A 56,769-nucleotide genomic window follows, 5' to 3' on the forward strand; every position below is an offset into this window, starting at 1 on the left:
GCCGGTCGGTGGGCGTGTCGCCCGCCTCGGCGCTCGCGGCGGCCAACGCCCGCTGCGCGAGGGCCAGTTGCCGCTCCGCCCCGGCCCGCTCCTCATCGGCCCGCTGGAACGCGGCGAGTGCCTCCTCCTCCGCCTCCCGGTCCACATGGCCCGCGACCTTCCGGGCGGGTGCGGGGTGTTCCGTGCCTCCGCAGACGGCGCAGGGCCGCCCGTCGACGAGTCCGGCGGCGAGCTCCGCCGCGATCCCCGACAGCCGCTGTTCCTTGAGGTCCAGCCAGTGGGTGCGCGCCTGTGCCGCCCGCTCCGCCAGCCGCAGGACCCTCGCCTGGGCGGCGTCGGTGTCGCGGCCGAGCTGGTCGCGCTGGCGGGCGGCGGCGAGCCGCTGCTCGGCGGGTTCCCGCCGGACGGCGAGCTGCTCGGCGCGGGCGGCGGCCTCCTGCGCGGACTCGATACGGCTCTGCAGCCCGGCCCGGGTGGTCTCCCACTCGGCGAGCCAGCCCTCGGCGTCCTGGAGAACGCCCTCGTCCGCCCGTTCCTCGTCGTCCAACTCGGCCTGCTCGGTGAGGAGTACGGCGAGCCGCCGCTCGGCTCGCCGGGCCGACTCCAGCGCGCCCAGCTCCTGCGAGGCCCTGCGGGCGGCGGCGGCGAGTCCGGCGGCACCCGCGTCGGCGTACTCCTCCGACAGGCGCGCTCGGGCTTCCTCGTCCTCCGCCCTGGCCCGCCGGTGCTCGGCCTCGGCGGCGTCCCGCAGCTCCAGTGCCGGGGCCACGGCCTCCGCCTTGCGGGCGCGTTCCATCCGCGCCCGGTCCTCCCGGTGGGTGTCCGCCCGCTCCTCCAGCCGGGCGGCACGTTCCCGGGCCTCCGCGAACCGCCGTTGCAGCCGCGCCACTTCGCGTACGTCGTCCAGCACGCGGTCGGCGGCGGCCCGGGCCGACTGGGCCGCCGCCCGCGCGCAGTGGGCGATGGTGAGCCGTTCCCGGGCGGTGCTGCGGGCGACGGCGGCCCAGGCGAGGACCGCGTCGGCAAGACCGGGGTCCCCGGGGGCCAGGTCGGGCAGGTCCGGGGCGTCGCCCGCCGCCTGCTGCATCCGGTGGGCGTCGGCGAGCAGTGCCGCGTCGCCCTCACGCACCCTGGCCTCGGTCTCCCGGCGGCGGTCGGCGAGTCGCTTCTCGACGGCGGCGAAGTGGTGGGTGTCGAAGAGGCGGCCGAGGAGCCGCCCGCGCGCCTCGGCGTCGGCCCGCAGGAACCGGGCGAAGTCGCCCTGCGGCAACAGCACGACCTGGCAGAACTGTTCCCGGCTCATGCCCAGGAGCTGGGTGATCTCCTCGCCTATCTCCTGGTGGGAGCGGCTGAGGTCCTTCCAGGAGCCGGCGGCCGCGTCGTACTCGCGCAGCCAGCTCTGCGCCTTCTCGACAGTGGTGCCCGCGCCGCGTTTCTTGGGCCGCTCCCAGGGCGGCTGCCGGGTGACCTCCAACCGGCGACCGGCCACGGTGAGTTCGAGACGGACCTCGGTGCGGGTCGTGGGTGCGGCGTGGTCGCTGCGCAGGTTCATGCCCTGGCCGCTCTGGCGGGCCCCCGGCACCGAGCCGTACAGCGCGTAGCAGACGGCGTCCAGGACCGAGGTCTTGCCGGCGCCGGTCGGGCCGTGCAGCAGGAAGAGCCCGGCGGCCGAGAGGTCGTCGAAGTCGACGGACTCGGTGCCGCCGAAGGGGCCGAAGGCGGCGAGGTCGAGCCGGTGGAGCCTCATCGGGCGACCTCCCGGACCGTCTCGTCGGCCCGTACGGCGTCGAACGCGTCCCTGAGCACGGTCCGTTCGTGTTCGTCGGGGCCGATGCCGCGGACATGGGCCACGAAGTCCTCGGCGATCTGCTGGTCGTCCCGGCCGGCGAGGCGCCGGGCGTAGGAGACGTCCGGGTCGCCGGGGGCCCGTTCGGGGTCGAAGACGAGGCTGAGGGTGTGCGGGAAGCGTGCGCACAGCCGGGCCATGGGCTCGGCGGGCCGGACGGGGTCGGTGAGGGTGGCCTCGACCCATGCCTCCTCGTGGCGGGCCAGGTCCGGGTCGGCGAGCAGGTCGTCCAGCCGCCCCCTGATCCGGGCGAGGGGGCGTGGCACGGGGCAGTCGATCCGCTCGGCCTCGACCGACCCGTCGGCCCCGAGGTCCACCAGCCACATGCTCTTGCGGTGGTCGGCCTCGGAGAAGGAGTACGGCAGCGGGGAACCGGAGTAGCGCACCCGGTCGGTGAGGGTCTGGCTGCCGTGCAGATGGCCCAGCGCCACGTAGTCGACGCCGTCGAAGACACCGGCGGGCACGGCGGAGACCCCGCCGACGGAGATGTCCCGCTCGCTGTCGCTGGGTTCGCCGCCGGTGACGAAGGCGTGGGCCAGGACCACGGAACGGGTGCCCGCCGGCCGCCCGGCCAGGTCGGCCCGGACCCGGTCCATGGCGGCGGCGAGCACCGCTTCGTGGCCCGCCTTCTCGACCCCGAACTCGTCCTTCACGAGGGCGGGTTCGAGATAGGGCAGGCCGTAGAAGGCGACGCCGCCGTGGGCGTCCGGGAGGGTCACGGGGGTGCCGGCGGCCGAGGCCGACGTCCGCAGATGGATGCCGGCCCGGCCGATGAGGCCCGCCGCGACGCCGAGCCGTCGCGCCGAGTCGTGGTTCCCGGAGATCATCACCGTGGGCACGTCCAGCTCGGCCAGGCGGTGCAGGGCGTCGTCGAAGAGCTCGACCGCGGCCAGCGGCGGCACCGCCCGGTCGTACACGTCGCCCGCCACGACCACCGCGTCCACGTCGCGTTCCCGCACCGTCGCGACCAGCCGACCGATGAACTCGGCCTGCGCGCCGAGCATGTTCACCCGGTGGAACGACCGGCCGAGATGCCAGTCGGATGTGTGCAGAATTCTCAAGAAACTGCTCCGACCTGCATGCGTCCCCCTCTGTCACCCGTGGCCCCGGCACCGGACCACTACGGCCCGCTCTCAGCACCGACCACGCTAACGCCTGTCGGCACGTGGTCCGTCACACACCTCGCTCCGCCGCCTCATGACCGGCGGGCGCGGCCGGTGCGGGCAGGCCGTCGAGACCGGCTCCGCCGACCGGTCCCGCGAGGTCCGACTCGGCGCTCTCGCCCAGGAAGCCGCCCGACTGGTGCTGCCACAGTTTGGCGTAGGCGCCGTTCGCCGTGAGCAGTTCCTCGTGGGTGCCCTGCTCGACGACGTTCCCACGGTCGAGGACGACGAGACGGTCCATGCCGGCGACGGTGCTGAGACGGTGGGCGACCACGAGGGCGGTCCGCCCGTCCATCAACCGCCACAGGGCGTCCTGGACGAGGACCTCGCTCTCCGAGTCCAGCGCGCTGGTCGCCTCGTCGAGGAGCAGGACCGGGGCGTCGCGCAGGATGGCCCTGGCGAGGGCGACGCGCTGGCGCTGCCCGCCCGAGAGTTTCACTCCGCGCTCCCCCACCAGCGTGGCGAAGCCGTCGGGAAGCTGGCCGACGAACTCGGTGACGTGCGCGGCGGCGGCCGCGGCGTGGATCTCCTCGTCGGTGGCGCCGGGCCGGGCGAAGGCGATGTTGTCCCGCAGGCTGCGGTGGAACATGGCGGGTTCCTGCGGGACGTAGGCGATCAGTGAGCGCAGGTCGGTCTGGCGCATGCGGCTGATGTCCTGTCCACCGATGAGGATGCGGCCGTCGTCGATGTCCGACATCCGCAGCAGCAGCCGGGTGAGCGTGGTCTTGCCGCCGCCGGACCTGCCGACCAGCCCGATCCGCGCACCCGCCGGTACGTCCAGATCGAGTCCCTGGAAGATCGGTTTCGCGCCCGCGTGGGCGAAGGTCACCGTCTCGAAGCGGACGCCGGTGTCGCGCGGTGCGAGCGGTTCGGGCTCCGGGGGGTCGAGCACCGTGGGCGGATCCAGCAGCAGTTCGGTGAACTGCGCGGCCTCGGTCATCGAGGTTTCCAGGCGCCGGTAGATCTGGTTGAACTCGAACATGATCTGGGTCGCGTTGGAGTAGTAGGTGAAGGCGACGACGACCTCCTCCACTCCCCGGCCGGAGCCCCCGAAGGTGATGGCGACCAACAGCCCGAGCACATTGGTCAGTACGGACATGGGGGCGATCAGGGTGTCGACGCGCAGATTGCCGTAGTCCCACGACCGCAGCGTCAGGCGCCGGGAGTCCGCGACCCGGTCGCGGTGCTCCTCGGCTTCCCGCCGCTCGGCCGCGAACGCCCGGATGGTCTCCATGTTCACGAGGCTGTCGGCGACGTGGCCGGAGACCCGGGCGACGGCAGCCTCACGGTCGTTGACGAGCCGCTGCCGACGGCGGATCAGCGGTGTCGCGGCCACCACGGTCACGGCGATCATCACCAGGAGGCCGACGACGAGCATCGGTTCGTAGGTCCACAGCACCACGGCCCCGAACAGCAGGGGGACGACACTCCCCACGATCCGGAAGGTCAGCGTGTCGACGAAGTCCTCGAAGCGCTTGCCGAAGCTCAGCACCCGTTTGGTCAGGGAGCCGGCGAAGTTGTCGTGGAAGAACGCGGCGTCCTTGGCGAGGAGTTCGTCCATGCCGCTCACGTACAGGTGTTCCATGCCGAGGGCGTCCACCCGGTTCAGGCAGTGCTGCCCGACCCGCCACACGGCCTCGGCGAGCAGCAGTGTCGCACCGAAGGCCAGCACGTACGGCAGTGCCGAGCCGAGGGTGAGACCGCCTTCGTCGGCGGCCTGTCCTGCCAGTTTGGCGATCAGCAGGGGGGCGACATAGCGGATGCCGATGTTGCCCACGGCCGGCAGCAGCAGCGCCGGCAGGGCCAGTCGTCGAAGGCGCAGCAGTTCCCGACCGTAGCGGTGCAGCGCCAGAACGACCGCGCTCCTGCCCGGCGTCGACCCGTGCGTTTCTGTAGTCCCCATCACACTCCCGGAGTTAGGAAGTCGGAAGTGTCCCGTCGACGGAGGCCCTCAGTCCACATATTTAACGCGGACCGGCGAGAATCGGACACCGCCGCCCTCAGGGGACGTGGGGGGCGTTTTCGCTCAGGTGTCCCCGTACGCCTCTCCGCCGAGTTCGAATCCGGCCGTGCCCGCGGTGGTGTCGGCGAGCCAGTCGCGGAAGGCGTCCACGTCGGCGTCGGGGAGTCCGATCTCGATCGTGACGGCCTCGCCGTAGTGGACGTCACGGACCTCGCGCCCGGTGGACCGCAGGTCGTTCTGCACCTTGCCGGCGCGTTGGTGGTCGACGGTCACCGTGGCCAGCCGGAAGCGCCGGCGCGTGAGGGTGCCGAGCGCGTCCAGCGCCTCGCCCACGGCGCCGCCGTACGCCCTGATGAGGCCGCCCGCGCCCAGCTTGACCCCGCCGTAGTACCGGGTGACGACGGCGACGACGTACCGCATGTCCCGGCGCAGCAGCATCTGGAGCATCGGGACGCCGGCGGTGCCGCCGGGCTCCCCGTCGTCGCTCGCCCGCTGGACGGCCGCGTCGGCGCCGATGACGTAGGCGAAGCAGTTGTGCGTGGCGTCGGCGTGCTCCTTGCGGACGGCCGCGACGAAGTCCTGCGCCTCCTGCTCGGTGGCCGCAGGGGCGAGCGCGCACAGGAAACGGGAGCGGTTGACCTCGGTCTCGTGCACTCCGGCGCGGGCGACGGTGCGGTACTCGTCCTGCATCCGGCCAGCCTATGCGCACGCCGGCGCACGCCGGCACGGGGCGTTCGGCCGGGGCGCCGGCGGGGACGCGGGACGCCCTACGGGAGCCGATCAGGCGCCCTTCTCACCCTTCGCGCCCTTCACTCCCCTCACTCCCCTCGTGTCCTTCCGGCCCCTGGCCACGATCAGGTCCGTCAGCAGGGCCGTGCCCGGCGCGAGCGCGGCCCAGGTCTCTCCGTGCCAGGAGAGGAAGGCGATCGCCGAGGTGGGGAACTTGGTGCGCACGTCGTCCAGCGCGTCGTCCAGGGCGTCTCCGGCCAGGTCGAGGACGAGTTCCTCCAACCCCGGGTTGTGGCCGACGAGGAGCAGCGTCCGCACATGGTCGGGGGTCTCGCGCACCACCTCCAGCAACTCGGGCACCTCGGCCGCGTACACCCGCTCGTCGTGCCGTACGGGGGGCGGCGTGCCCCACTCCGCGGCGGTCAGTTCCCACGTCTGACGGGCCCGTACGGCCGTGGAGCAGACGGCCAGGTCGGGCAGACAGTCCGCCTCGGCGAGGGCGCGCCCGACGGCGGGGGCGTCACGGCGTCCCCGGGGCGCCAGCGGCCGCTCGTGGTCGGGGACGCCCACCGGCCAGGCGGACTTGGCGTGCCGCAGGACGATCAGTCTGCGCAGCGGGCCCGCTCCGGCGCGCGCCATCATGCCGATGCTCCGATCTGCCGGGTGAGCTCCAGCCCGAGGAGCCGGTCGGCGTAGGCGTACGTCTCGAACCGCGCCCCGTCCGGCACGTCCCGCGCACCCTCCACGTCCCGCAGTACGTCGAGCACCGCGGGTACGTCGAGGTCGTCCTCCCAGGCCGCGCGCAGGGCCTGCCGTACGGGCTCGGGAACCGGCCGTGACGGTCGCGTCGCCCACGCGGCGACCGCCGTGCGCCAGTGGTCGAGCGTGTCGGCGGCCTCCGTGAGCGCGGTGGCGTCGAGGGTCACGGGGACGCGCCGAGGGTGGGTGAGCAGGGCGAACCGGAGGGTGGTGCCCGACGCGACTGACGCCTCGGCCCCCCTCACCGGGGCGACCTCGACCGTGATGTCCGTGCCGGCACGGACATCACCGTCGTCGGCGCCCGGCCCGTGATCGCCGTCCCCCGGCTCCCCCTCCCCCGAGCCGGTCACGCGCAGCTCCCGCCCGCCGCCCCTCGTCGCGGTGGTCTCGCTCGGCCGGACGCCGAGGTCGTCGGCGCGCCGCCGCAGCGCGGCGGGCGGGTCGGCGACGAGGAGGACGGGGCTCCCGCCCAGTTCCAGGGCACGGGCGAGGACGTCGGCGACCAGCAGGACCCGCAGGGCCGTGGTGTCCTCCCCCGGCACGTGGGCATGGACCCGGGTGAGCGCCCTGTGGATCTCGGCGGGCTGGCCGGTCCGGGCGTCGGTGATACGCAGCACGGGGTGAGCGTAGGCGCGGAAGCGGTCGAACGCAGTGCGGAGGACACGCTTCCGGTCGGCGCGCCGCGGTGCGCGTGCCCTGAGGGGGCGGCGCCGGGAATCGCCGGACACCGCACGCTGTTGGCGCAGGCAGGCCCGCCACCGGGCGCTCGCGCACCGAACAGGCGGGCACGGACGGGCACACGGGACAGACGGACAGACGGACAGACGGACCGACTGACTGGCTGACTGGCTGGCTGACTGGCTGACTGGCTGACTGGCTGACTGGCTGACTGGCTGACAGACAACTGACGGACAGAGGAGACGGAACATGTACGGCGACCCGGCCACGATCCGCAAGATCCTGACGGAACTCGGCGACACCTGGGCGGTCGTCGGCCTGTCGACCAACCGCGACCGGGCGGCGTACGGCGTCGCGGAGGTCCTCCAGCGCTACGGCAAGCGTGTCGTCCCGGTGCACCCCAAGGCCGAGCCGGTCCACGGCGAGCAGGGATACGCCTCCCTCGCCGACATCCCCTTCCCGGTGGACGTCGTCGACGTCTTCGTCAACAGCGACCTGGCCGGGCCCGTCGCCGACGAGGCGGCCCGCGTCGGCGCCAAGGCGGTCTGGTTCCAGCTGGGTGTCATCGACGAGGAGGCCTACCACCGCACCCGCGAGGCCGGCCTGGACATGGTCATGGACCGCTGCCCGGCGATCGAGATCCCACACCTGGGACGGTGATCGGGCCTGGCCGGGCGTTCCGTCGGGTGAGACACTCGTACGCTGCGGAATCGGGGAGCACACGGGGGGCGTGATGGGCCAGGCGGTGACCGCTGCCATGCTGCGGGTGGCGGATGTGCACAAGTCGTACGGTCGGGGCGCCGGCGCCGTCCACGCCCTGCGCGGTGTCTCCTTCGAGGTCCCTCAGGGGGAACTCGTCGCCCTCAAGGGGCGCTCGGGCTCGGGCAAGACCACCCTGCTCAACATCGTCGGCGGTCTGGACGAACCGGACGGCGGACACGTCACCATCGACGGGCTGGACCTTCGCGACCAGGGCGAGGACGCCCTTCTCGCCCTGCGCCGGGAGCGGATCGGCTTCGTCTTCCAGTCGTTCGGGCTCATCCCCATCCTCACGGCCGCCGAGAACGTGGGCGTACCCCTGCGGTTGCGCAAGGCGGACCCGCGCGAGCGGCGGGAGCGCGTCGAACTGCTGCTGTCCCTCGTGGGGCTCGCGGACCATGCCGCGCAGCGCCCGGGCGAGTTGTCGGGCGGGCAGCGCCAGCGGGTCGCGATCGCCCGTGCCCTGGCCAACAGTCCCTCGATCCTCATCGCCGACGAGCCGACCGGCCAACTGGACGCGGAGACCGGGCACTCCGTGATGGAACTGCTGCGCGCGGTCGTCCGCAGCGAGCGGATCACGGCTCTCGTGGCCACCCATGACACGACCCTGCTCGACCTCGCCAATCGTGTGCTGGAGCTGAAGGACGGCCGGATCACCGAGTCCGAGTCCTAGGGTCGGCGCCGGGTTCGTCCCGGAGCCCCGACTGTCACTCGGCCGGGCCCCGGCCGTGGCGGTCGTTCCGGGCGTCGTCCGGACGGACGGCGATGTGGTCGGGCTCCAGTTCCAGGGCGACGCGGTCGCGCATCCCCAGGGCCCGGGTGTACTCGGCGGGGAGTTGGAGACGGCCGGCCCGGTCGAGCATGGCGTATTCGCGGGCGACCAGGCTCTCCTGGCCGGTGGCGGAGTCGACCTCGCTGTGGCGCAGGACCTCCGTCGCCGTGCGGCCGTCCCGGATGGCGACCGTACGGCGGACCTCACCGGCGACGGACTGGTCGTGGGTGACGATCACGATGGTGGTCCCCAACTCCTCGTTGGCGGTGCGGAACGCGGCGAAGACCTGTTCGGCGGTGTGGGAGTCGAGTTCGCCGGTGGGCTCGTCGGCGAGCAGTACCGCGGGATCGTTGGCGAGGGCGACGGCGAGGGCGACGCGCTGCTGCTGGCCCCCGGACATCTCGTGCGGTCGGCGGTCGCGACACTCGGCGACGCCCAGCAGGCCGAGGAGTTCCATGACGCGCTCGGCCCGGGTTCGGCGCCCGCCCCGGGCGCGAGCCAACTGCAGGGGCAGTGCGACGTTCTGTGCGGCGGTGAGATAGGGCAGGAGGTTCTGGGAGGTCTGCTGCCGGACGAAGCCGACGGTCCCGCGACGGTAGGCGAGTCGTTCCTTGGAGGACATCGTGACCAGGTCGTGGTCGGCGACACGGGTGGCGCCGGCGGTGGGTCTGTCCAGTCCGGCCAGGATGTTCATGAGGGTGGACTTGCCGCTGCCGGAGGCGCCGACCAGGGCCAGCAGCTCTCCCTCGCGGACAAGGAGGTCCAGGCCCTGCAGGGCCTGGACCTCCACACCGTCGGCGGTGAAGATCCGCACCAGCCGGTCGCAGCTGATCAGGGCGTCCTGGCCGTAGGCGGCGGCGTCGCGCGCGGCGAGGGCGCGGTCGGCGAGTTCGTGGAAGGTCGGGCTGCTGGTCATCGGCTGCTCCTGGGCGGTCGGAGGGGCACGGGCCGGTGCCGGAGGGCGCTTGTTCTCGACGTTCTGGTCACTGTCTACGTGTCACCCAGCCTCAGTTCGCGCACCGAGCCACGTCGGCCGGTCCACCAGGCCTGGCCGGCGGGCACACCGACGGCCAGGAGCAGCACGGCGAGAGCCGGCACCGCCAGGGAGAGCGGATCGGTGCGCAGCACGGCCCCCTCGACGCCGGACGGGGAGGCCAGGGCGATGGTCGTGATGTCGACGCCGGGCGACAGCAGGTGGATGGCGACCCAGCCGGTCAGCACGCCGCCGGCGGCGGCCAGGAACGCCTGCGGCAGGGCGGTGAGGATCAGTAGTCGGCGGCCCTGGGACCGGGTCATGCCCATCGTGCGCAGCCGGGCGAGCAGGGCGCCGCGTGCGGGCGCGGTGCGCAGCACGGTCAGGACGAGCGCGAGGACCGCGTACCCGGCGCCGGCGGCGACCGCGACTCCGTACAGGCGTTCCGCGCCGGACTGCAGTGGTGAGTCGACGTGGCGCGTGCGTTCCTCGGAGCGCAGCCGGACCGTTGCCGCTGTGCCCCGCGCCGTCGAGCGCAGCTCCCGGCCGTTCAGGGCGTCGCCGGTCAGCAGCAGGGTCGTCGCCCGCACCGCCCCGCGGGGAAGGCCGGCACGGTCCACGACCAGGAAGTCGTCGCCGGACACGGCCGGGGTGCGGTCCCGGACCAGGACGACGCGGACGGTGACGGAGGTGCCGTCCGGGAGCAGGACGGAGTAGGGGCCGGGGCCGTACTCGTCGGCCACACGGGGCGAGGCCAGCGCGGGCAGGGGCCGGTCGGCGCCGCCCGTCGTACCGGCGTCGGTCGTACCGCCGCCCGTCGTACCGGCGTCCGCCTGCCGGAGGCTCGCCGCGTCGAACGGACCGAGCCCCGTGCGGCGGGAAAGGTCCGCGTAGGCGTCGGGGTCCACACCGGCCAGCGGCAGCAGCTGACTGCCTTGTTGCGGCTTCGCGTCGTAGGTGACGTTCGCTTCCGCCACGTCCCGTACGCCGGGCAGCCGGCGCACGCGGTCGGGCAGGGTGCGGGGGAGTTCACCGGCGGTGGTCTCGATGCGGCCGTCCGCGCCCACGTGGGCGAGGGCGGCCTGGTCGCGGGCCGCTGTGACGCCCGCCAGGACCGAGCCGCCGAACGCGGCCGTGGTCAGGGCGCTGAGCAGGGCGAGCAGGGGCAGTACGGCGAAGCCGGGGGCGCGGGCCACCTGGGCCAGTGACAGCGGGACCACCAGGCCCCGCATGCGTGTGGTCGCCCTACTCAGCGCACGCAGCGGCCAGGGGTGGAGGCGGGCCAGCAGCAGAGCCGCGACCACGCCCGTCAGCAGCGGGGCGGCGGCCACCAGAGCGGTGCTGCCGGATCCCTGTCGGCGCAGCGCGGCGACCGCCCCCACCGCGATCACCAGGACGGTCAGTTCGGCCACCGTGCGGCGCCGCGAGGGCGGGGTGTCGGCGAGGTCCTCCCGCCCGTCGTGCATCCGTACCGTGCGGTGTGCCACCAGGGCGCGCAGGGGGAGCGCGACGCAGGCGAGCAGGGTGACGGTGAGGGCGGCGGCCAGGGCGGGCGCGGTACGGGCACCGGGCAGGACGAGCAGTGCGGCGGTCAGTCCGAGGGCGCCGGCGGGTACGGCCACCGCCGCCGTCTCCGCCAGCAGCCGGGCGGCCAGGCCGGGCAGGGAGGCGCCGCGGGCCCGCAGCAGGGCCAGCTCCGCGCGGCGCCGGTCGGCTGCCACACCGCCGGCCATGGCCAGGACGATCACGGCGAGGCTGCCGGTCCCGACGGCCGCCAGGAGCAGCAACGGGGCGATTCCCGACCGCAGTCGGGCGTGGTCCGCGAAGACTTCGTCGAGATTGGTCTCGGCCTCCAGGCCGGCGTCGACGACGGTCCGCAGTCGCTGCACTCCCGGCCCCGACTCCAGGGCGGCCACGGCGGACACCAGCCGGTCGAGGTCGTGGCCGCGCAGGGTGTCGATGTCCGGGGCCACGTTCCAGTACCGCTGCGGGCGGCCCGGGGTGCCCAGGAGGACCGGGCCGGCGTCGGGGGCGAGCAGCAGGCCGCCGAGCCAGTGGACGTCGGTCGGCGGGAGGTCGGGGCGGCGGCTCAGCGCGGGGGTGCGCAGCACCGGCAGTGCCGACCAGTAGGCGCCCTCGGGCACGCGGGGGACGACGATCCCGGTGATCCGGACGGCGAGCGGGGCGCGTGCCGAGCCCGGTAGGTGGATCACCGAGCCCACCCGGATGTCGAGCGTGCGGGCGGTCTCCACGGTGACGGCGGCCTCGACCCGCGCGGTCGCCGCGGTCACCGGCGCGCCCGTGGTGCGCGGCAGCCGGCCCGCGCTGAGCCGGGCGTGGGAGGCCAGCTCCTGCTGGGCGGCGAGCACCAGTTGGGCGGGGCGGCCGCCGGGCTGCGGGAGCCAGGGGTCGGACGCCTCCATGGGGACGGTCGTGCGTACGCCGTACGACGACTGCGCGGGGTCGGGAACCAGCGGCGCCTCGGCGGTGGCGAGGATCTCGGCCCGCGCCTTGGCGAGCGGACCGACACGCAGGGCGGCCTCCGTCTCCTCGACGGAGTCCATCCAGGGCAGCGGGACCCGCGTCTGCACGGTCGTCTGGTCGGGCAGCGCCTGCTCGACGGCCCGGCGCAGGCCCGCGTCCGCGTACCGGTCGACGGCGCGGGGATACGCGGCGGCCAGCGCCGCGGTCACGGCGACCAGCAGTGCAAGGGCCACGGACGTACCGGCGAAGGCCCTCAGCCGGGTCCGCAACCCGGCCCGTACGCGCGGGTGTGACGCGTTCGTGCCCGTGTTCCCAGGGGGCAACGTTTTCGTCCCGCCGTCCCGACGGGGCGTCGCCTTCGTCCTTCCGTCGCGAGGGGGCGTCGACTCGGGTGTCTTCGTCCTTCGGTCGCGACGGGGCGTCGGCTCGGGGGTCACTGCGTCACCTCGTCCCGGAGAGCCGTCACGGGTCTCGCCCGTCGCAGGGCGAGGGCCAGGGTCACGAGGGCGGGGCCCGCCGCGAGGGCGGCCAGCAGGGCGGTCAGCCGCCCGAGCGGCAGCTCGACCAGCACCGGCGGGATCGGCCGGGTGGCCTCCTGGGTCAGGACGACGAGGGGAACCAGCGCGTGCGTCAGCACCGTGCCCAGTGCCGTGCCGACCAGCAGCGCCAGGGTCACCAGTACGCCGTGCTCAACGGCGACCAGCCGGGCCAGCCGGCGGCGTGGTGTCCCCAGGGCGCGCAGCACGGCGAACTCGCCGTCCCGGGCGCGCGTCGCCCCTGCCGCGCTCACCGCGAAGCCGAGCGAGGCGAAGAGCACCGTCACCGCCGCCGCCGCGACCAGCGCGGCTTCCGGGCCCGCCCCGAACGGGTCGCCCCGCAGCTTCGCCGCCAGTTCGTCGCGCACCGTCACCTGCTCCGGGTCGACGTCGGGCAGCGCGCGCACGGCCGCCGCGGTGGCACCGGGCGCGGCCGTGCTCAGCCACCACTCGGTGGGCTTCAGGCTGGTTCCGTTGCGGGCCTGGAGGACCTCGTTGACGGCCCTGAGGTCGACCAGCAGGGCACCGCCGTCCTGTGCGGTGGCTTCCGTGGTGGGCAGGGCGCTCGCGGTGCGGACGATGCGTACGGGGACGGAGCGGCCGTCGAACGTCACCTCCACGCGCTGCCCCTCGCGCGCTCCGGACGCGTCGAGGTACCGGTCGGTGGCGACCGCGACGATCTCGGGCGCGGCGGGCTGGACGACGTTGAGCCGGACCTCCAGCGGCAGGGCGGGCGACAGGAGGTCGGACAGCTGGTACCCGGTGCTGTACGTGAGGGTGACGGGTGCCGTCGAGGTGAGTTCGGGGAGGGCCGGCCGGGCGTCGTCCTCGGGCGGGGCGGCGCCCGGGTCGGCCTCGATCGCGCTCGTCCACTTCGTCGGCAGGGTCAGCCCCCGGACGTCGCCGTCGCCCGTGGTCGCCGTGAGCGCGCCGAGGACCAGGCGGTGCCGGTGCGGGCGTTCGGTCGGCTGCGTCGTGCTCAGTCGGAGCCCGGTCAGCGCCAGTGGGCCCCGGGCGCCGGCCAGGTCCGGGGTCAGCCGGTGCGGGCGGCCGTCGGCGGGGAGGTGGCCGGACGGCAACTCGTAGGAGGTTCCGTGCCGGTCCCGCACCGTGAGCGCGACGTCCGCCTCCGTCCCCGGCGTGCTGCTGTGCAGGGCGGCGGTCAGGGTGAGCCGGGTGGTGCGCTCGGGTATGTCGACGCCCGCGGGCGCTCCGCGTGGCGCGAGCCCGGCGAGCAGCGGACCGTCCGTCAGATCGGGCCGCGCCAGCACCGACCCGGCGGCCTCCCTCGTGTTCAGGGCCACGACGGTCGCCTTGCGGCTGCCGGAGAGCGACATCGTGCCGCGGACCGCCGGGGCGACCGCGTCCACGTGCGGGAGGTCCGCGTAGACGTCCGTACGGCCCACCACGCCGCCCCCGGAGCCCAGGACACGCACCTCGGCGCCCGCGCGGAAGTCGGCCTGGTCGGCCTGGGAACGACGCCAGGACGCGTCTTGCCCGATCGCCACCACGCCCAGCGCCACGGAGATGACCAGGAGCAGCACCGGCCCGGCCCCTCGCATGGGGCGGCGGCTGAACTGCCAGCCGACCATGGCGGCGGTCAGCCCGTGCCCACGGGTCAGCAGTCGCTCGCCGACACGCGCCAGCAGGGGCAGCAGCCGCAGCACCAGGACCGTTCCGGCGAGCAGGACGAGGGCGGGCGCCACGACCAGCAGCGGGTCGACGCCGAGGACCCCCTCGCGGTCGGCGGTGACGGCGCCGGAGTCCTGGCTGCCGAGCAGCCAGAAGGCGACACCGGCGACGGCGAGCAACCCGACGTCGGCCCCGGCGCGCAGCGAGGCGGGCAGCGCCCTCGCCCGCGTCGGGACGGCGTCCGCGAGGGACGCCCGCCATGCCGGGACGGCCACCGCCAGCGCACACAGGGCGGCCACGCCCGCGGCGACCGCCCACACCTCGGGTCGGCCCCCGGCCGGCAGGTCGACACGCGCCCCGGTCCGGCCGAGCGCGCCCCGCGCGACCAGCAGCCGTGTCAACGGCCCCGCCAGCAGCGGCGCCAGCACCACGGCCGGGACGGAGATCAGCAGGGCCTCCAGCGCGGCCAGGCCCGCGAGCCGGGCGCGGGTGGCACCGCGCGCACGCAGCAACCGGGTCTCGGCCATACGGTCGGAGTCGAGCAGGCGTGCGACGAGCAACAGGGCGCAGGCCGCGAGCAGTCCGAGCTGACCGGCGACGATCAGCAGGCCGGCACGCGTGACGAGCAGGGAGCGTTCGACGCGGTCCAGGACCTCGGGCAGGGCGGTGTCCGCCACGGTCGCGCTGCTGAGCGCGGGGCGCTCGCGCAGCTCGGCGCTCCCCGAGCGGGCCGCCTCGCGCAGTGGGCCGATCCGGTCCGTCGTCAGCGAGGAGTAGTCGGCGGAGACCAGCCAGCCCGAGGCGCCGACACTCACCCGGCCCGACGCGGGCACGCCCGCGGCGGTCAGCAGGGGGCCGTACGTCGTGAAGCTCGACGCCTTCACGCCGCGGCCGCCCAGGTCGTCCAGCCGCCAGTAGGGCGCCCGGACGTCCACCGGCCGGTACAGGCCGGTGATCAGCACGGGTACCGCCGGGCCGTCCAGCTGGTCGGTGACGGTCAGCCGGGTGCCGGGCGCCACCCCCAGTCGCTTGGCGGCGCTCTGCGGCAGGGCGACCTCGAGGGGCCCGGCGGTCACCGCCTCACGGGGGAGCCGCCCGGCGACGGTCCGCACCTGAGTGCGGTCCAGGGCCGCGAAGTAGGTGAGGTTCGGGTTTTCGCCCCGCTCGGAGGGTGGCCGCAGCGCCCCCGGCAGGGCGTAGGGACCGGACCGCAGCAGGGTCCGTACCCGCACGGGCAGCCCGTCGAAGACGGTACGGGCCCCCGCCCGCACGGCCTCGTCGGCCGCCTGCCGCTCCTCGGCGGGCACGTCGGCCTTGAGCACCAGAGCGGCCTCGGCGGCGGTGCGCTGCTCGGCGAGCGACCGCCGCAGCGCCGCGTCGCCCATCGCGCCCGAGTAGGCGGTGAGCGCTGCCAGTACGGCTGTGGTCAGCAGCACGGTCAGCAGCACGGCACCGAGGAGCACGCGGTACGCCCACGCCCGCAGCACGAGGAACCGTAATAAGCCCGCAGGCACCGCTCTTTCCCCCACCGAACCCCCCGTTTCCAACCGCACGGACCGGACCGCGACAGGACGTCGGTGGCGTGCGACCGCAAGAGGGCATTCTAGGACTGCCTTTGGTCACCTTGTGATCGATATCGACGGGTCTTAACGGCTCCGGAGCCTCACCCGGAGCCTCAATCGTGTGGAACGACCGCTACCGGTACCCCGGCGTGATGCAGCACCGCGTGGGCGACCGGACCGATGTGCGCCCCCAGCGGCGAGCGGCGGACGTGCCGCCCGACGACGACCAGGGAGGCCTCCAGGGATGCCTCCAGCAGATGGTCGGCGGCCTTTCCGCGCCGTGACTCCTCCACCACCTCGACGGACGGATACTCCAGCCGCCAGGGCCGCAGTGCGTCGCTCAGCCCGGCGGCGTCCGCACGGCCCAGGTCGGCGTCGAGATCGGCGGCCAGGCCGGGCCTCTCCCGCAGGCCCGAGCGGGGCGGCGGACTCCAGTCGTGGAGGATGCGCAGCGCTGTCCCGCGCACGGCGGCCGCCTCGAAGGCGAACCGGATCAGGGTGTGGTCCGGGTGCGCGAGGTCCACGCCGAGCACGACGGGCCGGAACGGCGTCGCCGTGACCGGGGCCCCGGCCGGACCCGGGGCGTGCTCGTCCTCCGCCCGCTCCCCCGCCCGTACGAGGACGACCGGCCGCTCGGCGTGCGCGACCACGTGCAGTCCCACGGAACCGAGCAGGAAGCCGGCGAGCCCGCTCAGCCCCCGGGAGCCGAGGACCATCAGCTCGGCCTCCGGAGCCGCCTTCACCAGCTCCTCCGACGCCCGCCCCGTCAACTGCTCGACCCCGACGTCGACGCCGGGATGGCGCAGCCGGATCCCGTCGGCCGCCTCCCGCAGCACCTGCCCGACGCCCGGCTCCGCCACTGTCTCCGCTCCCGCCTCCGCCTCCTCCCCCAGCGCCGGGGCCCGCCCCATCGGCTCGGGGACCATCTCCCAGACGTTGAGCAGGCGCAGCGGCAGTGCGCGCAGCCGTGCCTCCCGGGCCGCCCACTCGGCGGCGGCGAGGCTCTCGCGCGAACCGTCGATGCCCACGGTGACGGTGCGGAACATGGGCGCACCTCCTGAGGTCGAGGCCTCTTTCCAGCATCGCCGCAGGGCGAGGGATCCGCAGGGGCGAGAATCGGACCATGCTGAGAATCGGATCCGTGGTGCTGGGCGCGTCCGACGTGCGGCGGGCGGCCGCGTTCTGGGGGGAGGCTCTCGGGTACGTCCCCCGCGAGGAGCCGGAGGACGACTGGGTCGTCCTGGTGCATCCACGGGGTGTGGGCGCGCAGCTCTCCCTGGGCCTCAGCGAGACTCCGGTGCAGGACCGGCCGCGGGTGCACCTGGACCTCTACGCGGGGAACGCGGAGGACCAGGCGGCCGAGGTCGAGCGGCTGGTGGGCCTCGGTGCGCGGCGCGTCGACTGGGACGACTACCCGGAGGACGCCGACTTCGTCGTCCTCGCCGACCCGGAGGGCAACCGCTTCTGCGTGATCGACACCGGCCGGGGGTGACCCCTCACACCGGCAGCAACCGCGTCACCAGTTCCCCGAGCCGTCGCGCGTTCCGGCAGGTGTGCATGTCGACGATCTCGGCGTAGACCGGGGCGGCGGAGTCACCGATCCCCCAGGTGCTCGGCGTCTCGGGGTTCAGCCAGTGGACGCGGCGGGCCCGGGCCACGATGCGCCGCAGGGCCTCCGCGTTGGGGTCGAACCCGTTGGTGCGGGCGTCCCCGAGCACGATCACCGACGTACGGGGCCCCACGGCGTCGAGATGGCGCTCGGCGAACTCACCGAGCGCGGCCCCGTAGTCGCTGCTGCCGTGCCACCCGGTGATCGCGGCCTCGGTGGCGATCCGGCGGCCGAGTTCGGCCGGATCGGCCTGCCCGGTGGTGACGAGGCGGGTGACCTCGTCGACGCGGTTGACGAACGCGTAGACCCGCACCTTGCTGAACTGGTCCCGCATCGCCTGCACCAGGAGCATCGTGAAGTTCGCGAACCCGGCGACCGACCCGGACACGTCGCAGAGCAGCACGATCTCCGGGCGGGCCGGCCGGTGCCGTCGATAGGCGGGGCGCAACGGCACGCCCCCGGTGGACAGCGAGCGCCGTAGCGTGCGCCGGATGTCGATCTGACCGCGCGCGGCCCGGCGTCGCCTGGCGGCCAGCCGGGTCGCGAGCTTACGGGCCAACGGCTGGACGGTACGGCGCAGTTCGACGAGTTGCTCACGGTTGGCGACGAGGAAGTCGACCTGGTCGGCGCTCGGCGCGATGCCCCGCTCGGCGATCATCTCCGCGCCCCGGCGCTCGGCGACCCGCCGCCGCGCCTCCGTACGCACCCGGTCGCGGAAGTCCTCGATCCGGCGCCGGATCTCATCGGCGTCCAACCGCTCGGTGAACCCGCCCGCCCCGAGCCCGGCCCCGGAGCCCCCTCCCGCTCCGGCCGCCCCCGAGCCGAGGGCGAGACCCCCACCGAACCCCATACGGAGGCCACCGCCGACTCCGCCACCGGCCCCACCGACCCCTCCCGCCCGCGCATCCGCCAGGATCCGTGCCAGCAGCGTCTGCGGTCGGAGGCGGTCCAGCGTCTGGTGGGCGGACCAGCCGTCCGAGCCGGGGGAGCCGTAGCGGCCGAACAGTTCCACGGCCTCGGCGGCGAGCCGGGTGAGCGCGGCCGTGTCGTTCGCGGCCAGCGCCGCGGCTAGCCGCTCGCGCAACTCGTCCCGGTCCCCGGCCGACGCGCCCCGCGCCCCCGCCAACTCCCCCACGCCGAGCGGGAAGTACAGCTCGAAGGCCGCGTCGAAGACGGCCCGCTGCCGGTCGGCACGCAGCAGCGCCGCCGCCAGCCCCTCCCGGATCCGCTCCCGGTCGACGAGGCCCAGCACCGCCAGCACGGCCGCCGCGTCCACCGTCTCGCCGGGCCCGATCCGTATCCCGTGGCCGCGCAACGCCCGTACGAACGCGGTCAGCCGGTCGGGCAGGGTGGATGCCGGGGTCGTACCGCTCGCGCCGCGGGCCCCGGCGCTCATACCAGCGTCAGCTTCCGCGCGGCCTTCTCGATGTCGTCCTGGTGCTTGAGGATCACGCCGAGACTGTCCCGGACGACGCCCTCGTCGAGGCTGTCGGCGCCGAGGGCCAGCAGGGTGCGCGCCCAGTCGATGGTCTCGGCGACGGAGGGAGCCTTGCGCAACTCCATCTCCCGCAGCGCGCCGACCACCCGGACCAGGGAGTCGGCGAGGGTGTCGTCCAGGCCGGGGACCCTGAGTGTGACGATCCGCCGCTCCAACTCGGCGTCGGGGAAGTCGAGATGGAGGAAGAGGCAGCGGCGGCGGAGCGCCTCGGAGAGTTCACGCGTGGCGTTCGAGGTCAGCACGGTGAAGGGGCGTCGGGTCGCGGTGATCGTGCCCAGCTCGGGAACGGTGACCTGGAAGTCGCTCAGCACTTCCAGCAGCAGCCCCTCGACCTCGACGTCGGCCTTGTCGGTCTCGTCGATGAGGAGCACGGTCGGCTCGTCGCCCCGGATCGCGGTCAGCAGGGGGCGGGTGAGCAGGAACTCGTCGCTGAAGATGTCGGAGCGGGTCTCGTCCCAGGCCTCGTCGCGCCCGGCGGTGATGCGCAGCAGTTGCTTGGCGTGGTTCCACTCGTAGAGGGCGCGGGACTCGTCGATGCCCTCGTAGCACTGGAGCCGGACCAGGCGGGCGGCGCCGACCTGGGCGACGGCCTTGGCCAGTTCGGTCTTGCCGACGCCCGCCGGGCCCTCCACCAGCAGTGGCTTGCCGAGCCGGTCGGCCAGGAAGACCGTGGTGGCGACGGCGGTGGAGGCCAGGTAGCCCGCTTCGGCAAGCTGTGCCGAGACGTCGTCCACGGAGGAGAAGAAGCCGGTCCCGGCGAAGTCCGCCCGTCCGCGCCCACCGTGCGGCTCCCGCGCACCGCGTTCCCCCGCACCGCGTTCCCCCGCGCCGCGTTCACCACCCGCGCCGCCTACGCCGCCCGCATCGCTCGCGCCGCTCTCGCCGTTCACCGCGTTCGTGTCGGTCATGTGGCCCCTCCCGCTCCGCCCGGCGTACGAGGCCCCTCCCCGACACCCGCCCCCAAGTTACCAAGCGGTCGCTTTGACTGTCCTACGCCGCCACGACCAGCCGCGCGACGAGGTCCCCCCACCCGCGCTCCAGCCGGTCGAGGGACATCCCGCGGCGCTCCACCAGGTGGTCGACGAGGTTGATGTCGAGATAGCCCAGCAGGGTCTGCGCCAGCAGCTCGATGTCGCCCTGCGTCCCGGCGCGGCGCAACAGCATGCACAGATGGCCGAGGCGGAGCTGCGTGGCCGGGTTGGCGTGTCTGCGGGAGGCGTCCACGCGAGCGGCGAGGTAGAGGTCGCGATGGGCGTACTCGTGGCGGATGACGGCGGCGCCGAAGGCCCGGAGCCGGTCGGCGGGGGGCGCGTCGGGGCCGAGCGGCGGCGGGCCGGACAGGAACGCCGCCTGCAGCTCCCGCTCGTGGTGGTCGAGGAGCGCGACCAGGAGTCCGAACCGGTCGCCGAACCGCCGGAAGACGGTGCCCTTGCCCACCTCGGCGGCGGTCGCCACGGCCTCCATGGTCAGATTGGCGGCCCCGCACTCGTCCGCGAGCCGGGCTGCCACCTCCAGCAGCCGCGTGCGGTTACGAGCCGCGTCCGCGCGCAGTCGGGGCCGGTCGGAGGCGGTGAGGTCGAGGTTCAGCAGTCCGTCGAGGGGGTCGGGGTCCTGAGGCGCCGGAAAGGGCGGCAGCGACTCTTTCATGAAAAGAGCGTAACGCTCACCACACACAAGTGGACCCCGGTCCGGATAGCTGCTACAAATTTCAACGGACCCCGGTCCGTTTAGCTTTTCCGCAGGCCCCGGTCCGCCGACTTTGCCTCACGTGTTCCCTACGTGCACATCCTTGCTAGGAGTCAGCTCATGTCCGTACGCATCCTCGCGCTCGTCGGCAGCCTTCGCGCCGGTTCGCACAACCGCCAGCTCGCCGAGGCCGCCGTGAAGCACGCCCCCGAGGGCGTCGAGATCGAGCTGTACGAGGGTCTGGCCGAGGTCCCGTTCTACAACGAGGACATCGACAACGAGGCCGCCCTCCCGGCCACCGCGGCGCGGCTGCGCGAAGCCGCCGGCCAGGCCGACGGCTTCCTGCTCTTCTCCCCCGAGTACAACGGCACCATCCCCGCCGTCCTGAAGAACGCCATCGACTGGCTGTCCCGCCCGTACGGCGCCGGCTCCTTCACCGGCAAGCCCGTCGCCGTGGTCGGCACCGCCTTCGGCCAGTTCGGCGGCGTGTGGGCGCAGGACGAGACCCGCAAGGCCGTCGGCATCGCCGGTGCCACGGTCCTGGAGGAGGCCAAGCTCTCCATCCCCGGCTCGGTCGTCCGCTTCGCCGAGACCCACCCGGCCGACGACGCCGAGGTCGTCACCGGCCTCACCGAGGTCCTGAACCAGCTCACCACCAAGGCGGGCACCGCCGCCTGAGGCCCGCCCTCAGCCAACACCGCGTCGGGTTCCGGGCCACCGCCCGGGCCCGACGTCGGCGTACCGGCAGCGACAGCGAGGCAGCGGCCGCAAGGCGTCGGCATCGGCATCGGCATCGGCATCGGCATCGGCATCGGCATCGGCATCGGCATCGGCATCGGGCCAGTGTTCAGACCGTGACGCCCAGCCCCTCCAACACCACCGCGTTCGGCAGCTCCGCGAACGCCTTCCCCGGCACCAGCAGCTTGCCGCGCCGCCGTCCGCTGCCGACCAGGACGTACGGCAGGTCGACCACGGCCGAGTCGACCAGGACCGGCCACGCGGCGGGCAGCCCGACGGGGGTGATGCCGCCGTACTCCATCCCGGTCTCCCCGGTGGCGGTGTCCATCGACGCGAACGAGGCCTTGCGGGCGCCCAGTTGGCGGCGGACCACACCGTTGACGTCGACGCGGGTGGTGGAGAGCACGACACAGGCGGCCAGGCTCGACTCGCCGCCCCGCTTGCCCGCGACGACCACGCAGTTCGCGGACTGTTCGAGCAGGTCCTGCCCGTAGTGCTGGACGAACACCGCCGTGTCGGCCCACGCGGGGTCCGTCTCGACGTACAGGAGCTGGTCGGCGGGCACACTGCCGGACCAGTCGCGTACGGCGTCGGCGACCGGGCGGACGAGGTCGTCCAGGCAGTCGGGGGCGGGGGTGGCGTGGTCGAAGTCTCCGATGGGTGCGCGCATGGGCCGCACGGTAACAAAGCCCCGTGGACGCCCTGATCCGGTGCCTCAGTGCACCGCCGGCACCGAGACCGTGAGCACCATCTCGGTCGGCACGTCGCCGCGGTTGGCGTACTCGTGGGCCGCGCCCGCCTCGAAGGTGACGCTCGCGCCGGCCGGGACCCGGTACTCGGCGCCGTCCACGGTGAGGGTCAGCTCGCCCGCCGTGACATGGGCGATCTCGACGGTGCCCACGGGGTGCGGGTCCGACCGGCTGCCCTCGCCCGGCATCAGCCGCCAGTCCCACATCTCCAGCGGGCCGGGCGCCTCCGTGCCGGCCAGCAGTTTGCTGTAGCTGCCCGTCTCGGTGTGCCACAGCCGGACCACCTGCTCGGCGGGCACGACCCGGACCTTGGGCCCCTGTTCGTAGTCGAGCAGGGTGGTGATGCTGACACCGAGGGCGTCGCCGATCTTGACGACGGTTCCGAGACTGGGATTGGTGCGGGCCTGTTCGATCTGGATGAGCATCCCGCGGCTGACTCCGGCGCGAGCCGCCAGCGTGTCCAGGGTGAACCCCCGCTCGGTGCGCCAGCGCTTGACGTTCCGCGCCAGGGACTGGGTCAGCAGGTCGAGATCCGACACGTTCCGTCCAATATCTCAGTGACAGAGTCCAACACGACGAACGAGGTGGGGCGCACCCGACGTTCACCGAACTGTACTGCGAGGACCGCGCCCCCTCAGGGCCGCTGGGCGGACTCCCCCGCCCCCTCCGCGTCCCACTCGGCGAGCGCCAGCAGCTGCTCCGGGGTGACCCCGTCGGGGATCGGTACCGGCGCGGGTGTCCGGATCGGCGGCTGCCACCCCTCCACCGGGTCCCACCGGCGCACGACCCGCGCGGGCGCCCCGGCCACCACCGAGTGGTCCGGCACCACCCCGCGCACCACCGCCCCCGCCGCGACCACCACGTTGCGCCCGACCCGCGCCCCCGGCAGGATCACCGCGCCGGTGCCGATCCAGCAGCCGGGTCCGATCGACACCGGATCCATACGGGGCCACTGCTTGCCGATCGGCTGGTGCGGGTCGTCGTACGAGTGGTTGGTGGAGGTCACGTACACGTACGGCCCGAAGTAGCAGTCGCTGCCGATCGTGACGGTGGTGTCGGCGATGACATGGCTGCCCCGCCCGAGCACGACCCCGTCCCCGATGCGCAGGATCGGTTCCGCGCCGAGGTCCAGATCGGGCATCAGTCCGGCGGTCAGGGTGACCTGCTCGCCGATGATGCAGTGGGAGCCCAGGTGGATCCACGGCTCGCCGAAGACGGTGCCGAGGGGAAAGGCCAGCCTGGTACCCGTTCCCATCGCGCCGAAGCGGAAGCGGCCGGGCCGCTCCGCCGTCACCGACCCCGTGCGCTGCAGCCACGCCCAGCCCGCGTGGACGGCGCGCTGCACGAGGCGGCCCGACCAGGACGAGAACGTGTTCTTCTTCGGCACCCGCTCACGGTACTCACCGGGCGGCACCCGCATGACGTCGTACGGCTGTGATCTTCACCCCACGCGACGCGCACCCCATGGCTTACGGTGCGGGTGAGGACTGATCTTCACCCAGCATCTGGAGGCGGCGATGAACCGGCAGCGGGCCCTGATCACGACGTTCGGCGGCAAGAAGCCGGAGGTGGAGGAGGCCGCGTTCGTGTCCCCCACGTCGACGGTGATCGGCGACGTGACCCTGCGGCCGGGGGCGAGCGTCTGGTACGGGGCGGTGCTGCGGGCCGAGTTCGAGCCGATCGTCATCGGCGCGGACGCCAACGTGCAGGACAACTGCACGCTGCACGTCGATCCCGGTTTTCCCGTCTCGATCGGCGCGCGGGTGTCGATCGGGCACAACGCTGTGGTGCACGGGGCGACCGTCGAGGACGACTGTCTGATCGGGATGGGCGCGACCGTGCTGAACGGCGCGGTGATCGGCGCGGGGTCCCTGGTCGCCGCGCAGGCCCTGGTGCCGCAGGGGATGCGGGTGCCGCCCGGGTCGCTGGTGGCGGGGGTGCCGGCGAAGGTGAAGCGGCCACTCACCGACGAGGAGCGGGAGTTGGTGACCTTGAACGGCACGCACTACACGGAGTTGGCCAAGGCGCACCGGGAGGCGCAGGAGGAGTACGGGGCGTAGACGGTCCGCCGGCCGGAGGAGGGGGACGGGGCCTGGGCCGTCAGTCAGCCGGATCGCGACCGGGGGCGCCCGCGCGGCGGATCCGCCCACCGCATCGACAGGCATCGGCCGGCATCGGCGACGTCGACCGGCGTCGACCGGCGTCGACCGGCGTCGACACGGTCCGTCCCCCCTTCCGGGCGTGACTAGTCCCCGGCGGTCACCAGCTCCCCCTCGGCTTCGCCTTCCGCCTTCTCGGCCGCCTTCTTCGCCTTGCGCTTGATCACCAGCATCGAGGTGACGCCGATCAGCACCGCCAGGACCAGTCCCAGCCAGGAGAAGCGCTTGAGCCAGGCCTCGGCGACGACACCGACGTAGTAGATGACGGCGGTGGTGCCACCGGCCCAGAGGATGCCGCCGAGGACGTTGGCGACGGCGAAGCGCCAGTAGGGCATCTGCAGGACACCGGCGAGGGGCCCGGCGAAGATGCGGAGCAGGGCGATGAAGCGGCCGAAGAAGACGGCCCACATGCCCCACCGGTCGAAGGAGCGCTCGGCGACGGCGATGTTGCTCTCGCTGAAGTGTTTGGGGAACCGCCGGTTGAGCTTGGCCAACAGTGGGCGCCCGCCCTTGCGGCCGATGGCGTAGCCGATCGAGTCGCCGATGATCGCGCCGGCGGTGGCGCAGGCGCCGAGGACGAACGGGTCGATCTCTCCGTGCTGGGACGCGAGCAGCGCGGAGGAGACCAGGATGATCTCGCCCGGCAGCGGGATGCCCAGGCTCTCCAGGCCGATGACCAGCCCCACCAACAGGTAGATGGCGAGCGGAGGCACTGTTTCGAGCCACTCCTGGACGTGCAAAGCCGGTTCCTCCCGTGCAGGCGGATCATGTGGGTCTGGCGGATCTCGGGGCCCCCGGCGCGCGCTCTCGACGGAGCGCGCGCCGGGGCAGCCTACCCGCTTACTCGGACGGCGACGGAGTCCTACGGGTTGTCCCACAGGTCGCACCGGTGCTCACCGTGCACGGCCGTGCTCAGTGCGTTGCCGCCCTGTGCGGCGGTCCGGAGGGTGAGGATCTTCCCGCCTCCCGCCGGGATCACGGGCTGTCCCGCGACCCGCGGCACCCCGTCGCGGATGAAGGAGCCCCAGTAGTCGGTCATCTGCCGGGAGAGCCGGCGCTGCTCGGCGTTCAGGGGCGACTCCAGGCCGAAGTGGCGGAAGAGGTACTGCACCTCGTTGACGTGGGTCGCGCCGAAGTCGAAGTCCGTGTCCAGGTCGCGCAGCGAGGCGAAGGGCGGGGAGGTGCGGTCGGCGAACTCGTACGCGTAGACCGGGCCGCGTCCGGCGAGGGTCCGGTTCAGTCGTAGCGCGGGGCAGGCGAAGCCCTGGTCGCCCTGGGCGGTGGCGTACGCGACGGTCGGCGAGGGGTGGGCGGACAGCGGGTAGCGCTCCAGGGCGCGGTCGCCGAAGTCGGTGCGCATGACGGTCGGGTACCGCTCGGCGGTGAGCGGGGCACCGGCCCCGTCGAAGCGGGCGAACGCGAAGAGCCGGCCCTCGTCCTGGTTGGCGCCGTTGAGGACCGGCACGCCGGCCGCCGCCCCCTCGGCGAAGGCCCGGGCCGGTTGCACGGGCAGGAAGGCACCGCCGACGACGGGGCCCCAGTTCAGGCCCGCCTGGGCGGCGAGGATCTCCTCGGCCGGTCTGCCGCGCAGGCAGGCCACGTCCGCGCAGTCCAGCCGGGCGAGGAAGGTCCGGCCCTGGTCGACCGCCGCCTCGTGGGTACGGGCGGCGCAGTCGCCGTACGCGCCGCTCTGCACGATCCCGGCGCGGAACAGGCCGCGCGCGGTCGGCGAGGCCAGCTGGGTGCAGACCGAGCGGCCACCGGCGGACTCGCCCGCGACGGTGACCCTCCGTGGATCGCCGCCGAAGCGGCCGATGTTGGTCCGGACCCAGCGGAGCGCGGCCTGCTGGTCGAGCATCCCGAAGTTGCCGGAGACCCCGTCGCGGGCTTCGTCGTCGAGGTCGGGCGTGGCGAGGAAACCCATCGCGCCGAGGCGGTAGTTGACGGTCACGACGACCGTGCCGGTGCGGCGGGCGAAGGCGTCCGGGACGACGTCCTCACCCGCGCCCGCGGTGAGCCCGCCGCCGTGCAGCCACACCATGACCGGCCGGTGGGCGCTGCCCCGCGGGGCGTACACGTTGAGGTCCAGACAGTCCTCGGTGTGGCTCGGCTGCTCGTAGCCGGGGTCCCAACTGGCCGTCTGCACACACCGGTCGCCGAACTCGCCCGCCTCGCGCACCCCTTGCCAGGGCCGCACGGGGCGTGGCTCGGTCCAACGGAGGTCCCCGACGGGCGGCTGGGCGTAGGGGATGCCGAGGAACTGCCGGCCCTCGGCGGTGGTCTCGCCCCGGACCCAGCCCGCGTCGGTCCGGACGAGGGCCGGCTGCGGGGTCGCCGCCCGCGCCGGTGCGGGGGTCAGCAGGGCGGCGGCGAGGGCGGCGACGAGGGCGGTCGCCGCCGCGCTCCACCGTCTCGGGCGAAGGGCGCCGCAACGCCGGGACACGGTTTCTGACATGAGCCGTCACTCCTTCGTGCAGGCCGTCGTGGGGAACGTCGTGCGCGCGTGTCGGCGGGGAAACTAGAGCTCTCGGTGACTCGTGTCAACGGCCCGAACAAGCCGCCGCGGCCAGCGGGTCTCCTTGACCGTGACGGGCTTCAACAACCGCGTCACCACCGGGAGGCCCGCTGCTCCATGCAACAACGCACTCAGCCCTCCCGGCGCCGACGTCAGGCGTTGGGGCGCAGGGTCCAGACCACCGTCATCTCGCCCGTCACGGCGCCGTCGGCGCGGTGGATGGTGATGGTGACGGGGAACTCCGGGCGCTGCCCGGCGTCGAGTTCGGCGACGACCTCGGCCGCGGGGCGGCCCAGCGTCGCGGTCGCCGTGACGGCCCCCATCGCGAGCTTCCGGTACGCGATCTCCGCGCGGACCGCGAGCGGCACGGCACGCGAGAGCTGGTCCCCGAACGCGGCGAGCACGATCGCCCCGCTCGCCGTCTCCCCCACCGTGAACATCGCACCGGCGTGCGGCCCGCCGACGTGGTTGTGGAACTCGCCGTCGTCCGGCAGCACCACGACGGCTTTCTCCGGAGTGGTCTCCAGGAACTCCAGCTTCAGGGTCCTGGCCATCGGCACCGTGGCGGCGAGCATCTCGCCGATCGACATCTGGTCTGCGCTCATGGCGCGATGTTACCCACGAGTAGACAGCCATGACCAGGGGCGCCCGCAGCCCGACGACGTTCGCGCCCGAGAACCCGACGCCTCCGCGAGGAGCCGACCACCTCCCGGCGCCCCGTAGGACATCGGGTCAAAAGTCGTCGGGCCGGGGCGTTTTGAAGCCGTTCGTCCCGACTGCAAAGCGGCTTCGTGGACTCCCGTGGCACCCCGCCCCCCGCCGCATCTATGGTTACGAGCCATGTGGCCAGGACAGCAGCAGCCGCCCGGGGGCGAGCACCAACCGCAGCAGCCGAACCCGTACCAGCAGCCGGGGTACGACCAGTCCGGACAGCCGGTACAGCCGGGATACCAACAGCAGGGGTACCAGCAGCCGAACCCCTACCAGCAGCCCGGATACCAGTCGACGGGTCAGCAGGCCCAGTACGGGCAGCAACCGCAGTGGGGCGCGCAGGCCCCCGCGGGCCCGCCGGTGCCGCCGGGCGGAGGCGGCGGCAACCGGACGAAGCTGATCGCGATCATCGCGGCCACGGCCGTCGTCGTGGCGGCCGGTGTGACGGGCTTCCTGGTGCTCGGCGGTGACGGCGACAAGGACAAGTCGAAGACCCAGTCGGCGCCCTCGGCCTCGCCGTCGCCGACCGCGTCCGAGAGCACCGAGGACAACCCGCGCGGCGAGGACGCCGGCGCGAAGCCGACCGTCGAGGGGTGGAAGGTCGTCGTCAACCCCAAGTGGGGTACGGCCTTCGACGTGCCCGCCGAGTGGGAGGTGCAGTCGCCCGACACCTTCATCGGCTTCGAGGACTCCGAGAAGGGCGACGGCTCGGTCCTCATCGGGATGTCGGCGCCCGCCATCCTCAAGGAGAAGTACTGCACCTCGGACGACGACAAGGACGGCAACGAGGAGTCGAGTTCGCTCGCCGCCGTGGGCACCAAGGGCCAGCAGGGCGCCAAGGGCACCGAGGACATCGCCCGCAACGACTCGGCGTGGTGGGTCTTCGGCGGGTACACCGACCAGAAGGCCGCCTCCAAGAAGAAGATGACCATCGGCAAGCCCGAGGCGTACACCACGGCGTCGGGCGTCGAGGGCAGTGTCGCGACCACGTACTCGACGGGCGTCGCCAAGAAGGACAAGTGCGACACCGACGGCAAGGCGACCACGTTCGCCTTCAAGAACTCGGCCGGTGACTACGTCTCCTGGACCTTCCACGGCGCCAAGGACGTGAAGGAGGAGGTCCCGGACGCCACGGTGCAGAAGATCCTCAGCACGGTACGCCTGTACGGCGAACCCACGGGCGGCTGACCGGACGCGCGCCCGCCCACCGGCGCCGGACGAACCTCCCGGAGCCGGCTCCACGGACCGACTGCGCGGGCCGGCTCCACGGACCGGCCCGGCCCGGCTCCGCGGACCGGCTGCGCGGAGCGACACCACGGGCCGGTGCCGGAGTCGGCGCCCAGAGCTCGACTCACGGCGCCGACTCCCGGGCTCGGCCCCACGACGCCACCCCCCAAGGGGTCGGCCCCCCAAGACGGCGGCCCCACCTGGCCCGATCCCGCCCCACCCCGTGCGGAAACGGTTTGGCAGAAGGTGCCGGGGCGGCGATAGTCGGCGGGTGACCACTCCCGCCGCCCCCCGTCGCCGCCCCGCATGGGCCGGCCGCAACTACACCCTGCTGACGACGGCCGCGGTCGTCACCAACCTGGGCAGCAACGGCGCCCTGATCGCGGCCGCGTTCGCGGTCCTGGAGGCAGGAGGCGACGGCGGCGACGTCGGCCTGGTCGCGGCGGCGCGCACCCTGCCGCTCGTGCTGTTCCTGCTGGTCGGCGGCGCGATCGCCGACCGGCTCCCCCGGCACCGGGTGATGGTCGCGGCGAACGCCCTCAACTGTCTCTCCCAGGCCGCCTTCGCCGTCCTCGTCCTCACCGGCGAGGCACTCCTGTGGCAGATGATGCTGCTCTCCGCGCTCGGCGGCGTCGGCCAGGCCTTCTTCGGTCCGGCCGCCGAGGGCATGCTCCTGTCGTCCGTCACCGCCGAACAGGCGGGCCGGGCCTTCGCGCTGTTCCGCTTCGCGTCGCAGGGCGCGACCATGAGCGGCGCCGCACTCGGCGGCGCCCTGATCGCGGTGATCGGCCCCGGTTGGGTGCTCGCCGTGGACGCGGCGGCGTTCGCCCTGGCAGGCGCCCTGCGTGCCTTCCTCGACGTGAGCCACATACCCGAGCGCGGGGCGGGCGGCGGGCTGCTCGCGGATCTCCGGGACGGCTGGCGGGAGTTCACCGGCCGGACCTGGCTGTGGGCGATCGTGGTCCAGTTCTCCCTGGTGAACGCGGTCATCGTCGCCGCCGACGCGGTCTACGGCCCGCAGGTAGCCCGGGACAGCCTGGGCGGGCCGGGCTCCTGGGGCCTGGCCCTCGCCTTCTTCGGGGCCGGCAACGCCGCCGGAGCGCTGCTCATGGCGCGCTGGAAACCACGCCGTCTCCTCCTCGTCGGCGTCCTCTGCGTCTTCCCCTTCGCCCTGCCGTCCGCCGCGCTGGCCGTGCCGGTGCCGATCGCCGCGCTGTGCCTGGCCATGTTCGTCAGCGGTCTGTCGATCGAGGTCTTCGGGGTCTCCTGGATGACCGCGCTGCACCAGGAGATCCCCGAGGACAAGCTGTCCCGGGTCTCCGCGTACGACTGGTTCGGTTCGGTGGCCATGGTGCCGCTCGCCGCCGCGCTGGCGGGCCCGGCGGAGAGCGCCTTCGGACGTACGGCGGCCCTGTGGGGCTGCGCCGGGCTGTGCGTGGCCGCGACGGCGGCGGTGCTGTGCGTGCGGGACGTACGCAACCTGACCCGGCGCGGCACGCCGGTGCCCAAGGTCGAGCCCGACCCCGAGCCCGGCCCCGAGACCGGCGGCGAGCCCGGTTCAGCCGATGCCGAAGGCCCCGTCGGGCGGCTCGGGTGACGGTACGGCGTCCTCCTCGCGCACAGGCGCGGCACCGCCGATGAACGCGCGCAGCGCCGGACCGTGCTCGACCCGCGCGGGGAAGGCGTCGGCGGCGGTCCGCCGGGCCAGGCCGGCGTTGTCGAGCGGCTGGTGGGCGGCGACCAGCACGGCGTTCCCGAACCGCCTGCCGCGCAGCACCCCCGGCTCGGCAATCAGCGTCAGCTCCTCGAACACCGTTGCCAGCGTGGCCAGTTGGGACCGCAGATAGGCGAAGGGCGCGGCGTCGGGGAGGTTCGCGAGATAGACACCGTCCGCGCGCAGCACGCGTGCGACGGCCCGCGCGTACCCCACGGTCGACAGATGCGCCGGGACCCGTGAACCGCCGAAGACATCGCCCACGAGGACGTCGGCGGAGTCGGCGGGGGCCGCTTCGAGCCATTCCCGCGCGTCCGCCCCGTGCAGCGCGATCCCCGCGTCGCCGGGCGGCGGCAACTGCTCGACGACCAGGTCGAGCAGCCCCTGGTCGTACTCGACGACCCGCTGCCGGGACCCGGGCCGGGTGGCGGCCACGTAGCGGGGCAGGGTGAGCGCGCCACCGCCGAGATGCACCACGTCGAGCGGCAGCCCCGGCTCCGCCACGGTGTCCAGCACGTGCCCGAGCCGCCGCGCGTACTCGAACTCCAGGTGGGTGGGCTCGTCGAGATCGACGTACGACTGCGGCGCCCCGTCGACGGTCAACAGCCAGGCCCGCTCCCGGTCGACGTCGGGCATGAGCTTGGCGGTGCCCCGGTCGATGGCCCGGGACACGGGTATGGCTTCGTTCACGGTCCCCATTCTGGTGCAGGGAACGCCCGGCGGGAGCGCGGGGAACCGCGCGACCGGCTGAGTACCGGCCGGCGGTCCCCCGCCCACGACGACCGTCTACTGAACGGCCGTCACGGTCCCCGCCCCGACGGTCCGACCGCCCTCACGGATCGCGAACCCGAGCCCCGGCTCCAACGGAACCTCCCGGCCCAGCTCCACGCTCATCGTGACGCGGTCCCCGGGCCGGGCGACGGCGACCTCACCGAGGTCGATGTCCCCCACCACGTCGGCCGTGCGGATGTAGAACTGGGGCCGGTACCCGCTGGACACCGGGGTCGTGCGGCCCCCCTCGCGCGCCGACAGCACGTACACCTGCGCGGTGAAGTGCCGCCGGGGCTCGACACTGCCGGGCGCGGCGACGACGTGCCCGCGTCGGACGGCGTCCCGTCCCACCCCGCGCAGCAGCAGCGCCACGTTGTCCCCGGCCTGCGCCTCCTCCATGGGCTTGCCGAAGGTCTCGACGCCGGTGACGACGGTCTCGATCCCGGCACCGAGCACCTCGACGCGGTCGCCCACGCGGATGGTGCCGCGCTCGACGGCCCCGGTGACGACGGTCCCCCGCCCCGTGATGGTCAGCACGTTCTCCACGGACAACAGGAACGGCGCGTCCAGGTACCGCTCCGGCATCGGGACGTAGGTGTCCACGGCGTCCAGCAGCGCGTCGATCGACGCCGTCCACCGCGGGTCCCCTTCGAGCGCCTTGAGCCCGGAGACCCGGACCACGGGTACGGAGTCACCGCCGTAGCCGTGCGCGGTGAGCAGTTCGCGGACCTCCAGCTCGACGAGGTCGGTGAGCTCCTCGTCGCCCGCGTCGGCCTTGTTGAGGGCGACGACGATGTGGTCGACGCCCACCTGCCGGGCGAGCAGCACGTGCTCGGCGGTCTGCGGCATGATCCCGTCGAGCGCGGAGACGACGAGGATCGCCCCGTCGAGCTGCGCGGCGCCGGTGACCATGTTCTTGACGTAGTCGGCGTGGCCGGGCATGTCGACGTGCGCGTAGTGCCGGGTGTCGGTCTCGTACTCGACGTGCGCGATGTTGATGGTGATGCCGCGCGCCGCCTCCTCCGGGGCGCGGTCGATGCGGTCGAAGGGGACGAACGTGCCGGCCCCGCGCTCGGCGAGGACCTTGGTGATGGCGGCGGTCAGGGTGGTCTTGCCGTGGTCGACGTGACCCATCGTGCCGATGTTGAGATGCGGTTTCGTACGGACGTAAGCAGTCTTGGACATGGCGGTACCTCGAAGCCTCTTCAGCGGTACTGAGTGATGGCCCCGGCGGCACGGAACGGCAGCCGGGACGGGGACCCCGAGGTCTTGCCGACCCTCCCCCTGCGGGGTCCGCCGGAATGTCCGGGAAGGGTCAGCTTCGGGCGCCGTCCGCGGCGGCCACGACGATCAGAAGGGCAGCCTTCGGGGCATCCGCGCCTGTGGCGGATGCGGCGAGAGCGAAGGCGTGCCGGAACATGACGCCGATCATCGTCGACAAGTCGGCCCGCGTCGAATGGTTTTCGGTGCGCGGGAGTTCCGGGAGAAAGCGGAAGAGAGATGCTTCACAGGACGGCGTACGGGGTGAACGGTGCGCGGGTCGGGCCCGTGGTCCGGAAGGCGCAGGCAGCGGGGTGCGCGCTGCCCGGCGGAGGTCCGGACGCGCGGTGCCCGGCGAGTCTGTTGTTCCGCTTCCTGTGACGCCCGTGAGACGTTCCGTACGGCATACACGTACACGGGTCGGTTACCGTCGTCGAATGCTCGATGCCACCACCCGCTCTGGGGGCACCGCCACGGTCCTTCCCCGGACCGCCGCCACGGAGCTCGCCGTCGTCACACCTGTCACGGTCCCGGCCGTATCGCCGGGGCGCGCCGCCCGCTGGGGCAGAGTGCTGCTCTCGCCGTGGGCCCGGTTCTCGCTCCTCGTCGCGCTGCTCCTGGCCGCCGTCTCCACGGTGCTGCTGTTCGAGCCGCAGCGGCTGCTGGCCGACGGCTGGCCGCCCCAGCTGGGCGGAGCCGCGGCGGTGGTGATGTTCGCGGTGGCGTACGGGCTGTGCACGGTCGCCTTCGTCCCCCGTCCGATCCTCAACATCGCGGCGGGCGCCCTCTTCGGCTCACAGCTCGGTCTGGCGTCGGCGCTCGCGGGCACGGTCCTCGGCGCGGGCCTCGCCTTCGGCCTGGGGCGGATCCTCGGTCAGGACGCCCTGCGGCCGCTGCTGCGCCACCGGTGGCTGAAGTCGGCGGACGGCCAGCTCAGCCGCCACGGCTTCCGCTCGATGCTGGCGGCCCGCCTCTTCCCCGGGGTGCCCTTCTGGGCGGCCAACTACTGCGCCTCGGTCTCCCGGATGGGCTACCTGCCCTTCCTCCTGGCCACCGCCCTCGGCTCCATCCCGAACACCGCCGCGTACGCCGTGGCCGGCGCCCGTGCCTCGTCCCCGACGTCCCCGGCCTTCCTGATCGCCATGGCCTGCATCGCGGTCCCGGCCCTGATCGGCGCGACCCTGGCCTGGCGCAAACGCCACCACCTGCGGGCCCGCTGAGGTATGGAGGGGGCCCGCAGGGCCGTCCTCCAGGGGCGCGGGGAACTGCGCGACCAGCCCCCACCCACCCGCGCCCGCCCCCGGCGCGAACGGCTCCCACCTCAAACCGCCGCCACCTCAAACCGCCTCCAGCACCATCGCGTTGGCCAGCCCACCCGCCTCGCACATGGTCTGCAACGCGTAGCGCGCGCCGCGTTCGCGCATCGCGTGCACCAGCGTCGTCGTCAGCCGGGTCCCGCTGGCCCCGAGCGGATGCCCCAGGGCGATGGCGCCCCCGTGGACGTTGACCTTGTCCAGGTCGGCGCCCGTCTCCTGCTGCCAGGCGAGCACGACGGCGGCGAACGCCTCGTTGACCTCGAAGAGATCGATGTCGTCGATGCCCAGCCCGGCCCGGCGCAGCACCTTCTCGGTGGCGGGGACGACGCCCGTGAGCATCAGCAGCGGATCCGAGCCGGTGACGGCGAAGGAGTGCAGCCGGGCGAGGGGCCGCAGCCCCAGCCGTGCGGCCGTCTCGGCGGACGCGACGAGGACGGCCGACGCTCCGTCGTTGACGGGGCTGGCGTTCCCGGCGGTGACGTTCCACTCGATCTGCGGGAACCGCTCGGCGAAGCCGGGGTCGTGGTAGGCGGGCCGGAGCCCGGCCAGGATCTCGGGCGTGCTGCCGGGCCGTACGCACTCGTCGCGGGTCACCCCCTCCAGCGGCGCGACCTCGGCGTCGAAGAGGCCGCTCTCCCAGGCGGCCGCGGCCCGGTGGTGGGACGACACCGCGAACTCGTCCATCCGTTCCCGCCCGAGGGACCACTTCGCGGCGATCAGCTCGGCGCTGATGCCCTGCGGCACGAGCCCCTCGGGGTAGCGCGCGGCGACGCCGGGCCCGAACGGGTCCTTGCCGGGCGGCACGTTGGACCACATCGGCACCCGGCTCATCGACTCCACCCCGCAGGCGACGACCAGGTCGTACGCACCCGACATGACGCCCTGGGCCGCGAAGTGCACGGCCTGCTGGGAGGAGCCGCACTGCCGGTCGACCGTGGTCGCGGGGACCGTCTCCGGAAAGCCGGCCGCGAGGACGGCGTAGCGGGTGGTGTTCATGGCCTGCTCGCCCACCTGGTCGACGGTGCCTCCGATGACGTCGTCGACGAGCGCCGGATCGACGCCGGAGCGGTCGACGAGGGCGCGCAGGGTGTGGGCGAGGAGGTCGACGGGGTGGACATGGGCGAGGGCACCGTTCGGCTTCCCCTTGCCCAGGGGCGTGCGTACGGCTTCGACGATCACGGCGTCACGCATGGGTCGGACCTCCACGAGTACCAGTGAGTAGGATTTCCGAACTCACCATAGGCCTGCGAGTTGGAAAAACAAACCCTCCTCTAGACTGGGTGCATGCCCGCCTCCGGAGATCCACGCCCCTGTTCCATCGCCGACACCCTGGCGATCGTCGGTGAGAAGTACTCCCTGCTGGTCCTGCGCGAGGTCTGTCTCGGCAACGGCCGCTTCGACCAGCTGGTCCGCAACATCGGGGCGCCGCGCGACGTGCTGGCGACCCGCCTCAGGCGGCTGGTGGACGCGGGCGTCCTGCACAAGCACGCCTACAACGAGCGCCCGCAGCGCTTCGAGTACCGGCCCACCCAGGCGGGGCTCGAGCTGGAGCCGGTCCTGATGACCCTCATGGCGTGGGGCGACCGCCATCTCCACACGGACGACGACCGCCCCATGGTGATCGAGCACGCCTGCGGCAGGACACTGGTCCCGAAGGTCACCTGCACGGCCTGCGCCACCGAGCTCCACCACGAGGACCTCAAGGCCCACCCGCAGACCCCGGGCTGGTCGGTGAAAGGCCCGACCACGAGCGCCCCGTAGGGGCGCGGGGAACTGCGCGAGCAACCACACACCACCCGCAGCCGCTCGGCCACCGCACTCCCCGGACTCAGAGGCGCCCGGAACCCCCGCTCAGTCCCCCTTGTAGACGTCCAACCGCCCGCACATGCCGAACCTCCCGTACGCGGAGGGCTCCTCGGCGCGTACGACGGCATCGGCCAGATGGGACACGTCCCCCCGCTCCAGCCGGTCGAGCTGCTCCCCGGTCGCGGCGGCAGCCGCCCGCGCGCCCCGCTCCCAGCGCGCCCGCCACTCCGCGAGCCGTGGCCGTACGAGCGCGGCGGCGGCCCGGTGGAACGCGGCGAGCGGCTCGGGCCCGGACGCGTCCCGCAGCGCCCGGTAGCCCTCCAGGGCGAGGTCACGCCGGGCCCGCGCGACCCGCTCCCGCTCCTCCTCCGGAGCGTCGAGCGGGATGCGGGTGGCCTCGGCGTACGTCTCCGGATCGGTCAGGTACTCCGGGGGGAGCGTGAGGACCGCGTCGCCCGCCTCGGGAAGCCCGTTGTTCTGCATGAGGACGGTGATGCGCAGCTCGTCCTCGTTGACCAGCCGGTGGATGGTGCCCGGCGTGAACCAGGCGACCGTCCCGGGCGCCAGCGGCGTGACCTCGAACCCGGAGGCCGTGAGCGTCTGCACGGCCCCGCGCCCGCCGGTGACGACGTACGCCTCCGAGCAGGTCAGGTGCATATGGGGGGTGCCGCCACAGACCCCGTCCGCCGCGGGCCAGTCGTACACGGACAGGTGCGACAGGGCGACCCCGCCCGGCAGTCCCTCGTAGCCGCTCACCACGGGTGCGCCTCCAGGTACTTGGCGATCTCCTCCCGCTCCCAGGAACCGTCGGCCACGACGACCCGGTAGCGGCGGCTGAGCGTCTCGCCCGGAGCCAGCTCCAGCTCCTCGAAGAACGCCCAGGAGGGGGCGACGGCGGCGAACGGCTCGTTGCGGACGAACCAGTGCGCGGGATGGGCGCCGCCAGCTCCCGCGTGGTCGTTCTCGGGGGCGTGCGCGAAGACGAGCGTGGCGTGGCCGTCGGTGCCGTCGTGCTCGCCCGAGTACGCCAGCCAGGGCGCCTGCCCGCCCATCAGCTCGGGTCCCTCGGAGTCGGGCCCGATGATCCGCCCGTCCCGGAAGGCGCGCGGCCCGCGCCAGAACAGACCGGTGTAGCCGGCCATCTCCCGCCCGGCGGTCGTAGGACTGCCGAACAGCAGCGGCTCGTCCCGGCGGTTGGTGATCGCGCTCGTCCAGGTCAGCGCCCACGATCCGGACTCGGTGTCCACGTCGTGGATCTCGATCCGGCGCTCCTCGTCCGCCCACAACTCGCCGGTGTAGGGGTGCCAGGTCAGCCGCTCGGCGATCACGACCCGCTCGCCGTCCGACTCGACGACGTCGAAGCCGACGTGCGCCATCGAGCCGACCCGCTCGGGGATCGGCAGATAACCCTCGCCGTGGACGTAGGAGTTGCCGCCCCACAGGTTCTGGCCCGACAGATGCGAGGCCGTCAGCTGGAGGCCCTTGTGCCAGCGGTGGTCGTTGGGCCGGAAGTCGGTGACGACGTCCCCGGCCAGCGTCCGGATCGGGTGCAGATACGGCTTCGGCGCCTCCCAGGCCGCCTCGGGCCGGTAGACGTAGCTCAACAGCTCGACGCCCGTGGTGGGTTCGGTGACCGTGATCCGGTCGCCGTGGGCGTGGACCACGCGCAGCCCGTCGTGGAACGTCATGCGGTGATCTCCTCACTCGTGCCGGCGGAGCCCGCGGCGGCGGGGCTCCCGTCGGCGGACACCGGGGCGGTTCCGGGCGCCCAGCCGGGGGCGCCTCCGTGCATGGCCGTGTAGTACGGGTCCCCTGGGCCGATCTCCCCACGCCGTACGGTCGCGTCCGTGAACGCCGACTTGTACAGGGCGGCGATCAGCTCCAGGCTCGTCCGCCCGTCGGCGCCGCTGCTGCGCGGGCGTTCACCGGCGCGCATGCTCGCCACGAGCTCGCGCAGCTGGGCCAGGTGCGAACTGGGCACGTCCTCGCCGAAGTCCCGCCAGGCCGCCGCGTCCGCCTCCGGGGTGCCCGGGGCGGGGATGACGGACCAGTCGGCGTTGGAGTGGCCGTACAGATGGGTCAGTTCGACGGTGGCGCGTTCACAGTCGACGCGGATGCGGCTGACCTCGTCGGGGCTGAGGACGCTGTTGACGACGGTGGCCAGGGCGCCGCTCTCGAAGCGTACGAGGGCCGTGGAGACGTCCTCGGTCTCCACGTCGTGGACCAGCCGTCCGGCCATGGCTCGGACCTCGCTCCACGGGCCCAGCAGATCGAGCAACAGGTCCATCTGATGGATGCCGTGTCCCATGGCGGGCCCACCGCCCTCGGTGGCCCAGCGGCCGCGCCAGGGGACGGCGTAGTAAGCGGTGTCCCGGTACCAGGTGGTCTGGCAGTGCGCGACCAGCGGACGCCCGAGGCTCTGCTCGGCGATCAGCTGCCGCACGTGCCGCGCGCCGGAACCGAAGCGGTGCTGGAAGACGATCGAGGCGTACGGTCCCCCGGTCGCCGCGCCCTCCTCGGCCTCGACGGCGTCGAAGTCGGCGAGCGTCGGCACCGGCGGCTTCTCGCACCACACCCAGGCACCGGCCCGCAGCGCGGTGATCGTCTGGTCGCGGTGCAGGGTCGGCGGGGTGCAGATGCTGACCAGGTCGGGCCGCTGCTCCGCCAGCATGCGGTCCAGGTCGGTGTAGCCGTGCGGGATGCCGTGCTCGGCGCAGAACTTGGCCACCGCGTCGGCGTCGATGTCGACGGCGGCGACGACCTCGGTCTCGCCCTCCTCGGCGAGGCGCGCGAGCGCGGGCAGATGGGAGCCGCCGCCGATGGCGCCGATGCCGACGATCGCGGCCCGGACGCGGCGGCCGGCCAGGGGGGCCGGGCGACGGTCGGGGAGGTGGTCCGAAGTCGGGCTCGGGTCGTTGCTGGGTGTGGGCATGGACGTGATCAGCACTCCATCGAACGGGACATCGGGCGGTGGCGGGCGCCCGGTGGCGGGGGTTCCGACGGACCGGCGACCCTCATCACGGCAAGCGCTTTCCCTCGCCAGCAACGTATGTGCGGACATAGTGACTGGTCAACACCGCGGATCCGGCCGTTCCACGCCTCGGGACACCCGCGCTCCACCCGTCCCCCGCACACCCGCCGCACGGGCCCCGCCCGGTCCTGCGAAACCCCTGTGACAGCCCTGTCCCCAGGGGGCGCTAGGCTGCCCCCAGCACCTGTGATCACCCGCCCCGCGGCGCGGCACGTCTTCCGTCGGCCCTCCACGATCAGCGCTTGGACCACGTAACTTCATGTCTTGGTTTGAATCCCTCATCCTCGGACTCGTCCAGGGGCTGACCGAATTCCTCCCCGTCTCCTCCAGCGCGCACCTGCGCCTGACCGCGGCCTTCTCCGGCTGGGAGGACCCGGGCGCGGCCTTCACCGCGATCACGCAGATCGGCACCGAGGCCGCCGTGCTGATCTACTTCCGCAAGGACATCGCCAACATCATCTCGGCGTGGTCGCGTTCCCTGTTCAACAAGGAGATGCGCGCCGACCACGACGCCCAGATGGGCTGGCTGGTGATCGTCGGCTCCATCCCGATCGGCGTCCTCGGCGTGACCCTCAAGGACCAGATCGAGGGGCCGTTCCGTGATCTGCGCCTCACGGCCACGATGCTGATCGTCATGGGCATCGTCCTGGGCGTGGCGGACCGTCTCGCCGCGCGCGACGAGACCGGCGGCAAGCACCGTGCCGCGAAGGAGCGCAAGAGCCTCGAACAGCTCAGCGTCAAGGACGGCCTGATCTTCGGCCTCTGCCAGGCCATGGCCCTCATCCCCGGTGTCTCCCGCTCGGGCGCCACCATCAGCGGTGGCCTGCTCATGGGTTACAAGCGCGAGGCCGCCGCCCGTTACTCCTTCCTCCTCGCCATCCCGGCCGTGATCGCCTCGGGCGGCTACGAGCTCAAGGACGCGATGGAGGGCGGCCACGTCTCCTGGGGCCCGACGATCTTCGCCACGGTCATCGCCTTCTTCGTCGGCTACGCGGTCATCGCCTGGTTCATGAAGTTCATCTCCACCAAGAGCTTCATGCCGTTCGTCTGGTACCGCATCGCCCTCGGCATCGTCATCGTCGTCCTGGTCAGCATGGGTGTGCTGAGCCCGCACGCGGGTGAGTCGGGGGGCTGAACCAGGGCCGCACAGGTAGCGCTATCTAGCATTTTCTAGCGCCTGATTGCAGCACTACGCCATGATCATCTCCCACTTGTCTCCCACTCATCTCCCACCGGGGAGGCGGGATACGCCCCACGAGGACGTATGCGTCCGCAAAGCAAGGGATGACACGGAAGGGCCCGCACAGCAAGCCGTGCGGGCCCTTCCGTACCGAGGGTGCGGCTCAGCTGAGGATCATGCCCCGCCTAGGCCACGACCCTCTCCACGAGGAAACGCAGCCGCTCGTCCACCGTGTCCCAGGCATCGCCGGTGAGGTCATCCAGCGCGGCGGCGGCCGTGAGGATGAGCCGGTCGAGGCGCGCTTCCACGTCCTTGCGCTTGCCGAATACCTTCTCCAGCCTGGTCAGGCGGCATGTTGATACTCGTGGAGGGAGCCGCCGAGTCGCGCTCGCCGTCGTATGTCCAGATGGGCGATCCGGTCCGGGTCCTCGATCGGAGCGGGCAGCGAGTGGAGAGGGCCGGCATTCGCAAGACCCTGGTGCGGGCGGTGCTCGTTATAAAACGTCTCGAACTCGCGCAGGGCGCGCAGGAGATGGCGCTGGTTCCAGAGCGAGCCCGGTAGCCGGCGTCCTCGAGGTCCATGACGAGATTCTTCGCAGCCTGGACCACCCAGGACGCGGTCGGGTGCGCGGTCGCGCCCAGGATCCGGATCCGGCGGCTCGCGTGCTCGATCACGGCGAACACGTACAAGCGGGCCCCGGACAGAGTGACGGTCTCGAAGAAATCGCACGCCAGGAGCGCGTCGGCCTGGGAGGGCAGGAAGTCCACCCAAGTGCTGGAGGCCCGCTCGGGCGCCGGGTCGACGTCGGCCTGCTTCAAGATTTCCCAGACCGTGAATGCTGCCACCTTCACCCCGAGTACGAGCAGCTCACCGTGCAGGCGCCGATAGCCCCAACTTGGATTTCCCTGGCCAGGCGCAGCACTTCCCGTGGCAGGCCATGAAGGAGCGACGCCAAAAACGCCCGGTCGCTCGCGTGGAACCGGACCTGCTGCCCGTTCAGCTGCCTTTCCAGAACGCCGATCTGGTGGCGCAGAGCGAGGATCTCGACATCTTTCTCCCGGTCGCTCATCGGCAGCAGTCGCAGCATCGCGAACGCGTTCGTCACACCCAGGTACGCCAGTCTCAGCAGCACGACCGATCATCATGCCGCGCCAACCGGCGCCGCGCGATACCGGCGACTCGTTCGGCCTCGACCAACGCCCAAACTCGATCCCACCTGCGTGGATGAGGTATTCGGCAAGGGCACCGTCACAGAACCTGGCAGCGGCCACAGCCCGCGCCTGGGACGCCTTCGTCATCGTTATCGGCATGCTCAAGGGGGCACCGGCAAGACCACCTCCGCCTGGTTCATCGCCCTCTACTACGCGGTCGTCCTGGGACTGCCGACGCTGCTGCTGGACACCGACGCCACCAGCAAGTCCGCCTGGGACTGGTTCAAGGTCGCCCAGGCCGAGGACTTCGAAATCCCCGAGAACCTGGTGGTCGAGTGGTACCCGTTCGACGACATCGCCGAGTGCGTCCGCGCCAAGCGCGCCGAGTTCGGCGCGATCGTGGTCGACGCCGGCGGGGCGGCAGCGCCCGGATCTTCCACGAGGCTGTTACCGAGGCGAACCTGCTACTCGTACCGGTCGCCCCCACCAAGATCGAGCGCCGCAAGCTCGTGGCCACCTTCGACGAGGCCGAGCGCGCCGCCGCCCGCAACGAGCAGGGCGTCACCGCCCATGTGGTCACGGTGAAGGCCGATGACCGAACCAGCCTGCCCAGCCAGGCGAAGGAGCAGCTGGTGGAGCCCGCCGAGGGCGAGGGCATCGGCCCGGACCGCGACGAACCGTTCCCGCTCGCCGAGACCACCATCCACTCCTGGGTGCACTACCTGGAGGCCTTCGGAGAGATCCCGACCGAACTGAGCGAGTACGCCAATCTGATGAAGGAGCTGACCGAGGCATGAGCGAGAAGAACGAAAGGTCGAAGCCTCCTGCCCGCCGCGCGGGCGGTCGCACCCTGGGCGGGGCCAAGAAGACGACCCCACCGCCCCCTTCCCCCGGCCGCCGAGCTCACGCCCGAGCAGTTCGCCGCCGAACAGGCCGCCGCACAGGGCGAAGTGGTCGAGGGCCGTGCCACAGAGATCTACACCTTCCAGGATCAACAAGATCCATTGTCAGGTGTGTCCACATCACGGGGATCACCTCACCATCAGTCAACGACACTCCGGACGACGCCTCTGACCAGTCCAGATAGCGAACCGCTGCTGGAGTACCAAGACCTCAACGGAGAACTCTGGGCGGGCTGTCGGCGACGAAGCGGGAAGTCTCACGGCGCGAGCCGGAAGAACCTCCTTCCTTCAGGAAGGAGAGCGTAAAGTTCAGTAGGACAACGGCTTCTGCTTCTGAACAGTTGACTTTGCTTTCACGCGTAACAACCTCCGGCCCGGTGTGAGTGACAGGGCAAGGCTGGTATCTGCGGTCATCGTCGGCTGGTCGCGGGCCGGAACCGTGAGATCGCGCCGTGCCAGTACGAAAAGCGCTCCAAGGGGTCTCCCTCCGCGTTCCATGGCCAAGGCGTCGCCATGCCTGCCGTGGCGCGCAACACGACAACGGCCTCGTCCATCAGGGCGGCCTTGACCAACGCGTAGGCCAGCACGTTGAGATCCGCCAATGCCGACCGAGGCCGCCCCCAGGCCCGACGGATGCTTACCGACCTCACCACCACCCAAGCCCGCCTCGCCGACATCCTCGACCTAGACCTCTCCGTCCCACGGATCGCCCACAAGGGTGAGAAGGCGCCGATCCAGGCGAGCCGACGCTGGCACGTCGAACGAACCGACGCCCGACAGAACGCCTTCCAGCGCCTCGCCCGCTGCTACGAACGCCGCGCTCCCGTCATCGCGCGTGACAGCTCCCGAGTCACAAAGCTTGAACCGTGGAGAGGATGCCACTGCGGCAACTCCGCGGCCGGCGGACATACGTAGCCGATTGCGTAGTTCTACTGATTTCTTCAGCGTCCGCTTAGGGAAGGGTCTTGATCGAGGATGAACCGTGCGCGACCGGTAGAGCCACTGAACACAGGTCGGGATAATGACGTTGCTGGAGTCTGCAGGAGACCGGGTACGGTGGCTGGTCCGCGCCGTCACCCCGACGGGACGTAACCGGCCGGCTCGGTATGCCGCCGCTCCGGTCACCGCCTTGCTGGCGGCCGTCGCGCTGCTGACGGCCGGCTGCTCGGGCGACGGAGACGGCACCGGCACATCGGCCGCCACGCCCTCCATGACCGGCACTGCCACCGCTGCCCCGACCACCCCGTCGGCAACGCCCTCCCCGCCCTACCCGACCAACGCCAAGGGCTGCCACCCCAACGGGGAGTGGACGACGGAACAGGTTGTGCGCTGGGTGCGAATAGGAGCCGATGTCCCCGCCGCAGGCGTCGACACCTCCAAGGACCCGGTCACGATCGACGAGAGCGTGGAGGGCTACTCCGGCCCGCGGTGCGAAACGGTCACCGTTCGGGTGGAGTTCTGGAAGCTCACCTACGGCTCGGCGGGCGCCGGAGAGTACACGACCAGCGCCACGGGGGCCCCGCCGGACTACTACTTCGACATGGACTCCGTGAAGCGGACCGAGCTGCGCGTCGACGGACGCAAGGAGCACCTCGTGAAACCGCCGGAGAGGCTCTACGCCGGCGACCGCAGCGTCTGCGTGGGGGCCCTGGCCGCGGTGTACGTCGGCAGGCCCCTCAAGAGCAAGGAACTGCCCGAGCAGATCAGCACCGGGTCCGGGGGCCTCAACATCGCCGGCGGGGACGTGGAATTCAGGACCGAGCGGGTGGCCGAGTACGAGCTGTCGCCTCCAGCAGCGCCGCACGTCTGCAGCCCCGAGGGCAAGCCCACCGCCGACCCGTACGACGTGCCCGACACCACGGGTGTGCCCGACCCGCTGTACCCGACGCCGACGTTCAGCTTCGACGTGGACGACGTCCTGCGCTCCCCGAGTCACGGAGATTGAGCATGTGGGGACCTGGCGACCGACGGGGCCGTGCGTTCACGGAATAGCCGGTGGTGGAAAGATGATCGATTTTCTTGACGATCCGACAGGTATCTGACATTAGGAGGCTGCTATGAGTAAGCGGGAATTGGGGCCGTATCCAGGTCTGAGATATGCGCACATGGTGTCCAAGGACATCCACAGCAGCCATATCGCCCGCCGATTTGCTCTCTATCCGATCGACATCGAACGGCCGGAGAAGGGCCGGCGGGTGGAGGCACTGGAATGCGGGAGCTGCCAGAAGCCGCTGAAGTTCAAGGTGCTCAGCGTCGCGGCGACCAGGAGCCGCCGGTGGGCGTGGCTGGTGCTCGGCCTGGCCGGGGTAGCGGCGGCGCTCGGGTTCGGGGTGGCGATCTTCGCGGTCGGCGGGCAAGTGGTCGAGGAGGGGGCCCCCAACCCGGTGGGCCCGCTGGCGCTGGGCTTCCTCGCCGGGTTCCTTGCCGGGACCTTCGGCCTGAGCTACTGGCGGTACGAGGACGGGGTGCGCGGGCCCGGCTCGCCGCTGATGTCGTTCGGTGGGCACGCTCTCCGGTGGCCGCCCAGCTAGGGCGACCCCCTGGCGAGATGCCTGATCTGCGAACCAGACACCATCCGCAGGACCAAACGCTCGTTAAGCTCAGGCCATATCCAGCACACCGGTCCGCTCCAGCACCGTGATCGGCGTGATGCCACGCCGCGCGAGGCTCGACTGGGTCTGCTCCAGGTGCTCGGCTGCGTGGAGGTGGATCCGCAGGCCCAGGTCCCGGGCCAGCTCCGCGACCCGCACGAGGTCCGCGTCCTCGACGGTGTACGGCGCGTACGGGCCCAGCGACGCGGTGACCCGCCCGTCGCCCGTGCCGTGCAGGGCGGCGGCGGTCCCGGCGCTCTCCTCGAGGGCCGCGCGGCCCTGACTACTGAAGTAGGTCGGCGCGACGTCGGCCCGGATTCCCGTCCGTACGACGGCTTCGGCGATCCGCTCGGCGTGGAAGTAGCGGTCGGCGAACGCGGTGACCCCGCTGAGCAGCATCTCCGCACAGGCCTGCTCCGCGCCGAGGCCGATGTCGGCGGGGGTGAGGTTGACCTCCATGGGCCACACCCGCTCGTTGAACCACGCCTCGACACTCACGTCCTCGGCGGCGCCGCGCATCACCATCATCGGTCCGTGCGTATGGGCGTTCACCAGCCCGGGTACGGCGAGCAGCCCCCTGCCGTCCACGGGCTCCGCCCCGGCTGCCTCCGGCCCGGAGCCCGCCGGGCCCAGCCAGGCGATCACACCGTCCTCGACCAGGATGTCCTGGTCGGTCTCCACTCGACAGGCGCCCCGCTCGGGCACCAGAAGCACCGAGCAGGACGTCACGACCAGTCGGCGCATCATGCGGATCGTCCGAACCGGACGCCAAGGATCCAAAACGTTTTGCACAACCCCTGGTCATGCCGAGTCCCTCAGCCTGCGGGCGGCTCTCGGGAACGGTGCGGCGTGCTGCGGTGCGGTGCCATGGGGGCCGAAACCGCGGCTTCAGTCCGCGTCGGCGACGACCGAGCCGACGCGTTCGGCCAGGGTCGGGTCGCGGCGGACCAGGAGGGCCGCGTAGCCGACGGCTGCGAGCAGGGTGGCCAGGGCCGCGTACGGGAACCAGCTGTACGGGGCGGGCTGGCCGGGCTTGGCGAGGTAGTAGAGCGGAACCAGGATGGCGAGGGCGCCGATCGCGGGCAGCACGAGGTGCCGGACGGTCCGGAACTCCTGCGGGCGGTATCTGCGGTAGTACAGCGGCAAGGCGATGTTGGACGCGAGGTAGACCAGCAGGATCAGGATGGCGCCGAGGCTCGAGGACTCGGTGAAGAAGACCACGGGGTTCATCGAGCCGCCTTCGGACCCGAGCAGGTGCCCCAGGCCCCAGCCTCCGATGATCAGCAGCGCGGTGGCGGTGAAGGTGACGATCGCGTTGGTCGGCGTACGACGGGTGGGGTGGACGTAGCCGAAGAAGGACGGCAGCAGTCCCTCGCGTCCGGCGTTGAACACCAGGCGGGCCTGGGAGTTGATCCCCGCGATCAGTACGCCGAGGGTGGAGGTCAGGCCGCCCACGTAGGCGAGGAGCGCCAGCGCGCCGAGCGTGTGGTGGGCGACGTCGATGAAGGGGATCCGGGAGGCGCCGAGCCGGTCCACGTCGTAGCCGAAGCCGGTGACCGTGGCGTAGGAGAAGAGGATGTAGCTGACTGTCATGATCGCGACCGACGAGAACACAGCACGGCCGACGTTGCGCCGGGGGTTCTCCGTCTCCTCGGCGAGTGCGGCCGAGTTCTCCCAGCCGATGAACAGGTACACCGCCAGCGGGAAGCCGGCCGCCAGCCCCTTGAGTCCGTGGGTGAGGTGGCCGGGCAGGAACGGGGCGGCGGAGAGGTCGCCGCGGTGCTCGACGATCGTCGCGACCGACACCACGACGAGCACCAGCATCTCCACGCCGAAGAAGTAGCCGGCCCACTTGGTGGAGACCACGATCCCGCGCAGCATCAGCAGCACCGACAGTCCGGTCAGCAGCAGCGTCCAGATGATCCACGGCAGGTCCACGCCCGTGTAGTGGTGCAGGGTGATCTGCACGAAGCCGCCCGAGATCGCGATCACCGAGGCCATCGCGATGATGTAGCCGAGTCCGGCCAGCAGGGCCGTGGTCACCGCGCTGACCGGCCCGAAGGTCTTGCCGACGAAGGTGATGAAGCTGCCCGCCGAGGGGTGCGCCCGGGAGAACTCGGCCAGCGTGTTGCCGAGCAGCGCGACCGCCACCCCCGCCGTCACGATGGTCAGCGGGGAGGCGACCCCCGCGGTGGTGGCCAAGAAGGCGAAGCCGAAGAAGAAGCTCATCGCCGGGCCGACGTTGGCCATCGTGGCGGCGGCGATGTCCGCCATGCCGAGGACACCGCCGCGCAGCCGCTGGGGCGTGCCGCCGGCGGGGCCCGACGTCGACGACGGGTCGACAGCTGCTCCGGGGTCCGGCATGGCGACAGCTCCTTCTGTGGGGTGGCAACACAGGGAAGGGAGAGGAAGGGGGAGAGGGGATCAGTTCAGGCCGGCGCGCCGGTGCGCCTTCACCGCGTGTACCGCCGGGTCCATCGCGCCGCGGGTGAGTTCGTCGAGCAGGTCGGCGTGGCAGCGGTTGCGGGCTCGTACGACCGCGGGGTCCGGAGCGGGCCCCAGCAGGCACTGTCGGCCGAGCAGGTCGGCGGCGAACTCGCGGATCCCGGCGCCGCCGAGGGCCTCCGCGAGGTCGAGGTGGAAGCGGGTCTCCAGTTCCAGGAGCCGGGCCGGATCCTCGACCAGGTCCATCTCCTCGACCAGTGCCCGCAGTCCGTCGAGCCGCCCGTCCGGGACCTCGCCCGTGCTCTGTGCCACGAGACCGCATTCGAGCAGCAGATGGAAGGAGTCCAGCCCGGCCGCCGCGTCGGCGTCGTGCAGCACGGCGACGACCGCGTCCCAGTCGGCGGCGACGAAGGTCCCGCCCGCCCGGCCACGGCGGCGGTCGAGCAGGCCGTCCTGGCACATGGCCTCCAGCGCGCGGCGCACGGTGATCTCACTGATCCCCAGTTCCTCGGCGAGGACGCCCGCGTCCGGCAGCCGGTCTCCCGGCGCCACGGACCTCAGACGCACCCGCAGGGCGATCCTGGACCGGACGAGCTCCGCTCCCGTGGGGCCCCGGCCGGCCAGGACGCGGGTGTCCCATGCCCCGCCGACCGGCGCGGACCGCGCGGGCACCGGCTGGTTGTAGGGACCGAACTTGCCCGCTGCATTCACCACGACGCCACCCTAACGGCCTGTCGAGCGCGGGCAGGGCCCACGGCGACGGCATCCGCACGGAGGGTTCTCGCGACCATGCCGCGGTGTGGTGCATGGGGGCTCCCCAGGGGACCGGAACACGGGGACGACACGGGACGACACGGTGGCAGCCACGGGGGACGGAAGACGCCGTGCGCGCTGCACGAAAAATAGAGCAAGGTGAACAGTTAAACAAGCCTTGTTCTTTTAGATCGTACTGAACTAATTTCCAGGGGCCCTGGTCCGCACTCCCTCCATGGATGTCGAGATGACCACAACTGTCCCCAAAAGCCCTCCCACAGAGCCCGATTCCGGCCTCCAGGCCGGACTCAAGAACCGTCACCTGTCGATGATCGCGATCGGCGGTGTCATCGGCGCCGGCCTGTTCGTCGGCTCCGGCTCCGGCATCGCCGCCGCAGGCCCCGGCATCCTGATCTCGTACGCCCTCGTCGGTGTCCTGGTCGTCCTCGTGATGCGCATGCTCGGCGAGATGGCCGCGGCCAACCCCACCTCCGGCTCGTTCTCCGCCTACGCCGACCGCGCGATGGGCCGGTGGGCCGGATTCTCCATCGGCTGGCTGTACTGGTTCTTCTGGGTCGTGGTGCTCGCCGTCGAGGCGACCGCCGGGGCGAAGATCCTGGCCGGCTGGATACCGGCGGTCCCGCAGTGGGGCTGGGCCCTGATCGTCATGGTCGTCCTCACCGCCACCAACCTGGTCTCGGTCAGCTCCTACGGCGAGTTCGAGTTCTGGTTCGCCGGGATCAAGGTCGTCGCGATCGTCGCGTTCATCGGGGTCGGCCTCCTGGCGGTCTTCGGGATCCTGCCTGGCACGCACAGCGACACCGCGGGGCTGTCCAACCTCACCGCGCATGGCGGCTTCCTGCCCAACGGACCCGGCGAAATCCTCACCGGCGTGCTGATGGTGGTCTTCTCCTTCATGGGCAGCGAGATCGTCACCCTGGCGGCCGGGGAGTCCGAGGACCCTCAGCGAGCGGTCACCAAGGCCACCAACAGCGTCATCTGGCGGATCGGCGTGTTCTACCTCGGCTCGATCTTCATCGTGCTGACCCTGCTGCCCTGGAACTCCCCGGCCATCACCAAGGACGGCTCGTATGTCGCCGCTCTGGACTCCCTGGGTATCGCGCACGCCGGGCAGGTCATGAACTTCATCGTGCTCACCTCCGTGCTGTCCTGCCTCAACTCCGGCCTCTACACCGCCTCCCGCATGGCCTTCTCCCTCGGCCGCCGCGGCGACGCCCCCGCCGCCTTCGGCCGTACGGCCCGCCAGGGTGTACCGCAGACGGCGATCCTGGCGTCGGTGGTCTTCGGCTTCGTGGCGGTCTACTTCAACTACGCCTACCCGGACACGGTCTTCCTGTTTTTGCTCAACTCCTCCGGTGCGATCGCGCTGTTCGTGTGGCTGGTGATCTGCTTCTCGCAGTTGCGGATGCGCCGGATCATCCAGGCCGAGTCACCGGAGAAACTGGTCGTGCGGATGTGGCTCTTCCCGTACCTCACCTGGGCGACCATCGCGCTGATCGTGTTCGTCCTCGGCTACATGCTCACCGATACCGCGTCCGGTGGCGGCCGGGACCAGGTGGTGCTGTCCACGGTGGTCGCCCTCGGGGTGGTGGGCATCGCGGTGCTGCGGCAGCGGCTGACCACCAAGCGCGTGATCTCCTCGGCGTAGGCGAGGGGCAGGGCCCCAAGCGCTGGACCTGAAGCGGCTGGTGTCGCAGCTCTCCTGCCGCGGCACCAGCCGTTCGCAACACCGGGCCGAGTCGGGACGGGAGTTGTGCAAAATGTTTGCAGGGGGACCGGCAGCCCGCCTCGCCCAGACCGAGAACCCGCTCGACGCTCCGTACGACGAAGCCCGCTCACGCGCCAGCCGTCAACTCCCGTGCGAAGTGGGCAGTTCCGATGTACATCGTCTACGTAAGATCACTGTGTGCAGAGTCCCCGACGGCCGCGGGGCCGGGGAGAACAGGTGTGGATGTGACTCCGCTGGTGAGCCGGACGGCCGAACTGGAGCGCCTGGACGAGGTGCTCGACCGGACACTCGGTGGGGACGGCGGTCCGGCCGTGGTTGACCTCGCCGGGGCTGCGGGCATCGGGAAGAGCCGGCTCATGGCCGAGTTCTGCCGGCGGGCGCAGGTCCGGGGGATGACGGTGCTGCGCGGGCGGGCCACCGAGTACGAACAGCACATCCCGTACCAGCCGTTCAGCGAGGCCCTCGCAGACCACTACGGGGACCTGACGGATCCGGGCGCCGCCGGGGGCGGGCGCGGTGACCGGTTCGGGCTGTACCGGTCCGTGGCAAAGTCGCTGGAACTGATCGCCGGCCCCGGGTTCGGCCACGGCCTCGTCGTGGCGCTGGACGACCTGCACTGGGGGGACCCGGCGTCCCTGGAACTCCTCGGTCATCTCGTCCGCCATCCCCCGCATGCCCCCGTCGTGATCGTCGTGGCGCGTCGCGACCGCCAGACTGCGGCCTCGTTCGCCGCCGTACTCACGCAGGGCATCGACCTGGGTACGGTGCTCCGGCTGGACCTCGGACCGCTCGCCGAGCGTGCGTGTGTCGAGGTCCTGGCCCCGGGGCTGGCCCCCGATCTGCCGCCCGGTCGGGCGGCTGAGCTGTACGCCGCCAGCGACGGCAATCCGCTGTACTTCCTTGCCCTCCTTCAGGCCGGACAGGCCGGAGAGTTCTGGGGGCACGGCTCACCACCGCGGTCCGCCGGGCTCGGCTCCCTCCTGTTGGACGAACTGACGCCCCTGACCGCCACGCAGCGCCGCACCGCCGAGGCGGTGGCTGTCCTCGGCGACCAGGGAACCGCCGCGCTGCTGGCCGTGGTCACCGGCCGGGACGAGGCCGCGCTCCATGCGGACCTGGGCGCGCTGGCCGGCCGTGATCTGCTGCATCCGGGGCCCGGCGGTCGGTGGACGCTGCGCCATCCGGTACTACGGACCCTCGTCCACGAGAACACCGCCCCCCGGTCGCGGGTCCGTATGCACCGCCTCGCCGCGGCCGGACTGGCCGACGCGGGCGCTCCCGCCGCCGCGCGCGCCCACCACGTCGAGCGGTCGCTGACCGGCTGGGACCCGGAGGCGGTAGCCGTACTGGCCGAAGCGGCCGAGCGGTCCGCCGCCACCGCGCCCGCGAGCAGCGCCCACTGGCTGGAAGTGGCGCTGAGGCATCTTCCGGACACACCGCCGTACGCTGCGTTGCGCCGAGATCTGATGTTGCGGCGGGCGCGTGCGCTGGGCGTGTGCGGGGGGCTGCGGGAGAGCCGGGACCTGCTGCACGAGGTGATCGCGATGTCGCCGCCGGGCGAGGCAGGGGCGCCGGGGGTGCGGGCTTCCGCCGTGGCGCTGTGCGCGGTGATGGAGCGCCACCTCGGCCGCTACGCCGAGGCGGTCACCCTGCTCCGCCGCGAACTCTCCCGTACGCCGGGCCCGCCCCCCGCCGATGCCCTGGAACTCGGCCTGGAACTGGGCTCGTCCGCGCCGCATGCCACCCCGTACCCCCAGGTACGTGCGGATGTGGCCCGCACCCTCGACCTGGCCCGGTCGCTGGGCGACGAGGTCGCCGAGGCCAGCGCGTTGGCGATCGCGGCCCTCGGGGAGACGTACGAGGGTGAGATGCTCCCGGCCCGAACGGCCACCGACCGAGCGACGGCGCTCGTCGACGCACTCACCGATCACGACCTCGCGGGCCTGTGCGAGCCGCTGGCCCGCCTTGGCTGGGCGGAGGCGTTCCTGGAACACTACGCCGATGCCGAACGGCACGCCGACCGCGGCCTGGCCGTCGCCCGCCGCGGCGGCAGGCTCTACGTCCTGCCGCACCTGCTGCTGTGCAAGGCACACGTCCACATCCAGACCCTCCGGCTCGACTCGGCCGTGGAACTCGCCGACGAGGCCGAGACCATCGCCCGCGGCATCGGCAGCGACGAACTGCTGGCCTTCGTCCTGGCCAACAAGGCCTACGCCCTGGCCTACGCCCTCCCGCCGGATGACCGGACCGCACTGGAGGTGGCGGAGGAAGCGGTCGCGGCGGCGGGTACGGGCACCGACTGGTGGGCGTCCATCGCATGGTGCCTGCTCGGCCAAGCCGCGCTCCATGCCGGTGACCCCCAGCGCGCCCGGACCGCCCTCCTCCGCGGAGGAGGAGACGACCAGAACGCGCTCCAGCCGTCCATGCGCCCGCTCATGCTGGAGGGCCTCGTCATCTCCGCCGTCGCCACCGGTGACGCGGACTCCGCCGGAACCTGGGCGGAGCGGGCCCGTAAGGAGGCGGAGCAGCTGGGCCTGTCGTCGCAGCGTGCCTCGGCGCTACGCAGCACCGCCCACTGTCTGCTCGGCGACGGCGACACGGCAGCGGCAGCCGAGCTGTTCGAGGAAGCCGCCGCCCTTGCGGCCCGTGGGGGAGCGGTCCTGTGGGAGGCGTTCAGCCTGTTGGTCGGCGCCCCCGTGACCGCTGCCGCCGGTCACCCGGACCGTGCCCGCGCCATGTGGGAACGAGCCCGGGGCCTCGCCGTGACCGGCGGTGCCCGTCTGCTGACCGGCCTGGGGGACGCGATCCGCCCCGCCGTGTCCGGCGCGCCCGGGGCCGGGGAAGAGCCTGCCGCCGTGCCCCTGTCGCTTTCCCCACGTGAACGTGAGATCGCCGCCCTGGTGGCCGAAGGCCTGACCTCCTCCGCCATCGCCGCCCGGCTCTACCTGAGCCCCCGTACCGTCGAGACTCATCTCGGCCGCATCTACCGTAAGGCCGGCGTCACCTCGCGGGCCGCCCTCGCCGCCCTGCATGCCCGGTCCGAGATGCACGACGGGACGACCGGGACTGCCGGGATCACGTGATTTCACCGGTGCGACAGGCCGCCTGCCAGGTGGCCTGGACCAGGGCCCGTTCGGTGCTCGCGAGGTGGACGGCCGTGGCGAGCCATGCCGACGCATAGCGCTCGGGGTCGGCTTCGCTGAGGCGGCCGAAGGCGTCGCGGGTGCGGCGGTCGGCCTCTGCGGTGAGTTGCCGCGGCCAGATCCGCGGCCGCCAGGAATCCCGTACGGCGCAGTGAGGCTCCGTCACTGCGGGGATCGCCGCTGCGGGCGGGCTCGGCGACTGCACGGCGGCCACCGGCGACAGCCAGTTCGACCAGGCGCCGCACTCGCCACAGTGGCGAGTCGGTCAGGGGGGCGGGCGGCGGCTGTGTGAGTGCTTGCCTGGGAGGACAGACGTGGTGCGGCGGAGGATGGGAGCCCCGCAGGCGGTCATAGCCGAGGTCCGCGCGGCCCAGCCACTGCGCGGGCAGGCGAAGTGTCGAGGGCCTCGGCACCCGGTACCGGGCCCACCGCGAGCGGGCGCAGGGTGGCGGCCCGGTCGGGGTCGAGCCGGCCGACCACCCGCACTCGGAGGCCGGGTCGGGAGGCGAGCTGACGGAGGTTGGCCGTGTGGGCGAGGTCGGGGTGGCCGTGGGCCGGAGCGAGCCGGACCAGCACTCCTGTCGGCGTGTCCGGTGCCGATCCGGTCGGTGTTGCGTTCTGCGAGGGCTCGGCAGCGGTGGACATGTGCAGGGGGCGCAGTTCACGGGTGAGCAGATGGTCGTCTGCGGCACCGACGATCATCAGGTCGCAGTCGATCAGTTCCCGGGTCGGTTCGGTCGGTCCGGCCGGAGGCCGTGAAGAGCCGCTCGGCGACGGTGTCGGCCAGGGGACGGGAGAACAGAGCGGCCAGCGGGTCCGACGACCAGGTCAGGCCCGTGACGGAGGTGGCGCGGCCGCCGCGGCCGGAGCCGAGGCGGCCGTCCGGGGAGACGGTGGCCCCAGTGATCAGCAGGCCGCCGCGCGCGAGTTGGGCGTGGTCGAGCGCGGCCGGTCCGAGGGCTACGGGGGCCGTGGCGGCTCCTCGGGCGCGGCCGGGGCCGCCGGGCTTGACGTCGGCGACGGTGAACCAGCGGCCGTCGTCGGAGACGAAGTGGGTGACCACGCCGGCGTAACCCGTGGCACTGATCACCGGTTCGCGGCAGACTCCGTGGACGCGCAGGCCGCCGTCGCCGGGCAGCCCCAGCAGTTCGGCCAGATACGCGCCCTCCTCCATCACCGGGTCCAAACCGACGGCCTTGGCCAGCTTGCGCAGGTCGGCCGCCATCTGAGCGGACGGCGCCAGCCCGCCGTACGCCGCACGCACAGCCGCCGGAACCGGCGGAACGCCTCCTGCGCCGGCACCCGCGCGGCCAGCTCTTTGGCGGACCCCGACAGCACCTTCACCGGCAGGGCCCCGGCCAGCGCGAACTCCAGGAACACCGCGTCCAGCCGGTCCTCGTCGGCTGTCAGCCCATGCTCGGCCTCGGACCTAGGGCCCGGGTGAACATCTGCGCCGCGTACGTGGCGTTCTCCACGCCGAGGAACACCCGCCCGGCCTGCTCGTAGAAGGTCGGCAGGAAGTGCGGTACGGCGGCGGCCAGTTGCCCCGCGAGTTGCTGATAGGCGTCCAGCGCGGCCTTCGGCCTGGACTTGGCCTGCCGGGCCGCTCGGTCCAGTTCCGGTACGACGCCCAGCGCGTGGTGGCCGTCCGCCGGATGGTGGACCAGCACCCACTCCGGAAAGCCCAGCGACTGCCGCAGTCCGAGACCCACCTCGGCCGGCTCGCCCTCCGGCGCCAGGCCGAGGAAACCGGCGGCCAAGTCCTCCGCCGCGCCCAGCTCGGCCGCGACCAGCCGCACCACCACCCGGCCATCCAGCCCCGGATGCCGGTACGCACGCGCGGTCAGCGGCACCGCCCGCTCACCGCCCCCCTCGGTGCCCGGCGGCAACACCGCCCCGGCCGCCAGAAGTTCGGCGGCCTCCGTCTGCGCAATGGCCCCCGTGTCGCTCATGCGTTCTTGCCCTCCTCGACCTTGCGGCCGGCGTACAGCGCCGCGGCCATGCGCATCCCCTCGGACCAGGCCACCGGGCCCACCCCGGCCGGCCGCAGCGTGCGCCCGTCCTCATCGCTCCAGGTCAGGCCGCCGGTCTCGGTGTCCCCATCCCAGTACGGCTCCCCGATCCACACCGCTGCCTCGACGCTGCGCCCCACGTCCCGCACCCGGCAGCTCGCGTAGCCGCCCGACACCCGGTAGCCCAGCGAGGTGGCCCGTGCGGCCAGCCCGAACCGCGAGTCGTACGTCCCGCCCGCGAACTCCCGTATCTCGGTGGCCGACTCCGCGAGGCCGTCCGGCTTGAGCCAGGTGGCCCGGTGGATCTGCTCCACCTTCTGCGTCACGCCCAGCTCCGGCCGCGAACTCCCGCAGATCCTCCAGGTCGGGCAGCAGCACCGGGTGCGGCAGCGTCACCGTCCGCGGCGACAGCCGGACCGTCTCGCCGTCCAGGTTCACCACCCGCAGCTCACCTGCGTCCGTCGCGTCCCGCAGAAAGCCCACCTCGTCCGGGTCGTCCCCCACCACGGCCAGGTCGCGCAGCGCCGACTGCCAGGCCTCGTCCGGCCACACACGGGCCAGCAGCCCGGTGGGGACGGGCAGCAACGACACCATCCAGGCGTCCACCTGCGCCACACACGCCCCCGCGTGCCGCTCCAGCCACTCACCGAACCGCCACAGCCGGTCCGCCTCGGGATGCTCCCGCACGGCCTTCGGCAGCGACTTCAACTGCCGCCCCGCCGCCCGCCCCGAGGTGGCCCTCGCGGCCACCCGACCCTCCACCAGAGCGACTTCGTACCCGTCGCCCGCCGACAGCCAATTCACTGGTCCCCACCCTCCGCCGTCCAGAAATCAGCGCAGTTGAGCCGGTTAGTCCCGGTCTCGCTGTGACGATGCGGCGAACGTTAACGGCAGCCACCGACAATCAGTCCGGCGGAGCCTCAGGCGCGGAACGCCCGGTTGGGCCGGGCATTCAGACGGATGTGCCTCGAAGCCGGCGTGCGACGAGCGCCCGGCGAGAACCCCTCCGGCGTGCCGCGAGTCAAGCTGTGAGGACACGAGCGCACAACAGTGGGACTACGTAACACGGTTACGTAAATCAATCGGCGACACTCCCCCGGCGGCCCTCACGCGGTGACAGCGGCCACGTGGTGTCCGGTGCGGCAGCGACCTGAGGTCGCCAGCCATGGGACAGCGCCCGGTGCAGCACCCCTGCGCGGGATCGGGCTGCGTCCGCAGGCGGCGGTTACCTGTGCGCCCTCTGGATGTTGGCTTCGTGAGTCACAGTGTTGTCACAGCGATGTTGTACAAACGTCCCATGGGCCGAAACCGGAGGTCAGCGTCCCATCGCACGCTGGGGTTGCCGGGGCGGTCGGGAACCCTGGGCGCGTGGTCCGAGTTCGTCGAATGGGGGGAAGGATCGTAGTGGCTGAGGCGTATGACGGGCCGGGGCGGCGTGCGGGTATGGCGCCGTTCGTCAGCAGGTCCGTGGAGATCGCCCTGCTGGATTCGGTGCTGGAGCGGCTCGGGGTGGGCGGTCCGGCGGTTGTCGATGTCACGGGTGAGGCCGGTATCGGCAAGAGCCGGCTGTTGGCGGAGTTGTGCGCGCGGGCTCGCCGCCGAGGGCTGACCGTGCTGCGTGGTTGGGCCGCGGAGTACGAGCAACACAGCCCGTTCCGGCCGTTCGCCGACGCGTTCGCCGACCTCGACGCGCGAGCACTGCGGGCCCTGCCCGTGTTGGCGGAACTCCCCCCGGTACTGCGAGGCGACATCGAAGGACCGGGCGGGCCGGGTGCGGGTGCGGGTGCGGGTGCGGGTGACCGTTTCGGCTTGTACCAGGCAACCGCCGCCGTACTGGGCCGGATTGGCGGCGCCGGCCTGGTGGTGGTACTGGACGACCTGCACTGGGCCGACCCGGCGTCGCTGGAGCTTCTCGGCCATCTCGTCAGGCACCCTGTGCCGGCCCCACTCCTGCTCGTTGTCTCACGCCGTGACCGTCAGGCACCGGCAACGCTCGCCACCGCGCTGGCCGACGGCGTGGACACCGGGGCGGTGCTGCGACTCGCTCTGGGGCCGCTCGGCGAACGCGACTGCGTGGAAGAACTGGCCGACGATCTGCCGCAGCCGCAGGCCGCCGAACTCTACGCGGCGAGCGAGGGCAACCCTCTGTACTTCCTCGCTCTCCTCCAGGCCCATCGCGGGGCCCGGCTGCCCCG

48 protein-coding genes and 4 pseudogenes (2 of these 52 only partly in view) are annotated in these 56,769 nt (G+C 72.5%); 18 read left to right on the forward strand and 34 right to left on the reverse strand.

What is annotated here, in order from left to right; translation table 11 throughout:
- The 6 genes from PUR53_RS30760 to PUR53_RS30785 all read right to left on the reverse strand — a co-directional run.
- A protein-coding gene (locus PUR53_RS30760; protein ID WP_329910348.1) for an SMC family ATPase crosses the window boundary here: on the reverse strand, nt 1-1,747 show its 5' portion. 1,244 nt of this gene lie to the left of the window's left edge; 1,747 of the gene's 2,991 nt are visible here — the first part of the coding sequence; it begins with the start codon at nt 1,745-1,747; its stop codon lies off the left edge, out of view.
- On the reverse strand, nt 1,744-2,907 hold the full coding sequence (locus tag PUR53_RS30765) for an exonuclease SbcCD subunit D (protein WP_329896815.1): 1,164 nt from the start codon (nt 2,905-2,907) through the stop codon (nt 1,744-1,746). Before PUR53_RS30765 ends, PUR53_RS30760 begins: the two co-directional genes overlap by 4 nt.
- A gap of 112 nt (nt 2,908-3,019) precedes the next feature.
- Nucleotides 3,020-4,912: an ABC transporter ATP-binding protein gene (locus PUR53_RS30770; RefSeq protein WP_329896814.1), complete on the reverse strand. Its 1,893-nt coding sequence runs from the start codon at nt 4,910-4,912 to the stop codon at nt 3,020-3,022.
- A gap of 123 nt (nt 4,913-5,035) precedes the next feature.
- Nucleotides 5,036-5,662 carry a YigZ family protein gene (locus PUR53_RS30775; RefSeq protein WP_329896813.1) on the reverse strand — a complete coding sequence of 209 codons (627 nt, stop codon included), beginning with the start codon at nt 5,660-5,662 and terminating at the stop codon, nt 5,036-5,038.
- 90 nt (nt 5,663-5,752) lie between these two features.
- Nucleotides 5,753-6,343, reverse strand: a complete 591-nt coding sequence (locus PUR53_RS30780; protein WP_329910349.1) for a SixA phosphatase family protein — start codon at nt 6,341-6,343, stop codon at nt 5,753-5,755.
- Complete coding sequence (locus PUR53_RS30785) at nt 6,340-7,077, reverse strand: hypothetical protein (protein ID WP_329910351.1); 738 nt, start codon at nt 7,075-7,077, stop codon at nt 6,340-6,342. The genes PUR53_RS30780 and PUR53_RS30785 overlap by 4 nt, the downstream gene beginning before the upstream one ends.
- A 310-nt stretch (nt 7,078-7,387) precedes the next feature.
- Here PUR53_RS30785 and PUR53_RS30790 point away from each other — a divergent pair, with 310 nt between their 5' ends.
- Together PUR53_RS30790 and PUR53_RS30795 are read left to right on the forward strand one after the other, a co-directional pair.
- Nucleotides 7,388-7,798, forward strand: coding sequence for a CoA-binding protein (locus tag PUR53_RS30790; protein WP_329910353.1), 411 nt, complete (start codon nt 7,388-7,390; stop codon nt 7,796-7,798).
- Between the two features lie 73 nt (nt 7,799-7,871).
- Nucleotides 7,872-8,570 (forward strand): ABC transporter ATP-binding protein, encoded by a 699-nt coding sequence (locus PUR53_RS30795; protein WP_329910354.1) that lies wholly within the window; start codon nt 7,872-7,874, stop codon nt 8,568-8,570.
- Between the two features lie 34 nt (nt 8,571-8,604).
- On the opposite strand, the gene PUR53_RS30800 is transcribed toward PUR53_RS30795, so the two are convergent.
- The 4 genes from PUR53_RS30800 to PUR53_RS30815 all read right to left on the reverse strand — a co-directional run bounded on the left by PUR53_RS30800 (nt 8,605) and on the right by PUR53_RS30815 (nt 16,902).
- On the reverse strand, nt 8,605-9,585 hold the full coding sequence (locus PUR53_RS30800) for an ABC transporter ATP-binding protein (RefSeq protein WP_329896808.1): 981 nt from the start codon (nt 9,583-9,585) through the stop codon (nt 8,605-8,607).
- A 74-nt stretch (nt 9,586-9,659) separates the two neighbouring features.
- Nucleotides 9,660-12,359 (reverse strand): FtsX-like permease family protein, encoded by a 2,700-nt coding sequence (locus PUR53_RS30805; protein ID WP_329910355.1) that lies wholly within the window; start codon nt 12,357-12,359, stop codon nt 9,660-9,662.
- 200 nt (nt 12,360-12,559) lie between these two features.
- The gene (locus PUR53_RS30810) at nt 12,560-15,808 is read right to left on the reverse strand and encodes an ABC transporter permease (RefSeq protein WP_329910356.1); all 3,249 of its coding nucleotides are present in this window, start codon (nt 15,806-15,808) and stop codon (nt 12,560-12,562) included.
- A 161-nt stretch (nt 15,809-15,969) separates the two neighbouring features.
- A complete protein-coding gene (locus PUR53_RS30815) occupies nt 15,970-16,902 on the reverse strand; it encodes a universal stress protein (protein ID WP_329910358.1) in 933 nt (310 codons plus the stop codon).
- A 77-nt stretch (nt 16,903-16,979) separates the two neighbouring features.
- Between PUR53_RS30815 and PUR53_RS30820 the strand changes: the two genes are divergently transcribed.
- A complete protein-coding gene (locus PUR53_RS30820) occupies nt 16,980-17,348 on the forward strand; it encodes a VOC family protein (protein WP_329910359.1) in 369 nt (122 codons plus the stop codon).
- Nucleotides 17,349-17,352: 4 nt separating this feature from the next.
- Here the strand turns inward: PUR53_RS30820 and PUR53_RS30825 are convergent, their stop codons facing one another.
- The 3 genes from PUR53_RS30825 to PUR53_RS30835 all read right to left on the reverse strand — a co-directional run bounded on the left by PUR53_RS30825 (nt 17,353) and on the right by PUR53_RS30835 (nt 20,610).
- Entirely contained in the window at nt 17,353-18,861 is a 1,509-nt protein-coding gene (locus tag PUR53_RS30825; protein ID WP_329910361.1) for a VWA domain-containing protein, read from the reverse strand.
- A complete protein-coding gene (locus tag PUR53_RS30830) occupies nt 18,858-19,871 on the reverse strand; it encodes an AAA family ATPase (RefSeq protein ID WP_329910363.1) in 1,014 nt (337 codons plus the stop codon). Before PUR53_RS30830 ends, PUR53_RS30825 begins: the two co-directional genes overlap by 4 nt.
- Nucleotides 19,872-19,953: 82 nt before the next feature.
- Nucleotides 19,954-20,610, reverse strand: a complete 657-nt coding sequence (locus PUR53_RS30835) for a TetR/AcrR family transcriptional regulator (protein ID WP_329896801.1) — start codon at nt 20,608-20,610, stop codon at nt 19,954-19,956.
- A gap of 159 nt (nt 20,611-20,769) precedes the next feature.
- On the opposite strand from PUR53_RS30835, the gene PUR53_RS30840 reads away from it, so the two are divergent.
- The gene (locus PUR53_RS30840; RefSeq protein WP_329896800.1) at nt 20,770-21,327 is read left to right on the forward strand and encodes an NAD(P)H-dependent oxidoreductase; all 558 of its coding nucleotides are present in this window, start codon (nt 20,770-20,772) and stop codon (nt 21,325-21,327) included.
- 169 nt (nt 21,328-21,496) lie between these two features.
- Here the strand turns inward: PUR53_RS30840 and PUR53_RS30845 are convergent, their stop codons facing one another.
- The 3 genes from PUR53_RS30845 to PUR53_RS30855 all read right to left on the reverse strand — a co-directional run bounded on the left by PUR53_RS30845 (nt 21,497) and on the right by PUR53_RS30855 (nt 23,523).
- Nucleotides 21,497-22,057: a YbaK/EbsC family protein gene (locus PUR53_RS30845; RefSeq protein ID WP_329896799.1), complete on the reverse strand. Its 561-nt coding sequence runs from the start codon at nt 22,055-22,057 to the stop codon at nt 21,497-21,499.
- 45 nt (nt 22,058-22,102) lie between these two features.
- Nucleotides 22,103-22,675: a helix-turn-helix domain-containing protein gene (locus PUR53_RS30850; protein ID WP_329896798.1), complete on the reverse strand. Its 573-nt coding sequence runs from the start codon at nt 22,673-22,675 to the stop codon at nt 22,103-22,105.
- Between the two features lie 95 nt (nt 22,676-22,770).
- Complete coding sequence (locus PUR53_RS30855; RefSeq protein WP_329896797.1) at nt 22,771-23,523, reverse strand: acyltransferase; 753 nt, start codon at nt 23,521-23,523, stop codon at nt 22,771-22,773.
- Nucleotides 23,524-23,653: 130 nt separating this feature from the next.
- Here PUR53_RS30855 and PUR53_RS30860 point away from each other — a divergent pair, with 130 nt between their 5' ends.
- Entirely contained in the window at nt 23,654-24,196 is a 543-nt protein-coding gene (locus PUR53_RS30860) for a gamma carbonic anhydrase family protein (protein WP_329910365.1), read from the forward strand.
- Nucleotides 24,197-24,381: 185 nt separating this feature from the next.
- On the opposite strand, the gene PUR53_RS30865 is transcribed toward PUR53_RS30860, so the two are convergent.
- From PUR53_RS30865 to PUR53_RS30875, 3 genes are all read right to left on the reverse strand, one after another.
- A complete protein-coding gene (locus PUR53_RS30865) occupies nt 24,382-25,035 on the reverse strand; it encodes a DedA family protein (RefSeq protein ID WP_329901361.1) in 654 nt (217 codons plus the stop codon).
- Between the two features lie 122 nt (nt 25,036-25,157).
- Nucleotides 25,158-26,750, reverse strand: coding sequence for a carboxylesterase/lipase family protein (locus PUR53_RS30870; protein WP_329901360.1), 1,593 nt, complete (start codon nt 26,748-26,750; stop codon nt 25,158-25,160).
- 212 nt (nt 26,751-26,962) lie between these two features.
- Nucleotides 26,963-27,400 (reverse strand): DUF4442 domain-containing protein, encoded by a 438-nt coding sequence (locus PUR53_RS30875; RefSeq protein ID WP_329910390.1) that lies wholly within the window; start codon nt 27,398-27,400, stop codon nt 26,963-26,965.
- 250 nt (nt 27,401-27,650) lie between these two features.
- Between PUR53_RS30875 and PUR53_RS30880 the strand changes: the two genes are divergently transcribed.
- Both PUR53_RS30880 and PUR53_RS30885 read left to right on the forward strand, forming a co-directional pair.
- Nucleotides 27,651-28,709 (forward strand): hypothetical protein, encoded by a 1,059-nt coding sequence (locus PUR53_RS30880; protein WP_329901358.1) that lies wholly within the window; start codon nt 27,651-27,653, stop codon nt 28,707-28,709.
- Between the two features lie 310 nt (nt 28,710-29,019).
- Nucleotides 29,020-30,345, forward strand: coding sequence for an MFS transporter (locus tag PUR53_RS30885; RefSeq protein ID WP_329910366.1), 1,326 nt, complete (start codon nt 29,020-29,022; stop codon nt 30,343-30,345).
- Here PUR53_RS30885 and PUR53_RS30890 read toward each other — a convergent pair.
- Entirely contained in the window at nt 30,307-31,152 is an 846-nt protein-coding gene (locus PUR53_RS30890) for a spermidine synthase (protein ID WP_329901356.1), read from the reverse strand. The genes PUR53_RS30885 and PUR53_RS30890 overlap by 39 nt on opposite strands.
- Before the next feature lie 96 nt (nt 31,153-31,248).
- Entirely contained in the window at nt 31,249-32,418 is a 1,170-nt protein-coding gene (gene tuf / locus PUR53_RS30895; RefSeq protein ID WP_319242791.1) for an elongation factor Tu, read from the reverse strand.
- A gap of 512 nt (nt 32,419-32,930) precedes the next feature.
- Between tuf and PUR53_RS30900 the strand changes: the two genes are divergently transcribed.
- Complete coding sequence (locus PUR53_RS30900) at nt 32,931-33,713, forward strand: TVP38/TMEM64 family protein (protein WP_329901355.1); 783 nt, start codon at nt 32,931-32,933, stop codon at nt 33,711-33,713.
- Nucleotides 33,714-33,830: 117 nt separating this feature from the next.
- Here the strand turns inward: PUR53_RS30900 and PUR53_RS30905 are convergent, their stop codons facing one another.
- Nucleotides 33,831-35,000, reverse strand: a complete 1,170-nt coding sequence (locus PUR53_RS30905) for a thiolase family protein (protein WP_329901354.1) — start codon at nt 34,998-35,000, stop codon at nt 33,831-33,833.
- A 93-nt stretch (nt 35,001-35,093) separates the two neighbouring features.
- Between PUR53_RS30905 and PUR53_RS30910 the strand changes: the two genes are divergently transcribed.
- The gene (locus tag PUR53_RS30910) at nt 35,094-35,570 is read left to right on the forward strand and encodes a winged helix-turn-helix transcriptional regulator (protein ID WP_329901353.1); all 477 of its coding nucleotides are present in this window, start codon (nt 35,094-35,096) and stop codon (nt 35,568-35,570) included.
- A gap of 90 nt (nt 35,571-35,660) precedes the next feature.
- Here the strand turns inward: PUR53_RS30910 and PUR53_RS30915 are convergent, their stop codons facing one another.
- The 3 genes from PUR53_RS30915 to PUR53_RS30925 are packed head-to-tail and all read right to left on the reverse strand — an operon-like array spanning nt 35,661 to nt 38,547.
- Entirely contained in the window at nt 35,661-36,374 is a 714-nt protein-coding gene (locus PUR53_RS30915; protein ID WP_329901352.1) for a cupin domain-containing protein, read from the reverse strand.
- Nucleotides 36,368-37,303: a PmoA family protein gene (locus tag PUR53_RS30920; RefSeq protein ID WP_329910367.1), complete on the reverse strand. Its 936-nt coding sequence runs from the start codon at nt 37,301-37,303 to the stop codon at nt 36,368-36,370. Before PUR53_RS30920 ends, PUR53_RS30915 begins: the two co-directional genes overlap by 7 nt.
- Nucleotides 37,300-38,547 carry a Gfo/Idh/MocA family protein gene (locus tag PUR53_RS30925; protein WP_329901350.1) on the reverse strand — a complete coding sequence of 416 codons (1,248 nt, stop codon included), beginning with the start codon at nt 38,545-38,547 and terminating at the stop codon, nt 37,300-37,302. Before PUR53_RS30925 ends, PUR53_RS30920 begins: the two co-directional genes overlap by 4 nt.
- Nucleotides 38,548-38,905: 358 nt before the next feature.
- On the opposite strand from PUR53_RS30925, the gene PUR53_RS30930 reads away from it, so the two are divergent.
- The gene (locus PUR53_RS30930; protein ID WP_329910368.1) at nt 38,906-39,781 is read left to right on the forward strand and encodes an undecaprenyl-diphosphate phosphatase; all 876 of its coding nucleotides are present in this window, start codon (nt 38,906-38,908) and stop codon (nt 39,779-39,781) included.
- A 230-nt stretch (nt 39,782-40,011) separates the two neighbouring features.
- On the opposite strand, the gene PUR53_RS30935 is transcribed toward PUR53_RS30930, so the two are convergent.
- Nucleotides 40,012-40,134 carry a hypothetical protein gene (locus PUR53_RS30935; protein ID WP_329901348.1) on the reverse strand — a complete coding sequence of 41 codons (123 nt, stop codon included), beginning with the start codon at nt 40,132-40,134 and terminating at the stop codon, nt 40,012-40,014.
- Nucleotides 40,135-40,169: 35 nt separating this feature from the next.
- A pseudogene (locus PUR53_RS48325) lies at nt 40,170-40,959 on the reverse strand (integrase core domain-containing protein).
- Nucleotides 40,960-41,047: 88 nt separating this feature from the next.
- On the opposite strand from PUR53_RS48325, the gene PUR53_RS30945 reads away from it, so the two are divergent.
- The 5 genes and pseudogenes from PUR53_RS30945 to PUR53_RS30965 all read left to right on the forward strand — a co-directional run bounded on the left by PUR53_RS30945 (nt 41,048) and on the right by PUR53_RS30965 (nt 44,411).
- Complete coding sequence (locus PUR53_RS30945; RefSeq protein ID WP_329910369.1) at nt 41,048-41,563, forward strand: hypothetical protein; 516 nt, start codon at nt 41,048-41,050, stop codon at nt 41,561-41,563.
- On the forward strand, nt 41,560-41,775 hold the full coding sequence (locus PUR53_RS30950) for a hypothetical protein (protein WP_329910370.1): 216 nt from the start codon (nt 41,560-41,562) through the stop codon (nt 41,773-41,775). Before PUR53_RS30945 ends, PUR53_RS30950 begins: the two co-directional genes overlap by 4 nt.
- An 807-nt stretch (nt 41,776-42,582) precedes the next feature.
- Nucleotides 42,583-42,711: pseudogene (locus PUR53_RS30955) on the forward strand (IS5/IS1182 family transposase); the annotation flags it as partial.
- 190 nt (nt 42,712-42,901) lie between these two features.
- Nucleotides 42,902-43,825 carry a hypothetical protein gene (locus PUR53_RS30960; protein WP_329910371.1) on the forward strand — a complete coding sequence of 308 codons (924 nt, stop codon included), beginning with the start codon at nt 42,902-42,904 and terminating at the stop codon, nt 43,823-43,825.
- Nucleotides 43,826-43,937: 112 nt separating this feature from the next.
- The gene (locus PUR53_RS30965) at nt 43,938-44,411 is read left to right on the forward strand and encodes a hypothetical protein (RefSeq protein WP_329901338.1); all 474 of its coding nucleotides are present in this window, start codon (nt 43,938-43,940) and stop codon (nt 44,409-44,411) included.
- A gap of 69 nt (nt 44,412-44,480) precedes the next feature.
- On the opposite strand, the gene PUR53_RS30970 is transcribed toward PUR53_RS30965, so the two are convergent.
- From PUR53_RS30970 to PUR53_RS30980, 3 genes are all read right to left on the reverse strand, one after another.
- Entirely contained in the window at nt 44,481-45,218 is a 738-nt protein-coding gene (locus PUR53_RS30970; RefSeq protein ID WP_329901337.1) for an amidohydrolase family protein, read from the reverse strand.
- A gap of 141 nt (nt 45,219-45,359) precedes the next feature.
- Entirely contained in the window at nt 45,360-46,835 is a 1,476-nt protein-coding gene (locus PUR53_RS30975) for an APC family permease (protein ID WP_329901336.1), read from the reverse strand.
- 60 nt (nt 46,836-46,895) lie between these two features.
- Nucleotides 46,896-47,630, reverse strand: a complete 735-nt coding sequence (locus tag PUR53_RS30980; RefSeq protein WP_329910372.1) for a FadR/GntR family transcriptional regulator — start codon at nt 47,628-47,630, stop codon at nt 46,896-46,898.
- 286 nt (nt 47,631-47,916) lie between these two features.
- Between PUR53_RS30980 and PUR53_RS30985 the strand changes: the two genes are divergently transcribed.
- Nucleotides 47,917-49,338: an amino acid permease gene (locus PUR53_RS30985; protein ID WP_329910373.1), complete on the forward strand. Its 1,422-nt coding sequence runs from the start codon at nt 47,917-47,919 to the stop codon at nt 49,336-49,338.
- 305 nt (nt 49,339-49,643) lie between these two features.
- Nucleotides 49,644-52,502, forward strand: coding sequence for an ATP-binding protein (locus PUR53_RS30990; RefSeq protein WP_329910391.1), 2,859 nt, complete (start codon nt 49,644-49,646; stop codon nt 52,500-52,502).
- On the opposite strand, the gene PUR53_RS48330 is transcribed toward PUR53_RS30990, so the two are convergent.
- From PUR53_RS48330 to PUR53_RS31000, 4 genes and pseudogenes are all read right to left on the reverse strand, one after another.
- On the reverse strand, nt 52,495-52,728 hold the full coding sequence (locus PUR53_RS48330; RefSeq protein WP_329901333.1) for a hypothetical protein: 234 nt from the start codon (nt 52,726-52,728) through the stop codon (nt 52,495-52,497). The two genes, PUR53_RS30990 and PUR53_RS48330, sit on opposite strands and share 8 nt — an antisense overlap.
- Nucleotides 52,729-52,910: 182 nt before the next feature.
- Nucleotides 52,911-53,264 (reverse strand): hypothetical protein, encoded by a 354-nt coding sequence (locus tag PUR53_RS48335; RefSeq protein WP_329901332.1) that lies wholly within the window; start codon nt 53,262-53,264, stop codon nt 52,911-52,913.
- Between the two features lie 430 nt (nt 53,265-53,694).
- Nucleotides 53,695-54,514, reverse strand: a pseudogene (locus tag PUR53_RS48340) (DNA-binding protein); the annotation flags it as partial.
- Nucleotides 54,511-55,378, reverse strand: a pseudogene (locus tag PUR53_RS31000) (DUF4132 domain-containing protein). The pseudogenes PUR53_RS48340 and PUR53_RS31000, both read right to left, overlap by 4 nt.
- A gap of 600 nt (nt 55,379-55,978) precedes the next feature.
- On the opposite strand from PUR53_RS31000, the gene PUR53_RS31005 reads away from it, so the two are divergent.
- A protein-coding gene (locus PUR53_RS31005; RefSeq protein WP_329910374.1) for a helix-turn-helix transcriptional regulator crosses the window boundary here: on the forward strand, nt 55,979-56,769 show its start. Its footprint extends 2,176 nt past the window's final position; only the first 791 of its 2,967 coding nucleotides appear in the window; the start codon lies at nt 55,979-55,981; its stop codon lies beyond the right edge, outside the window.

The organism is Streptomyces sp. SP18BB07 (genome assembly GCF_036322545.1).
In the GTDB taxonomy this organism is placed as follows: domain Bacteria; phylum Actinomycetota; class Actinomycetes; order Streptomycetales; family Streptomycetaceae; genus Streptomyces; species Streptomyces deccanensis.

Bases quoted from the DNA above. Each gene is read 5' to 3' on its own strand.
- PUR53_RS30790 (WP_329910353.1), top strand. From the start codon at position 7,388: ATGTACGGCGACCCGGCCACGATCCGCAAGATCCTGACGGAACTCGGC.
- PUR53_RS30965 (WP_329901338.1), top strand. From the start codon at position 43,938: ATGAGTAAGCGGGAATTGGGGCCGTATCCAGGTCTGAGATATGCGCAC.
- PUR53_RS30845 (WP_329896799.1), bottom strand. From the start codon at position 22,057: ATGCGCGCACCCATCGGAGACTTCGACCACGCCACCCCCGCCCCCGAC.
- PUR53_RS30905 (WP_329901354.1), bottom strand. From the start codon at position 35,000: ATGCGTGACGCCGTGATCGTCGAAGCCGTACGCACGCCCCTGGGCAAG.
- PUR53_RS30880 (WP_329901358.1), top strand. From the start codon at position 27,651: ATGTGGCCAGGACAGCAGCAGCCGCCCGGGGGCGAGCACCAACCGCAG.
- PUR53_RS30920 (WP_329910367.1), bottom strand. From the start codon at position 37,303: ATGACGTTCCACGACGGGCTGCGCGTGGTCCACGCCCACGGCGACCGG.
- PUR53_RS30985 (WP_329910373.1), top strand. From the start codon at position 47,917: ATGACCACAACTGTCCCCAAAAGCCCTCCCACAGAGCCCGATTCCGGC.
- PUR53_RS30900 (WP_329901355.1), top strand. From the start codon at position 32,931: ATGCTCGATGCCACCACCCGCTCTGGGGGCACCGCCACGGTCCTTCCC.
- PUR53_RS30780 (WP_329910349.1), bottom strand. From the start codon at position 6,343: ATGATGGCGCGCGCCGGAGCGGGCCCGCTGCGCAGACTGATCGTCCTG.
- PUR53_RS30975 (WP_329901336.1), bottom strand. From the start codon at position 46,835: ATGCCGGACCCCGGAGCAGCTGTCGACCCGTCGTCGACGTCGGGCCCC.
- PUR53_RS30795 (WP_329910354.1), top strand. From the start codon at position 7,872: ATGGGCCAGGCGGTGACCGCTGCCATGCTGCGGGTGGCGGATGTGCAC.
- PUR53_RS30830 (WP_329910363.1), bottom strand. From the start codon at position 19,871: ATGACCGACACGAACGCGGTGAACGGCGAGAGCGGCGCGAGCGATGCG.
- PUR53_RS30770 (WP_329896814.1), bottom strand. From the start codon at position 4,912: ATGGGGACTACAGAAACGCACGGGTCGACGCCGGGCAGGAGCGCGGTC.
- PUR53_RS30875 (WP_329910390.1), bottom strand. From the start codon at position 27,400: ATGTCGATCGGCGAGATGCTCGCCGCCACGGTGCCGATGGCCAGGACC.
- PUR53_RS30815 (WP_329910358.1), bottom strand. From the start codon at position 16,902: ATGTTCCGCACCGTCACCGTGGGCATCGACGGTTCGCGCGAGAGCCTC.
- PUR53_RS30870 (WP_329901360.1), bottom strand. From the start codon at position 26,750: ATGTCAGAAACCGTGTCCCGGCGTTGCGGCGCCCTTCGCCCGAGACGG.
- tuf (WP_319242791.1), bottom strand. From the start codon at position 32,418: ATGTCCAAGACTGCTTACGTCCGTACGAAACCGCATCTCAACATCGGC.
- PUR53_RS30820 (WP_329910359.1), top strand. From the start codon at position 16,980: ATGCTGAGAATCGGATCCGTGGTGCTGGGCGCGTCCGACGTGCGGCGG.
- PUR53_RS30860 (WP_329910365.1), top strand. From the start codon at position 23,654: ATGAACCGGCAGCGGGCCCTGATCACGACGTTCGGCGGCAAGAAGCCG.
- PUR53_RS30800 (WP_329896808.1), bottom strand. From the start codon at position 9,585: ATGACCAGCAGCCCGACCTTCCACGAACTCGCCGACCGCGCCCTCGCC.
- PUR53_RS30840 (WP_329896800.1), top strand. From the start codon at position 20,770: ATGTCCGTACGCATCCTCGCGCTCGTCGGCAGCCTTCGCGCCGGTTCG.
- PUR53_RS30775 (WP_329896813.1), bottom strand. From the start codon at position 5,662: ATGCAGGACGAGTACCGCACCGTCGCCCGCGCCGGAGTGCACGAGACC.
- PUR53_RS30910 (WP_329901353.1), top strand. From the start codon at position 35,094: ATGCCCGCCTCCGGAGATCCACGCCCCTGTTCCATCGCCGACACCCTG.
- PUR53_RS30925 (WP_329901350.1), bottom strand. From the start codon at position 38,547: ATGCCCACACCCAGCAACGACCCGAGCCCGACTTCGGACCACCTCCCC.
- PUR53_RS30960 (WP_329910371.1), top strand. From the start codon at position 42,902: ATGACGTTGCTGGAGTCTGCAGGAGACCGGGTACGGTGGCTGGTCCGC.
- PUR53_RS30825 (WP_329910361.1), bottom strand. From the start codon at position 18,861: ATGAGCGCCGGGGCCCGCGGCGCGAGCGGTACGACCCCGGCATCCACC.
- PUR53_RS30970 (WP_329901337.1), bottom strand. From the start codon at position 45,218: ATGATGCGCCGACTGGTCGTGACGTCCTGCTCGGTGCTTCTGGTGCCC.
- PUR53_RS30930 (WP_329910368.1), top strand. From the start codon at position 38,906: ATGTCTTGGTTTGAATCCCTCATCCTCGGACTCGTCCAGGGGCTGACC.
- PUR53_RS30835 (WP_329896801.1), bottom strand. From the start codon at position 20,610: ATGAAAGAGTCGCTGCCGCCCTTTCCGGCGCCTCAGGACCCCGACCCC.
- PUR53_RS48335 (WP_329901332.1), bottom strand. From the start codon at position 53,264: ATGATCGTCGGTGCCGCAGACGACCATCTGCTCACCCGTGAACTGCGC.